Source organism: Mongoliibacter sp., from assembly GCF_007692705.1.
Lineage (GTDB): Bacteria > Bacteroidota > Bacteroidia > Cytophagales > Cyclobacteriaceae > Mongoliibacter.
Map to the genome: position 1 here is coordinate 1 of NZ_REBN01000176.1, position 57,100 is coordinate 57,100.

Genomic DNA, 57,100 nt, shown 5'->3' on the forward strand with positions numbered 1-57,100 from the left:
AGAGGGAAAAACTTGAGGATAGAATTATACAATAAATCAATAAGGCTTTTTTCACACTTGTGTTTATGATTATTTGGTCATCTGATTTCTTGTCAGTATCCGCAATAGCTAATGCCTGTTCTTATACAATATCTACAAATATCAATTAGTATCGAATGAATAAGCGTAATTAGTATTTACATCAATACGGGTCTTGTCACAGATAAACATATACGGTTTTATACCTTAAAGCAGATTAACTCCTGAATCTCGGCTCTATCCATATCAGGCTTAAGGTAAACAATAGCAATAAAAACCAAAGCCAATCCGGAACAAACTCCTTTGCTTTCGCCTGGCTTCTCAATTCCTCAGAAAGACTTCTTCTTTCTTTTAAAAACTCAAACATCAAACTGTTCTTATATACTGATGTAAAGTCTCCAGAAGACTCTACATATATTTTAATTCCTTCTTCAGTCTCTTGCCAGCCTTCTTGATCTGAAATAAACTGGAATTTGAATAAACCATCATTTATTGGATCTCTTACCCAATTTTTTTCAAGTTCTATTTCCTCTAATGAATCTGTGTAGTAATATAAAGCAGTTGACTGCCCCTGGAAAATAGGATAAGTTATAAAATGGAAGCTTTGGTCCATTGGGGACAACTGTTCCAAAATTGGCTCCCATATTTTTGCATAAGCTAGGCTATCTCCTGCAAACTGTAATTCATAACTGCTTTCCATCAACCCAACCCCAACGGAATAACCATCCATAATTTCAAATGCGGAAGAGAATAGGCTATCCTGATTATTTCTAAGTAAAAACTCGTATGGGAAAACGTTGACTCCTTGTTCTACTTCCAAAGAAATATCCCCTACTTTATTCAGCTCAAAACCAGTATTTAACTTTCTGTTAAGATTGAAAATATCCTGCTCAGGATTAGAAAGGTTAAATAAAAACAATCCTGAATAAACAGTCCCAATATCAGCTGCATTCAAATTAACCAATTGACTGGGATCTATAAACAGTATGGGCTTCCTTCCATTTTCAACTTCTGATACAATCCTGGAATCTTTACTCACTTGAATACTTTGATTCGACCGGTCTCCTCTTTTTATAAGATAATCTCTGAGAACCCTTGACTCTGGATTTGGAAAGCCTACCTTAATTTCAACATCTAAAGCCTCCGCCTCTTCCACATAAAATCTCATTTCCCCTACTTTTTCATTATCAATGAAAATCCCCAATTCATTTTCACCCAAAATCAAAGCTGGAAAATGTAAATCTACCATTCCCTCTTGATTCAATTCTTGGCTAGCCAGTACTTCTTCGGAAAGCTTAACTTGAAGTTTTCCAGCAGCGCCAAATAATTTACCTTTTAAATGTTGTCGCTGCCCGTATCTTAAAATGCCTTTCCAGTTTACGGCTTCAAAATACCTTTCAGCATTGGTATTGGGAGTCCAATCTAAATCCACCATGGGAATGGCAAGCAAATCCTCTTTAGTGTAGTCTTGGCCATATAATTTTACCCGATTCGCAGCGCCGATTTTCTCTCCTGCATATAAGATTTTATCTACTCCCAATTCTTTGGCTATGTTACCAAAATCCTCTTTTTTGCTATTGCTTGGAATTAAAAGTGCAGTTTGCTCCGGTAGCTCTTTCTCCCAAAATGGCTGAACGATATACATCAGCAAAACAATAGTGAAAAAGGAATACAGTAAAGATTTGAAAGTTTTCCGCTTGGTATTTTGGAAGAAAAAATAAGTGACTTGGGCAAAGCAAATGAGGAGTAAAGCCGAAACGACTAAATAAAAAATATATCCTTCCAAAATTGGTTCAAACTGCATCATTTGTAATTTTCCCAAAAAGACTTGGCTAGCCTTGTGTTACTGAAATCATTGGTTCGACTCCTTCTTTCCATTTGCAAAACGGCTTGCAACTGCTTTCTCAAAGACGCCATTTCTATGAGACTGAGACTACCTTGTCTCAACTTTTGAATCAACAATAAAGTATCCCAATCTTCCAAACCACTTTCACCAATCCGGAAAGCCCAAAGTTGGCCAAACCTATCCAAAACAGCTTTATCATCTTCTGATAAATCCTGCCCGGTGGTCATTCCTAATACCTTACTTGCCAAGATTGGCAATTCAGACTGAGAAATGCTCATCTTTTTAGTATAAAGTGCATCCAAATCCTTGTCTTCACCTGTTAGGCGCTTCTCAGCTTCTTTTATTGGAGTTGGTTCAAAACCGGATTTCTTGACATAAGTCCTGGATTTCTGCTGAACTGTTTTGAGGTATTCCAATGCTTTCTCCTGAAAGGGTAAGGCCAGGTTTGGCTCAAACAGCCTCAGGTGTAATTCAGATTGCCACATTTGTTCAAGAGCCATTTTCAGCAGGTTACGGGTGGATTGCTCGTACAGGGTATTCATTTCCTCTGAATCATGATTGTGCAAGTATTCTTCTAATAGACTGGCCAATTCATCATCTTCATCATGATCATGGTCATGGTGATCATGTGCATTTCCAGAAATTTCTTCCAACTGCTGCTTAAGCATTTCTTGGTTCTCATCATGATTTTCTCGGTATTGCTGCAATGCGGCATACCTGAATTTACTCAATGCAGGAGCACCTTCGTTTTCCCCCTCATGATCATGGTTATGGATAAAACTTTCCAGAATGTTTCGTCCCTCAGGTGAGCTCAAACTACCTCCTGGAGCACTTGATTCAAACTCTTCTCCCAAGTACTGTCCATACCGCATCCTTAGCAATTTCTGTTCATGACCCAGCTCGTTTGATTGGCTCTGAAACTCTCGTTCACTGATCTTTCCTTTTTCTTTCAGCAGTTTTTCAGTATCAATGATAATCTGACGCTGACTTCTAAAATAATCCGGCAACACATGAATGGCCATTGACTCCAGTTGGCTATCAGATAAACCTGTCGAATCAACATATTGAATAAAGTAAGTATCCGATTTACTTATATTGGGTTCAGGCCTCTTATTATCTATAGCCAGCCAATAATAATACAATTCATCACCTGGTTGAAAATCCATGGACTCCAAGTCCATTTGATATCCAACCATTTTCTCTTTAAAATCGGAATCAGTCAACTTAATCCTATTTTCTCTGAATTTCACATTCTCACCCCTACCCCTGGCCAAAGTAGCGACTAAATGAACCTGTTTGACCATGAAATCATCAGCTACTCTGGCAGTAAGATTTCTTTTCATTGGATCTTTTGTAAAATGATACAGGTACAACTCTTTTTCATCAGGTACAATGATAGGAGATTTGTCTCTTACAGCTTCCAACTTGTGGAATGTTGACTCAAAGACCATTGAATCCCCCGAAAAACCCTGAATTGTATACAAGCCTGATCCTTCAAGGCGATCTTCAAGAGTAAATGCATCTTCTTTTTGCTGAAATGGGACCTCAATACCCTGGGCATCTGATAAAAGTACCCTGTCCAATGAATTTGATGAAAAATTCAATTCCCACCTTATGATAGAACCTTCCAGTCCTTTGATATCCAAATCTGCCTGAGTCTTGGAACCCAAACCTGTGTAGCTGGGTGGAGAAATACTTAACTTAATTTTTGAAAGTACTATTGGCAGTTCTGATTTCTTCTCTAAGGCTTCTTTAGTTTTTATCTCGACATCACTTGAAGGTGAATTAGTTTGTGGTCCAATCAGATTTCCCATAGCAAAAATCCCTGTACTCAATACAAAAAAAACTGCTGCAGGAAAGATGTTTTTCCCAATCAAAACAGGAACTCTAGATTCTTTATACCGAACCTCAAGCCTTTTTAACTGTAAGATTTCGGCTAAGTTTTTTTCCTTTTTATCCAAAATAGCCAAGCTGAACTCCAAGTCAGGATATTTGAGATGGAGGAGCTGTTTTGCAGCTTGTCTATCACGTCGAAAACCTCCAAAATACCAACCTGAAATTAAAAAAAACAGTACTGCCACACCCGTACTCAATGAAAATCTTATTCCGATTGTTGAAAAAATCAGGAAAAATCCAAGACCAATCAAAGATGCCTTGAGCAAAGCATTCAGCTGTTGCTGCAAAATTGTTTTCGATATAAGTCTTTCAAGTTTTTTCACCTTTTCATCATTGCATTTCAATTGCCATCTATAACCCCAAGTCAAAGGCTGGGATAGTTAACCTTTAATATAAGCTCCTGATTTGAGCTGCTTTTTTCATTATATATTCGCCATGCCTATGATCTGCATTCTAAATTTATAAATTGGATTTATTGGCAACTATTCTCTCTGCTATCAATACTAACAGGAACATAACCCATATAATTTCCTGAGCATTGGCTTTCTGTGTTTGAGGAGAGAGATGATTTCCTTTTCCTACCACAAATTTCTGCTGAACTTCTTCTTTATCCATCCGGACTTCTTGTCCACTCAGATGGTGAAAATCCAAAACTGCACCAAGGATTTCCGATGGGAGTTGTTGCCTTGCTTTTAAGTCTTTTTCTCTAAAAGATCTTAGAAAATAAACATTGGGATATTGGGCATTAGTCCAGTCATAAGAAAGGTCAAATACCACCATATTTTCTTTTAGATCCTTCAAATTATCTGAAAACAGCATATCAATCTCCTCACTTTCCTTTATTTCAAAGCTTAACTCAAACACCTCTTCGATTGCTTTTAGGGCAGACAGGATTTGTTTTTCCCATTCCGAATACTGTACCTTAACCCCTACTCTCAGGTTTCCTTTTTCCAATTCATCAAAAGTAAGGTTACCGTTTTGGGAAAGTGTCAACTCATTGTCCTTATCGATAAATAAAAACTTACCTCTATGGGTCTCAAAAGCTTTTTTCGAAAAGTTTGGCTTTGCCATCTCAGCTATAAAAACCTGTGGGACGCTGTCAACCAAGTATTCTGAACGATCGAAACTACTTTTAAATCCAGTCAAATAAAGACTTATCCTCGAGCCTAGATTATCTTGCAGTGCCCTATAAAGGTTCATCTTTCCTTTCACCGATTCTAATTCAAATGATTCCAAATCAAGCAGATCCAGACCCTCATTCAGCAAAATTACCTTATCTCCATTCTCAATGGCTTGGTTCAATTCAAACCTGAATTCCTGCAACAACTCCTGATCCGGTTCTACCAAATGTACTTTTTGGACAGTACTATCTTCACTGAGGAAATCAAAAAATAACTGAACCATCAATATGACCAACAACGATATCAAAATCATTCTTAATATCATCAAAATCCATTGTTCTAACCTTATATGCCTTATCGGTTTGTTGTCATTCTCTTCCAAAAAACGAAATGCTGCCCAATATACTTTATCACCTTTCCTGCCATTCCAAAGGTGAATCAACAAAGGCACGGAAATAGCCAAAAGACCCCAAAACATATATGGCGCGAGAAAACCCATCAGCTTAAAAACTTTTGTTTGAGTACTTTTTCTAACACCTCTGCAATCGGTTCTTCTAAACTGACCCGGTGGAGATTGACTCCCGGAAATTGTAAAGCCAAGTCCAGCCCTTTCAAATAGTCAGTCATTTTCAGGTTGTACTCCTTAACTAAATCAGAAGCATTTGCATGAATAGAATTTCCTGATTCCAGATCCACAAATCTTCTATTTCCCTCCAAATTCATTTCTATTTCATTAGCTCCCAGTATTTGAAACAAGAGGATATTTTTCCTGGGATGGACCATAGACTTGACAATGCTAGTCCATTCATTCTCTTCCTGCAAAAAATCAGACACCATGATCACCAATTCTTTTTCCTTTGACTTTAATTCAGGAAATGTATTTACCTCAATAGGCCAATTCCCCTTAGCCTCTGCGGACTCCAAATGATATAGTATTGCATGGAAACTTTTAGCATTGACAGAAGTCATTTGTTCCACTTTCCCATTTTTCAAAAAATACAGAGAGAGCCTGTCCTCCTGCATATAGGCTAAATAGGCAATGGAAGCCAATAAGATTTTAGCATATTTAAGCCTTTTAATGCCATCTTCCTCATAATTCATAGATCCGGAAAGATCCAAAATCAACTTGACATTGAGGTAACTGTCCACAGGAGACTCTTTGATCAGGTATTTTTCAGATCGCGCAAAAAGCTTCCAATCCAGACGTTTTAAATCATCTCCCGGTTCATAATGCCTATACTGCTCAAATTCAGCTCCCGAACCAACTCTTTTGCCAAAATGGTTTCCCTGTATCAGTTTTTCACTGATTATTTTGGCTGCCAAGCGAAGATTCTGCAGCTTGATGATTTCAAGATGTTCCTCTTTATGCTCCAATTTGCGTGGATTTGAGAATTTCAGCGATAACCTTATCCGCATTTACCCCTTCAGCTTCTGCTCTGAAATGCATGGCCAATCTATGCCTCATAACAGGAAATACCAGTTGACTGATATCTTCAGGAGTAACAGAAAATCTTCCGTGGATAATCGCCCGTGCTTTAGCACATAAAATAAGTGCCTGACCGGCTCTGGGTCCCGCTCCCCATTCTACATAGGTTTTGACCCCTTCAATAGCAGATTCAGCAGGACGGCTTTGTCGGATCAACTGATTGATACTAATTAGGAGATTTTTGTCAATGTGTACTTGCCTGGTGAGTTCCTGTAATTTTTGGATATCATTGGCATCAAAGACCACTGCGACACTTTCTTGATACAAGCCGGTCGTTCTTTCCAGCACTTCCAATTCTTCCTGCTCTGATGGGTAACCCAATTTGATATACAATAAAAACCTGTCCATTTGTGCTTCGGGAAGTGGGTAGGTTCCAGATTGTTCTATCGGGTTTTGGGTGGCAATAATCAAAAAGGGATTCGGTAAGGAGTAATTCTTTCCTGCATATGTGACCTTTTTCTCCTGCATGGCTTCTAAAAGAGCCGCTTGGGTTTTGGGTGGAGTTCTATTGATTTCATCTGCCAAAACCAAATTGGAAAAAATTGGCCCCTTATTAAATTGAAAAAAGCGCTTGCCTGTACTGTGGTCTTCTTCCAGTACCTCCGTTCCTAAAATATCTCCCGGCATCAGATCGGGAGTAAACTGAATCCTCTTGAACTGAAGATCCATTGCTTCGGATAATGTCTTGACCAAAAGGGTCTTTGCTAAGCCTGGAACGCCTTCCAACAAGCAATGACCACCTGCAAGCAAGGTAATCAAGACTTCCTCCACAGCCTCCTGTTGTCCCACTATCACTTTGGCAATTTCCTTTTTCAAAGAAGGCAGCCTATCCAACAAGGCCTCGTAAGCTTCTGTATTTATATTTTCCAAAACTATTTAAGTTAATGCATAAATAATGATATTGACTCCAAACTTGGTATTATCCTCTCTTAGAAAACGCTTATTTCTAAAATCATAATCCCATTCACATCCATAATCTTTATTGCTGTAAAGCACACCGATCCTTCCATTGATAATTATTGCCTTTAGGTAATCATGGACAAGGTCGTCTCCCCAGCCATTGAGCTCGAAGGAAGTGGTCGGCGGGCCATCTTCAAATTTGAAGAAACAGTTATAGATTTCATGGTCATTGGGAATCTTTTGAAGGGCATTTTCTCCAAATATTTTGGACATCTCTTCTTCAAATGATGTGGCAAATAAGCCATCAATGTCATGGTTACAATCATCAGCAAAAAGAAAACCCCCATTTTGAATATAGGTTTTCAGGTTTTTTCTTTCATTTTCCGAAAATGAGACCAGCCTATGCCCACTGATATAGCAGAATGGAGACTTAAAGATTTCTTTACTGCCCACCTCCACAATCTTCTCCTTTTCATCTATAGGTATGGTCGTGTACTCTACCAATGAATTGAGGATATTGGATGGCATACGTTGATCGGTATCCCAATTTCCTGAATTGTACTTGAGTCTTGTGAAGAAAAAAGGCTGCATATAAGCATAAACAATCCCCGAAACCCTAAGATTCCGGGGATTTGATTTTCAAGAGATTAAGTTTAAACGGCGTCAGAAAGACTTGTAAATGTAAAGTCCCTTATCTTCATGGGTGGAATAAGATTTCCTCCTGCACGTTGAGGTTTACCCATCGCTTCAATATTATTGAGCATGATAACAGGGCTTTCATTAAACCTGAAATTTTTCACTGGGAATTTGATCTGCCCATCTTCAATGTAGAAAGTACCATCCCGGGTCAAACCTGTATATAACAGTGTTTGCGGATCTACCGCTCGGATATACCAAAACCGGGTAACCAAGACACCTCTTTGGGTATTTCGGATCATATCGGCTAGAGACTCATTCCCTCCTTCAAATATAATTCCTGTAGGTCTACCTACAGGTTCTACACCTTGCTTATCAGCCCAGTATCTGGAATAAAACATGTTTTTCACAGCTCCGTTTTCTACCCAAGTGATTTTTTCACTTGGCAACCCTTCATTATTCCATGGTCTTCCCGGAAGTTCAGGATGCATGGGATCAGAGAATATATTCACTCTTTCATCAAATAACTTTTCACCCAACCTGGTACCTCCTCCTCTTTTACTCAAAAAACTTCTACCTTCATCGGCACTTCTTGCATCCATATTGAAGGCAAGCAATCTCAACAAGTCATTGGCTGCTGTCGGCTCAAGAATTACCGTATATTTACCCGGCTCAATGGCCTGTGCATTAGTGGAAGCTTGTGCTTTTTGAGCTGATATTTCAGTGACATTTTTGGCATTGAGCAGGCCAGCGTCATTGAAGTCCCGAATAGCATATCCAGAGCCTGTTCCATCACTGGTCCTTACTGTAACAGAAAAATCGACTGAAGAATTTTTGTTGTATCCAAACATACCCCTGCTGTTACCCATTGCGGTAAAACCAGCAAAATCCTCCAAATATCCCGCTGCTGTCAAGTTTCCGGTATTGGAAACTTCAATACTGTCCATTGCCGCTTTAGCCCTGTAGGTCGGATCAATATCAGCTGTTTTTTGTGAGAAATTCTTGGTTTCCGGATAATCCTGAGGGCCAAGCATGGGCATATACTCTGGGTTTTCAGGAGCAAGTTCTGCTATTTCCTCAGCTTTCTTTACAATCCTCTTCAGTGCTTCATCATCCAGTTCATTTCCAGTAGCTACACCTGATTTTTTCCCATATACCGATGTTACTGAAACGGTAATGGCATTAGATTCCCCACTGGTGTTGACTGTATTTCTTGCATACCTAATATTCCCTGTCCTGCCCCCACTTACACTGACTTGGGTTTCATCAGCGCTTGCGTATGAAAGGACTTTATCTATAATCTGTTTTGCTTCTTCTTTTGATAAAATTGCCATATTCTTTGATTTTAGGTGCTTAAATCTGCCTTCCGGTATTGATTACATTGACTCCATTAAACCTCGTAGTCGAGCTGCCATGAGATACAGCTGAGACTTGCGAAGGTTGTCCCTTACCATCAAAAAAGGTCCCGAACAACTTGTAATCATCCTTGTCACAAATCTGAGCACAAGAATTCCAAAACTCCTGGGTGTTGGACTGATAAGCCACGTCTTCCAACATGCCTACTATTTCCCCATCTTGAATTTCATAAAACAGCTGGCCACCAAACTGGAAATTATACCGCTGCTGATCAATAGAATAAGATCCTCTACCTACTATGTAAATACCTTTATCCACTCCTTTGATCATCTCATTTACACTGAGCTTCTCTTTTCCAGGTCTTAAGGAAACATTCGGCATTCTCTGGAATTGTACTGAATCCCAGCTGTCCGCATAGCAACATCCATGGGACTCCGGCTCATCTATGATAGACGCCTGATCTCTAATGGCCTGATAATTCACCAAAACACCATCTTTGATCAAATCCCACTCCTTACATTTTACACCTTCATCATCATATTGTGTCAAGCCAAGAGAATTAGGCTGAGTTTTGTCTGCTACTATATTCACCAGGTCACTGCCATATTTGAAGTCACCTGCACGCCATTTATCTAAAGTTGCAAAACTTGTCCCGGCATAATTCGCTTCATAACCTAAAACCCTATCCAATTCCAGCGGATGTCCTACTGACTCATGGATGGTCAAGCCTAAGTGGTCGGGATCCAAAACAAGATCATACTTCCCGGGAGTGACAGATTTCGCTGAAAGTTTTTCTTTGGCATGTTTGGCTGCAGCTACTGCATCTTCTACCATATCGTAGGAATTCCTGTAGCTAATCAATCCTGCCGGACCATCAATTTTTTCTGAAGCAATCCCATCAAGGTATTCATAACCCATGCCCATAGGCGCACTCAATGCCTGTCTACTTCTAAATTTCCCCTCAGATTGATTGACAGCGGTTACATTAAATGTAGGCCAGATCCTGTGAATATTCTGATCGATATAGGACCCATCAGATGAAGCAAAGTACTTTTGTTCATTCACCATAAATAGGTTGGAGTTGACAAAAGTTGCTCCATTGTCCATAGCAGCAGCATTGACACTCAATAAAAGATCTATTTTGTCGGCGACTGGAATTTCAAATGGATTCTTGGTAATAGGGGTCTCCCAACTTACCTCTCCTGCACCTTGTACCGGAGCTAAGATGACAGGTTCTTTTTGCATAATGGAGTTTGCTTTGGCAATCGCAACTGCGGTTTCAGCACACTTTTTAATTCCATCAGGGCTAACATCATTAGTAGCTGAAAAGCCCCATGTACCTTCTGCAATCACTCTAATCCCCACTCCAAAACTTTCTGTGTTGGCGATATTCTGAACATTCTTTTCTCGTGTAAATAAGAATTGATTGAGGTATCTTCCTATCCTTACATCTGTGTAAGTGGCTCCATTAGATTTGGCTGTATTCAAAGCAATGTCTGCCAAAACCTTTTTCTCAGCATTTTCGAGACCTCCATGGAGTAGTTGTTCTGCTGACACAGGATTGCCTGAGAGCAGAAATCCCGAGGTCATCATTGCGCCCATTCCAAGGCCTGACAAATGTATAAAGTCTCTTCTTTTCAAATTTCCTCCTTTTTTGTTTAGGTTGACAGTTTATAATTCAAGGTAAAATATTCTTAAAACACAAGTTATCCAAACCCCTTTACAAGGCTGGTAATATTCATTGCTGTACTGATGATAGTATTCTTACCAAAATTCTTATTCGCTAAAAATTTCTGTTTCCTTATTTTTTAAATGAATGATCATTTCGGTTCCTTTGCCCAATTCACTTTTAACTCTCAAAAAGCCTCCATTATAAACCAAAAGCTGCTTTACCAACAAAAGACCTAAACCTGTACCTTTTTCTTCCATAGTGCCTTTTTTTGATTTGATCATGGTAAAGTCATTTTCAATTTTGGCCCTTTGCTCAGGTTCTAAGCCCTCACCAGAATCCTTTACATGGATCATCAGATGGTCTTTATTATTTTTAAAATAAATGGATATAAGACCAAATTCGGGGCTGAATTTGATCGCATTGCCAATAATATTTTGAAGAATTATCCTTAGGCTGCTCTTGTCCATAAAAACCATGTGCTTCAGATTATCATTTTCATCAAGGCTAACTTCAATATTTTTAAATTTCATCTGATATTCAAACTGATGTAATACTTCTAAAACTTCAGGTTTGACTTCAAATATTTCTGGCTTAGGATCAAAACCTTCTAATTGGGTTCTGGCCCATTGAAGTAGGTTCTCCAACAGGATGTCTGTCTTTTCTAATTGACCTTCCAATAATTCCAATACCTGAAATTTCTCTTCTTTTGCAAAAACACCTTTTTTATCCAATTGAATAAAACTCTTTAAATTCCCTATCGGTGAGCGAAGGTCATGTGAAATGATTGAGAATAACTTGTTTTTTGCCTCATTGATTTGGTTTAGACTTTCATTTTGGCTGGCAATGGTATCTCTGCTTTCTTTTAATTCATTATTTAGCTTTTCAAGTCTGGTATTGAAGCTTTCTCTCATCTTAAGGTTTCTCCTGTAAATGAGACTTATTCCGACAAGAAATAAAACGAAAACCAACAATAACCAATTTAGCCAACTGCTAAGCTTTGACTTTTGACTTATCAGTTCCTTTTCCTGCTCGAGTTGTTCATTTTTAGATTGGGCTACTTGCAACTGCAAAAAGTTGATTTCTTGTTCCTTTTCTATATTATACAAACTGTCCCTGATAATTTTATTTCTCCTTGCAACTTTCAAGGCATTGGTAAAATCTCCTGATGCCTCCAAAGAATTTGACCAAATTCCAAGAGCACGTTCTAGATCCCAGAGTGCTTTCATAGAGGTTGCAAACTCAGCTGATTTCTCAGAGTATGATGTTGCAAGTGAAAAATTCTCCCTTTCAAACTCGAGTTCAGCAAGGCCTGCATAAAGGAAGGTCTTTTCCCATATACTTAATGAAGCTTCCCGGCCCTTCAATTCATTATAATGAATATCAGCTTTTTCATAATCTCCTAAATCAAAATAAACCTTTCCTAATCGGTTTATAACCATATCTAAAAGTGTCGGGTTTTCTACTTTTTGAAGAATCTCACGAGCAATATTGAGGTTAAGAATCGCTTCATCAAATTGATTTACCTGCGAATATCCCAAACCAATATTAAAGCGAAGATTGGCCTGCATACCAAGATCATTTTTATCCTGAAATACCTGTAAGGCTTGCTTCCATAGATCTAAAGCTTCAAAATATTTTTGCTGACCTAAAAAAATCAATCCTCTTCCATTTAATACTCGCGCCAAGGCCGATTGGTCATTGTATTTTTCAGCTATTACATAAGAATCATCAAAACTGGCCTGTGCCATTACATAATCCCCTGCTATATAAAAAATAGATCCCTTTTGATATAAAACATCCGCAAGTTTTGAGGTTTCTCGGTCTCCTGAAAACATTTCCTCCAAATGCTCAATATAGTGCAAAGCAGAATCAGTATGGTCATATTTCAGTCTGCTGACCACATTCATCAAAGAATCATATTTGGCATTGTCTTGAAATGCAGCCACATGGATTGACAGGGGAAACAAAAAAAATAAAAATGGGATAATAGGCCGATAAGTCATTGAAGTTGGATCAAGTTTTCATTGACAAGGTTAAAATTATTTTAAATTAAGACATCACCATTCTCCTCTACGGTTCTTTTTCTTTTCAGATCGTATTTTTTTTGATTTGAGTCGCTTTTCAATAGCTGCCTTACCCGGTCGGGTGGCCTTTCTTACTTTTTTCTGTCTAAATGCTCTATTAAGCAAATCATAGAATTTTTGAATAGCTATTTCTTTATTCTGGTATTGGGACCGCTTTTCTTCAACCTGAATAATGATATCTCCTTCGTTGGTAATTTTATTGGACAGTTTGTTTAGGATTATCTCCTTCTCTTCTTCGGACAAAATCCGGGAATTGCTTACTGAAAACCTGAGGGTAATTTTTGAATTTACCTTGTTGACATTTTGGCCTCCAGGACCTGAACTCCTGCTAGCCTGAAAATCCAATTCCGAGTCCAATAGTCTTTTTCTTATTTTTTCTTTTATTCTCATTGAAGGTTATATTGCTTTTTCCTTAGATAGTCTAAGCTATGTAAATACCTGTCAATTCCCAATTCAATTAGCCCATCAAAATCGTGAATCTTGCTTTAATTTAGAGGAAATCAATTTAAACCATGCAGATAAGAACTATAGATAAAAAGGAACTTCATTTGGTGAGAGCCTTGGCACTGGATGTTTGGCCAAAAACGTTTGCTGATGTCCTAACTCCTACCCAAATAGATTTTATGATGGACTGGATGTACAGTATGGAATCACTCACCGAACAAGTGAGTGAAAAAGGACATGTATTTTTGTTAGCTGAGGAAAATGGCATTCCTGTTGGCTTTTGTTCATACCAGCTTGATGCCAAAGGGAATAAGACCAAAATCCATAAAATCTACCTGCTACAAGAAACGCAAGGGAAAGGGTATGGAAAGCAGCTGATCGAAGAAGTCAAGTCAATAGCCAGACAAAACAAACAAAGCCATGTATACCTCAATGTAAATAGACACAACCACAAAGCCATACAGTTTTATCTGAAAATCGGTTTATACGAGGACTTTAGAGAGGTAATTGACATTGGTAATGGTTTTGTGATGGATGATCTGGTGATGGAAATAGCTATTTGAGTCCTTCCGGATGCCAATTTCTGATTGGCTCCTCACCCATCAAGTGCTCAATAAAATAATCCCATCTTTTTTTAGTAAAATAATCTCCCGTTGCCCTTCCAAAACTGTGATTTCTACTTGGCCATATAAAAAAATCAAAATCCTTCCCGGCATCAATCAGCGCTTCGGCAAATTTGTAAGAGGCTGAAGGGTTGACATTTTCATCCATAGCCCCATGTGCAATCAGCAATCTTCCCTGAAGTTTGTCTGCATTGGTTATATTGGATTGTTCATGATAATAATCCTCCACAGGATATCCCATAAACATTTCCGGCCACCAGGCTTTTTCCATCCTATGGTCGTGGTCACCTGCTGAACTTACTCCAACCTTGTAAAATTCCGGATGCAGTAACATTGCTCTTGCCGCATCATACCCTCCCGCAGAATGTCCATAAATACCAATTTTATCGATATCAATAAAATTGACTTTTTCTGCAAGTTGCTTGATCGCCAAGACATGATCAGTAGTCCCATCTCCCAAGTTTCTATAGGAATGATTTTGAAAAGCCTTTCCCCTGCCAGCAGTACCCAATCCATCTACCATTACAACAATAAAACCCAATTCGGCCATTTGCTGAGGGTGGTTTAAAATTGCAGACTTGAAGGTCTTGGGCGTACTTGCAGTATGTGGACCCGTGTATGTGTAATCGATCACAGGGTATTTGCGATTAACATCAAAATCCGAAGGGACAAAATACAAACCATGAATTTCTGTCTTTCCGTCTTTGGCAGTAGCAGAAAAGGCATCAGGAAATTTATAATTCCTTTTATTCAGGTTAGAAATGTCCGCTTTTGAAATTTCATGTAGAATCTTGCCATCTTTTGCTGACCTCAGTACAGAATGGCCAGGTAAATCAGGTCTCGAATAGTTGTCTACAAAGGTGCTGTAATCCGGTGACAGGGAGACTTCATGGTAGGCATTTTCCGGCGTCAATAAAGTCAAACCTGTCCCATCCAACTTGATTTTATAAAGGTGATTGAAATAGGGATTCCTGTTTGCTTCTTTTCCGGAAGCCTCAAAAAACAGCAATTGCTGTTCTTCTTGAACGCCGGCAATCTTGTTAACTACAAAATCACCATTGGTCAATTGCATGATCAATCTTCCATTGTCATCATAGTAGTAAAGGTGGTTCCAACCTGATTTTTCGGATGAAATGATAAAATTTCCATTCTGAAACTGATGGAAAAGCAAGTCCCTATTGACAAAAGTATCTTCAGCATCGCTGAATAAGTCTCGAAAACTCCCATCCAAACCAACTTCTAAAATATGTACCTTTTTAAATCCCCTTTCGAAATACAAACCCCGAAGGGCTTTACTACCCTTTTGCCACCTAAGATTGGTAGACATAAAATGTGGCCTTTTCAGTGATGTTAGAAGCAATTCCTTTTGATTTTCAACATCAAAAAGTACTGGAATGACCTGAACAGTAGTGGTATCTCCCGGAGAAGCCCTGTAATAACTATAGAGATCTGGCCTGAACTTATCTTCCTGACTGAAGTCAAGCAGATACATTTTTTCGGCAACCCTCAGGTCTATCACATTGGTCAATATTTTTTTGGAGTCAGGGGACCAAGACACATTGAAATGCTCAGGTCTGACACCATCTTCACCTTTGATCAAATCACTCCAACCGTATGAGGAAGCGTATTCCAACCCTTTTTTTCCTGCATGACTCAGCTGTATAGTTTCACCTGTGTTCAGGTTTTCCACAAATAGGTTATATTCTTTCGAAAAAGCTCGCCATTGACCATCAGGTGAAATTCCTGTTACGGGTTTTTTATGGTCCTTGGGACTGAAATCTAATTTCCCTTCATTGATACGATACGTCCAATCCCTGTTCCTCCATTCAAATTCGATCACATTCTTTTCCTTCACCTGAAGCTTTTCAAAGGGTAGATTTGATGGAGAAACCTCTTCTCCAGATTGAGTACTCAGCAATGCAGCCAGCTTTTGATGATCAAAAAATTCAAGTGTTTTCCGACCTTTCGTATCGGTAAGGAAAAAACGCTTCCCATTTTCAGTTTGACTTATATGCCAGAAATCAGAACTACCTTTGATCCAATTTGGCTTTACCTCTAAATGGTAAATTTCCTTTTCCAAATTATTGATAAGGTAATATGAAGCTTTTTCATACCGCTCCTCAGGAAATTGCGCAAAGCTTAAAACAGTGGATATTACTGTAAAAATCAATGTAAATAAAACTTTCATTGTCTCTGATGATTGGTTAAAGTCAACTTAAATATTAAAAAAAATTTAAATACTTCTTATCTTACTTTGACAAACGGAATTTTAACTTTCAATTTTTTTTCCAATGGAATCTCAAAAGCCCAAAGAACCCATTATCGGCATTTACAATTGGTGCGATAGGTGGTGTGAAAGGTGTGACTTTACTGATCGGTGCACGCTTTATGCCAAAGACCAAGAAAAGAGAGAAGAATATGAGGATCCTGATTCACCTGAGGCTTTTATGGAGATGATAAAAGAATCCTTGGCAGAAAGTATGGAAGCCTTGGGGAACTTGGCCGAAGAAATCGGTTTTGAACCCGAAGAAGAAGAGGAAAAGATAGAGGCAAACTTTGCTTCATGGAAAGAACAGGACGAGCTTATTTCTAAATCAGAATTGGTAAAATTAACTGGGGATTATACCAAAAAAGCCCATCAATTGATCAGCAGTTCTCTACATTCCGAGCTCACTGAAGGGCTCATTCAACAGACAGAAATGGGGATTTTGGATGAAGATACTTCCTCTGCCAAATTGAGTGAAATAGAGGAAGCCTGTGATGTGATACAATGGTATATGTTTATGGTCCACGTCAAATCCAAAAGTGCCATGCAAAGTTTTCATTCAGACAGTTGGGATGATTATCCAGAGGAAGAAAAACATTACAATGGCACTGCTAAAGTTGCCAATTTAACAATTGAAAAAAGCATCGGTGCCTGGGAAAAATTGTTTGCCATTTCTGGAAATGAAATGGAGGAAATCCTGGATATTTTGGCTTTGCTGCAAAAAGCTAAAAAAGAACTTGAATCCAAATTCCCAAATTTTCAGTCATTTATCAGACCGGGTTTTGATGAGTAAAAAAATAAATATTGGTAACTACAATTCTGCTTGTGCTGAGATCAAGCCATTCGTGGAGACACGAACGGCGGCAAGGGAATTGTCAAAAGGCTCTAAGACACATAGGATGCACAAAGGTAAAGTTTAGAAATGCTTCAGGTATTTGGGCTTCGCCTCGGTTAGTGTCGCCACTAACCGAAATTTAAGAGGAACCCGCAAGAGATATAAATTTACCTCCCGCAGAACTTCTAAATTATCTGTGTTTTAACGTCTCGATAATTATCGGGATCGTGGTTAAATATATTTTTACCAAAGATGAAAAAAATCTACAAGGATAAGCCATTCGTGGAGACACGAATAGATGGGCAGGATTATTAAAGCTTGTCCGAATAAATAGCCATCATTTTTGCAGGTGGTTTTTTGCTGCTAAGTCAGAAAGATGCAAGACTCATAAAGTCCTTGGTGTTTCCTTCGTGGCTTAGAGCCTTTGTGGCAATTAATAAAGCTCTTCGTAGTAGTTTTTACCTAAACCTAAACTTCAGGTACTTGATTTTTTCTCCCTTCTCACTAAAAATCTTTTCGTATCTGGTCTTAATCCCATGATGCTCGTCTTTCAGTTCAGAAGCATAAAAATCATGCGTATGGAAATTCAGTTCTATATCTTCCCTACTTTGCAATAATTCTAAAGTATAATCAAAAAGCCCTGTATTGTCCGTTTTGAAGTGAACCATACCATCTTTTTGAATCATGGGCTTGTACAATTCCAAAAACCTAGGAGAGGTAAGTCTTCTTTTTTCATCTCCATCTCTGGGAAAAGGATCGGGAAATGTGATCCATAACTCAGAGATTTCACCTTCTGCAAAAAACTTTTCCAGCATCTGTATTTGGGTCCTAAGGAAAGCTACATTCTCCAAACCTTCTTCAATGGCAATAGTGCTTCCTTTCCAGATCCTTGAGCCCTTGATATCAACTCCTATGAAATTCCTGTCTGGAAATTGCCCTGCCAAACCTACTGTAAACTCTCCTCTACCACAGGCCAATTCAACTGTGATGGGATTATCATTTTTAAATTGAAGGGTCTGCCAATTGCCTTTGACATTTTCAAAAATCTCTTTTCCTTCTTGGACAACATTTCTGTTTTCCTCGTTTTCCTTGAATCTTTGCAGCTTTTTTCTGCCCATGTTATAATTCCTTGATTTCAGCGACCACAAAGGTACTCCCTCCGATGAAAATCATATCCTTTGGCCCTGCTTTTTTCATCGCTTTTTCTATGGCTTTATTCACGTCCTTTTCAACCTCTCCCTCCAAACCCGCTGCAACAGCCATTTCTGAAAGTAAGTCAACACCCAAAGCACGGGGTATATTGGCTTGACAGAAAAAATAATAAGCATGTTGCGGCAAAAGCGCTAAGACCTTGCTTAGGTCTTTATCATTCACCATACCAAGAATAAAGAACAGTTTGTCATGTGGTGTATTCCTGATCTGTTCCACCAACATTTTCATCCCATCTTCATTATGCCCTGTATCACAAACCATTAATGGTGACCGAGAAAGGACCTGCCATCGGCCTTTAAGTCCAGTGAGATTTACAATTTGCATGAGCCCACTTTTAATATGGGTATCATTGATATTGTAACCCAAGCTTCTCAATACATCTATGCTTTTCAAAATACCAGGGAGGTTTTTTATTTGATATACTCCCAAAAGATCTAAATATAAAGAATAGGAAAATGCTCCTTTTCTAATGGTATAGCTCCTTAATGAATTATCGGAAATCGTAGAGCTATTCACTTCAAATTCTTGATCAGCAAAAAATATAGCAGCGTTTTTACTATGGGCAATTTCTAGGAAAACATCTTCTATCTCCTCTTGTTTTTGACTAATCACTACAGGAGTATTCTGTTTTATAATTCCTGCTTTCTCTCCAGCTATTTCCTTTAAAGTATTCCCAAGGTATTGCATGTGATCCATGCTGATATTCGTAATCACACTGACTTTGGGCTGAATGATATTAGTACTGTCAAGTCTTCCACCCATACCGACCTCCACAACAGCAATATCCACACGGGTCTTGGCGAAGTACCAGAATGCCATTCCTACTGTCATTTCAAAAAAACTGGGGTGTAGCTCTTCAATAAACTCCTGATTTTGGGCTACGAAATGAACAACTTCGGCTTCTGGAATTTCTTGCCCATTAACTTTGATGCGCTCGGTGAAGGATTTCAGGTGCGGTGAGGTATATAAACCAACCTTGTACCCTGCTTTCATTAATACTGCACATATGGCATGGGAAGTACTCCCCTTACCATTTGTTCCTGCAACATGTACAGACTGGAATTTGTCTTGAGGATTTCCCAAATGGGAACAAAGCTTTATGGTATTGCTGAGGTCTTTTTTAAAAGCGGATGCACCGACTCTTTGAAACATCGGCAGGGCATTGAACAGGTAGTCCAACGTTTCCTTGTACGTCATTCTAGTCAACCTTTATGATAAAAGTGATTTTACCTTGAGAATAGTCTGCTGTAGCAGCACCTCCCTGTCTTTTGAAATTGATCTGATTCACAACGGTACGGTAATAAGCCAAAACCTCATTGGATACGTTATACTCCAAAGGAACTGCCTGCACAATTTTACCGCTATCATCTACTGTAATTCTAAAAACTATCCTTCCGCTTCTTGTAGAAACATTGTCATTGATGTTGGGTTTATTCGCAAAATCCCAACCCGCTAATTCCAAGTTATAACCTGATGCAGGTCCTGGGTTCCCTTCACCTGAGCCAGAACCCATAATTGCACGGCCATCTACTGTACCTTGGGGCTTACCTTCATCCCCTTTTTGATTGGAGGAGCCTTGGGCTGAACCTTGAGCAGGCTGATTTCCAGTACCGGATGTACCTCCTCCACCAAAAATTGCTCTCTGATCTATTTTTGGTTTCTCTTCTGCCTTAGTTGTAGTTTTTTCCGCCTCGGAAGTAGCCGGCTTTGTAACCGGTGTACTTTCTTTTTTCACAGGACTTGGCTCTTTGGGAGCAGGCTTGGGCTGTTCACTGCCTTTGACTGGACTAGGCGTTTTGGAAAGTGCTTCCACGGAAGGTTTAGCCGGTGTTGTCTGAGGCTTGGCTGCTTCCGTTTTTGGTTGTGTAATGGGAACTGTTGCTTCGGTAGGCTTTGGAGCTTGTTCACCTGGGGCTGGCGCTTGTGTATTCTGAGTTTGGGTTTCTGAAGGAGGAGCAGTAGTTTGAACGTCACCACTTCCAAAATCAGAAAAACCAAGATTTAACTCCATACCATATTTTGGTAAGGGTGGAATTTGTTCTTTCCACACTACAATGAAGAAAATAGCCAAAAACACCAAGACATTGACTATCAATGTGATGACGGCAGCTTTCTTTTTGTTTTCTGCTTCTTGGCTATCTGTTTCCCAAATTTGCATTACTTGTATGGTTTGGTCGCAATAGTAACATTAGCTTCCAGTCCTGCGGCAATTCCGCCAATTTCGACAAGATGTTCAACAGGTACTTCTTTATCAATATGAAGGACTACTTGACCTTTTTTATCTTTGAGTAAATTGGAAAGTTCTGTCTTTACCTGTTCTCTTGAAACAACCTTATCGTTAACTGAAAACTTAAGGTCCTTAGTAACTGTAACGGTAATTTCCTGCATAACGATATCGGAAGACTCACTTGAAGGTAAGTTTACAGGTAATCCCGAAGGGGTGATGAATGAGGAAGTCAGCATGAAAAAGATGAGCAACAAGAAAATAATGTCAGTCATAGAAGACATACTGAATGCAGAATCTACTTTATGTTTGGATTGCAGTCCCATATTATTTGTCTTGCAATAAATCGATGAATTCTATAGAGGAATACTCCATACTATGCACAAGTTTTGATACCTGAGTTACCAGGTAATTGTAACCTAAGTAAGCAATAATACCTACCACCAATCCTGTGGCAGTTGTGATCATGGCTTCATAGATACCGGTAGAAAGTAACTTAGGGCTTACCATACCTTCTTCCTGCGCTACTCCTATAAATGCCCGAATCATCCCTGCAACTGTCCCTAGAAACCCGATCATTGGTGCAGCACCAGCTACGGTTGCAAGTAGGCCAAGATTTTTCTCAAGCTTGTAGATTTCTATCTTTCCTACATTCTCAATGGACACTTCTATATTTTTCAAAGGACTTCCTATTCTTTCGAGCCCTTTCGCTATCATATTGACTACAGGGGTACTTTCCTGCTGGCAAAGCATTTTTGCTTGCTCTATTTTTCCCGTCTGAACCAAAATTTTGACCTGATCCATAAGGTGTTTTGGTGATTTAGATGCTTTTCTAAGGGTGATTATTTTTTCAACAAAAATAAAAATGGCCAAGACAAACAAAATGTATAAAGGAATCATCATATATCCCCCTTTGATCATAAGGTCCAAAAGACCTATACTTTCGGGAGCTTTTTCCATAACGGAAAGGGAATCGGCCATCATCTGGCCATCAGTGCTGATTTGCGTAATTGTCATATTAGTATTTCAAAATCCAAGTTGATTCATCGAATTCAGTTTTGGCTTCTTCCAATGCTTGAGAGGCCGAACTGAAGGTAGTATAACTCCCTATAGAAAGCCTATAATTTTTGGTTTCGCCATGTGGCATTAACAAATAAAGATTTTTTCCTTTTTGAAGCAGCTTATCTGCCTCTTCCCTTGCCAATCTTTCATTTGGCATACTTCCCACTATGATGAAATAAACAGCTCTATCTCCTGGAGAGGATACTATCTCTAAATTGCCGGGGGAAATACTGCTACTCGAAGCAGGTGTAGATCTTGGGATGCTTTCTTCTTCCACTGCTTCATCAGGTTCTTCTGTCATAGTTTCCTCATCGATCACTTCTGTGGGTTCTTCCACGGCTTCCGGGGTCGAAGGTTCTACTACCGTTGGAAATGAGTTTTCTTGAGCGAATCTTTCCTGAGAATCTGTTTTTTCAGTTGCTGGCATGTAGTACAAGAAATATGCCATCACTCCCAAAATCACAAGAATCAACAACACCAGAGATAATAAAACAGGAGATTGTTTCCTTGGCCTTTTCGGGCTACCCGTACTTGGATTTATCAAGCCTTTTCCGACCGATGCTTTTACCACCTCCACATTATCTTTAACTGGCTTAGGATCAGTTATTTTATCCAGTTTCTCTTCCTTTTTAGGAGTAGCTGAAGATAAGGGAGTTACCTCTACAAAAGGGAAACCATAATCTTTATCATCAACAGGTATATTTTTATCGGGTTCTTTGGATGACATAGTTCTGGGATTTAAATTAACCTACGAAGCTAAAAGAATTGGAGCAATTGGCAAACCATATTGCGCTTGCATTCTTCGGTTTCCTGATTAAATACTCAAATTATAATTTCACCATTATGCTTAAATCTTACCTTGGGTATAAATCCTCTTTACTTTTTGCTTTCAGCCTAGAGGATACCTATTGATCAATACCCAAACTTATAAGTCAATCCTGCAATTCCCTGAATTCCCCTTACAGGATAGTTCAGAAATCGCTGATTGGTTCGATTCAATAAATTGTTCCCGATGGCAAAAACCGAAAATTGATCATTGATCTGATAGTCTGCTTTCAATTGCAGGTCTATGATTACCGGTAGAGTTTCGCTCCTAAATGAGGAAGATTCTAATTCGTTTTGTGGTATGTTCGAGTCAAAAACACCTCCTACTATTCCTCCCATGACATTGGCATTGAATTGCAACAACCACTTATCATCCAGCATAAAATTATTATTTAGACTTAATTCCCATTCGGGTCTTTGAAAGGCAGCTTCGAGAGTAGAAGTGTTGTAGAAATAGTAATTCGCTTTTCCTATTAATCTGTACCATCCTTCATAATTCCAACTGACTTTGGCATTATAATTCAAGACTCTAGTATCATCATCATAGAAAATATTGAATCTGGTACTATCCAATTCAGAGTTGGCAAAGAAGTGCATGTTTCTAAATCTTCCATAGCCAACCCCAGCTTCGTAGGTAAGCTCATTGTTCAAAACTCCCTTTACCCCACCTTTGATTTCGAAATTCTGAATGGTATTCAGTAGATTCATACTTGGTCCTAAAAATGGATTTTCCATGACAAAATCCATATAGGTTTGCCTTATGACATCACCTTCAAATCCTGCATAAATACCAAATTCATCCTGTATCATATACTCACCAACTAATTGTGGAAATACCACGAAATCAGATTCTTTATTTTGAGTAACATCATTTTCGAATACAATATTGGCTCCAGCCCTAACCTTTAAAGCTTCATTTTGATAGCCTACATATGGATTTACTTTTAAATAGTTACGGTTGATATTAGAGTAAAACACATCCTTGGGCTGTGTAAGTGACATGTCCAAATCAATTCCGGACTTGATTGTATTGTCAAACCAATAGCCCGATTTGATCCTAAGTGCCAATTCTGTTTCTGCTGCTTCGAAATTATCATTGAAGGCACGCATACCCAAGTTAACATCGTAATTAAAACCTTCCACCTTATCCAAATCCTGAATCCCAGCAGTAATCTTAAAAGTATTCAGGATGTTTTGGTTAGGTACAAAATTTTCCAAAACAGGGTTTTCAGTATCATATCCATAGAAATTGAACTTGTGCCTGTAATAATCTACTCCACCATATACTTGGAAAAAATCCCTGAAAAGGCTTCCATTTAACCCAACATCAGTAAAATTTTCTCCTGAATTCCTTCCATCAACAGGGCCTGTATAAAAACCTTCATGCTTTATTTTAACGCCATAATTATAATCACCCTCCTCCCAATTGTTGTACCTGCCTTCTATCAAAGGAGAACTGTAATTACCAAATCCAAATCGGGCAAAACCAGGGTATAAATCTTCTCTTTTTCTTGGCCATTGCTTTTGGGCAGCCTCAGGCTCTATAACTTCTGGAGCCAATGAAAGGAAGTAAGGATTGACAAAGTAATTGAAACTCCCATCACTTTTAGGAACAGGCAATACAGGAGTTCTTTCAAACTTTCTGGGCTGTTGTGGTAAGGTGAGTACCCTGTCTTTTCTGATTACAAATTCCTGATCTGTCACTTCACCTGCTTGTTGGGAAAACACGGGTATTGATGCAGACATTAAGATCAATCCTGCCAATATTCTGATATTCATATGCTTTTTGACAATATTCATTATGGAATGATTAATTGATCTTATTCAGTTTCTCTTTAGCCAATTTGACTATCTCTTCATTATTAGAGTTAGCTATTATGGATTCCAAAGTAGCTTTGGCTTGGAAATCCTCATCTAATTGGATATAGTTTTCTGCCAGTAACACAAAAGTTTTTCCGTACCAATATCCATATCCGGAATATGGTCCAGACTGATCAAATATGGTTTCATTGGACTTTTCAAATTGTCCTGCCTTGTTTTGAATTTCTGCCAATAAGAACAATGCCTCAGCCCCATGGACAGTTTTGTATTCATCAATCAAGTCCTTAAAAACCTTTTCAGCCTGATCGGTATTACCTGTTTTCAGTCTGGATTTTCCTTTGATCAACATGGCAGCCGGCACAGCATCTACAGTTACATTACCCAATGCAATCACCCTATCTGAATAATGTGCAGCAGAGTCGAAGGTTTCTGTTTCAAAATGCGCGATCATCAAACCTCTTTTGGCTTCATATTCTTCAATCTGATTTCTGGCATTTTTGGAGGCTTCCCTAAGAAATGGCAAGGCCTTTCCATAGTTTTTATTCTCCATTTCTATGGCTGCTATCCTTTGTATTGCCCGCAGACGCTGATTGGAGTCCCTCTCTCTTTCAATATTGTAGAAGTTTTCCAAAGCAAGGTCTTTTCTTCCTGCTTTATAATGCGATTCTGCAATGAAATAAACCGCTTCAATCCTATTGGATGCTTGAGGGTAGTTTCTCATGTAATTTTCAAAAGCCTGTATAGCTTGTTGCCAGCTATTATCAAAATAAAGTGCTTTTGCAGCTTCAAACTCAAGATTCTGCAAGCTTTTATTATCTGGATTGGCTCCCCTGAATCTTGAAAGGTATTGTGAAAACTCAGCAGATCTACCTTCTATGGCCAATGCTTCCTGAAGTCCTACCAAAGCGGCTTCAGAATTGGATGAATTGGGGTGGTTCTCTAAAATTTTCTTGTAATCATCAATGGTGGCACTATAATTTTGAAGTGAAAAACTTGCTACAGCCCTACCTTCCAGAGCAAATGGAATAAATGGACTATTAGGCCTGCTAGAAATCAACCTGCTAAAGCCATCTCGCGCGTCAGCGTACCTCATTTCCTCCATGTTGATTTGAGCTTTTTGGTAAATCGCATCTTCCAAGTGCAGGCTGTTTGGGTAATTGTTGATGAGCATGGTCATTTGCTGAATTGCTTCATCATTCCTGTTTTGAAAATTATAAACAACTCCACTTCTGAAATATGCATAGTCTACGAAGTCATTACTTTCTCTAATGGCTCTTTGGAAAATATTCTGGGATTCAGAAAACTTCTTCTGCACATAGTAAACATCTCCCAGGCGTATCAGGGCCTCATCATAATTTTCAGGCTCTGTACTCCCCTGTTTGCGGTCTACATAGCTTCTGAACTGGGTCTCCGCCTTGGCGTATTGTTCTGTGTTGAAAAAAGCATAGCCTAAACCGTAATAAGACTTAATGAGATAAGGGTCATTCGGATTGGGTCTTTGAGCCTGCAAGGCCTCATAGGCTCTTATAGCTGTCGGAAGGTCACCATTGGCAGAAAGGGCTTCCCCTTTCCAGAAATACGCCTGAACAACTAGCTCTTTATTGACAGGCGTGGAAATGGATTTATCAAAATAATTGGTTGCCAGTTCGTGCCTGTTATCCCTGTAATAGACAATACCTTGGTAAAGTGTTATTTTTTGATAAGCTTCCCGTATACGTGGAGATTTATTTGGCATTCCCTCAATATGCTCAATAGCCCTAAGGTAATTGTTGGTATTGATCAAGGCATCAGTGAGTAGATTTTCTGCTTCCTTGGCATGTTTACCATTGGGGAAATTATCTAGGTAATTATCCAAAGCACCAACGGCATCCTGAAAACTTCCCCGCTCTAGATTTACTTTGGCAAAATTGATCAATGCATCTTCACGGATTTCAGGATTGACATCACTCTTGTAAGCAGCTGAAAAACTATTGGAAGCAAATTGAGGGTTATTCAGTTTGACGTAGGCGTGACCTAAATAATATGATGAAACTTGTCCAATCTCATCATTTTGACCTGCCGAAACTTTAAAATAATCAGTAGCCCTTTGGTAATTTTCTATCTCAAACTGAGAAATACCAGCCTTATAAACTTGCGAACGGTTCAAATCCCCTTTTCTTGCATTGACAAAGGCATCGTAATTTTCGGCAGCTTTCCCGAAATTCCTTTTTTCAAAGTAAGCTTCAGCTAAGTATAGGTGGATTTCCTCTTTCCGGTCTAAATTCTTTCTATTTTGAAGTACATTTTCTGCATAGCCAATCAAATCATCATATTGGGCCTGGCGATAATAGATTCCCGACAACATGTAGGGTACCCGCGTAGAATAAAACTGGGATTTATCAGCTGCAGAAAAATCTCGGGATGCTTGTTCATAATTACCTTGGTTCATAGCTATAAAACCAGCGTAATAAAATGCATCTGCTGAATACTCACCACTTTTTCCTTTGACTTGATTGAATTGAGTAAGAGCCCTTGGGTAATCCCCGAGTTGAAAATAGGAATAACCTGTTTTAAAAATGACCTCTGAGCGTTGTGCATCAGAAATATTATCGGTTCTTACTTTTTCAAATGCCGGTATGGCCTCACGGAAATTCCTGTTTTCAAAAAAGAAATTACCCAAGACATGTGCTGCCTCATTAGTTTTAGGATGGTTTCGGTAATCTCTAATAAAAGCATATACCAAATCAGAACTTCCGGGATTATCAATTTTAATGGAGGAAATTGCATAATAAAAATCACTTAAAATTCTTATCTCTTCCTCATCGGTAGAAGCTTTAAGGTCTTCAAACTCATATTTAGAAGCGCTGAAAAGGTGTTTTTGAAAAAGTTCGAAATGATCATCCAGCTGTTTGAATTCACTGGTTTGGTATAAGCTTGATTGTGAATAGGCCAATTGACCCATGCCCAATATCAAGAGCAAAACAAGGCTTTTTTTCATAGTGTGGCACAATTATCAGTGCATGATTTTAAATATCATTTCCCGTAAAATCTCGGTTTGTTCCATTCCACCGGAATTGACTCCTTTAGAACGCAAATCACCCTCACGGACGTATGTGAGGCAATCAATAACCTTGCCTAAGTGATAATTTCGGGCCGCTACCCGATATTCTTTTAAGAAGTAAGGGTGTACCCCGACTTTTTTGGATAACTCGGCATCCCCCATATTGGAATTGTAATGTATAAGGGCAATTTTATTGAAATACGTGTAAATGAGGGCAATGATTGGAATCAATGGATGACTTTTCGGATTTTGAGAAAAATAGTGCACAATTTTATTGGCCTTGATCACATCTTTAAAGCCTATCGCTTTTGTCAGCTCAAATGTATTGTATTCTTTATTTATACCAATATAGCGTTGAATATGGTCTTTGGTGATTTTGGTAGGCTCATTGAAATTGATGAACATTTTGCCCAATTCGTTTGCAATTACTTCCAGGTTATTGCCAATACTATCGGCCAAAAAAGTTGCCGTTTGACTGTCAATTTGATGTTCTTTTTCACCAACATATGCTTCTATCCATTTCCCTAAATCCCAGTCTTTGATCTTATCGCTGTTGACCAATATTGCTTTTTTGTCAAGCTCTTTGGTCAAAGGCTTTCGCCCATCCAATTTTTTGTATTTATGTGCAAAAACAAGTATTGTGCTGGGCAGTGGATTTTGAACATATTGAATCAGAAGCGTATCTACATCTTCTTTTCCAAGACCTGATATATTCTGAGCTTCTTTCACTATGACCACCTGACGGTCTGCCATCATCGGAAACCGGCGGGCATTACTAAGAACATCATTCATCTGGGCATCTTTCCCATACATGACCACTTGGTTGAAACCTTTTTCATGCTCAGGAATAGCATTTGCTTCTATAAAATCACTGATTTGGTCAATAAAAAAGGGCTCCTCTCCCTGCAAAAAATAAACAGGTGCATATTTACCTGCTTTTAAATCTTTAAATATAACTTCTGCTTTGCTGGCCATATTCCGTTTTTCAACCCAAATATATAAAGAATTGCATTTTTCAAAAGCTGATACTACAAGCTTTGAGATTTAATTTTAAACTTTATCTGTACTATTTTTGTATTTTATTTATAACCAACAAAGTGAACCGTGAATAATTTCGATAAATCAGTAGCTTTTTTTAAAGAAGGAAAATTTGATGAGGCTTTAGATGCCATAAACCTGAGCATACAGGAAGACAATACCAACCCGGAATTTTACTTTTTCAGGGCCAGGGTACAAACACGACGTGGAAAGTTTGAGAATTCCCTCAGCGATTTTGACCACTTAATATCTTTAGAGCCTTTTAACCCAACCTATATCAGTGACAGAGCCGTAGTGTTGCACTTACTCAAAAGAGATGATGAAGCCATGAGTGAGTTTGACAGAGCGATAAACTTAGAACCGCAAAATCCCTACCGATACTCAAGCAGGGCCTATTTCAAAGATAGAATCGGTGACTTGAAAGGCGCGATCGAAGATTATGACAAAGCCATAGAGCTAGATCCAGAGGATGCTGTTGCCTATAATAATAAAGGCTTGATTGAAGAAAAAATGGGTTACCAGAATAGATCCAAAAACAGTTTTAAAAAAGCAGATGACCTGGTAGGATACAAACCAATCAATTCTGAAAACAATGATTTACCAAAAATCGGTGAAAAGAAAGGCCAAGATCCAGAACCAAGAGTAACTATGGAGCCAATGGACCCAAATGAAGTGCCCCGTAAAATTACTTTGAGTGGCTATCTGGACACTATATTGAAAGTGTTCACAGATAAAACCACTCAAAAGGAATTCTTTGGCTTTATTTCAAACGGCTTTAAAAAGAAAGACAGCTGATGAGCTATATCAGGCTCTTTTTAAAACTAAGAGAGGTTTATTAATAAAATAAGACATTTTCTTAGACAGGTTATTGGTAAATATTTGTTCAAACCATACTTTCTTTTTACTTAAAGTAACTAGAATATCGCCTTTAGCTGTAATCAAATAATTCTCCAAGCCAAGTCCCGGTTCGTCTCTATATGACTTGAGTACATAATTTACCCTGTCATATTTGACAAATGGACTTAATTCTTCTACCATGGTTTTATGTAGAGACTTGTCTATGGATGTATTTTTGGAAGACACGTGAACAACATCTATCTCGGAGTCAAAAAAACCAGCCAGCTCTACAATTTTCTGAATAGCTATCTTGTCTTCCTCCATATAATCTGTCGCATATACAAACTTCCTTGGTGGTTTGAAGTAAACTTTTCTTGGAATCACAAAAACATCTATGCTAGATTTAGATACAATTTTACTAGCCTTGGTGCCTATGTAGTTATTTTTAAATTCATTGACACCCTCAGTACCCAAGACAATCAGATCAGCATTGTTTTCATTGGCAAAGTCAAGGACTGTGCTGACAATTTTACCTTCTTGTATGTGTGATTGACATGAGACAAGTCCTTTAGACAAACTCTCTACTTCCACTGTTTGAACGAGACTATCAAGTTTTTTCTTGATAAAGGCATACTGATCACCACCATGCCTGTCCACAGCTGCTAACTTCTGATAATCATCCTTGTCGGGGACGTGGATAAGTATCAGGTCTGCCCTATATTTTTCGCCCAACCTTGCTGCATATTCTACAGCATTAAGTGAGCATTCTGAAAAATCTACTGGGCAGACGATTTTAAAATTTTTTTTCATCGTCTCTAGTATCCTCTTTTTCTGTTAATTTGATTAATGAATGGTTGACTTTTTTGTACTCGGTGGTAGTTTTCAATGATTTGCGGGGCTGCTGCCCCAGGGTTTGTCACACTCGCAATATGCGGGGTGATGGTGATTTCATTTCTGTTCCAAAAAGGGTGTTCTACCGGTAAAGGCTCTTTTTGGAAAACATCAAGCATAGCTCCTGAAATATATCCCTCGTCTAAGGCTGTCAATAGGTCCTCCTCTATCAAATGCTTTCCTCGGGCTACATTAATCAGGTATGTACCTTTCTGACATTTTCTGAAAAACTCAAGATTCAATATCCCTTCTGTTTCAGGTGTCAGCGGTAACATACAGACCAATATATTAATTTTAGATAAAAATTTATGTATTTGGTCACCAAAATAATATTCATAATCAAGGTTCTCTTTTGGTGAATTACCAATACCAATTACTTCAAACCTCAAATTGAGCAGTTTATCAGCAATATCACCACCCAACTCCCCTACTCCTAAAACACCCACGGTAACAGGAATTTCAGGATTTGACATGTCCCATATCCTCCTAAGCTGATCTGCCTGATACCGTTTGATCTGACGGTGATGGTTAAGAACTGCCATTACCACGTAATTGGTCATAGAAATGGTCAATTTGTCGTCAATGATACGTGTAATGGGAATGTCACTAGGTATGCTTTCATCCGTAAGAATGTGATCAACTCCAGCCCCCATGGAACATATCAATTTTAGATTAGGGAAATCACTCAATATGCCACTTGGATGGTTCCAAAGAGTTACTACCTCCACCTTCTCCGGAGAAGAAATATCAGGATATACCTGTATATCTATAGAGGGATCAAGTTTTTTAAAATTTTCCACCCAGACAGAGGCATCTCTCCCAGGTGATATGATTGCTAAGCTCATGGGCTAAATTTTGAAAATAAAATTAGCATACTCCTAATCTTTAGGAACAACAATTGCTATTTTGCAACATGCGGAATATACAAGTAGTTTAAATGGGTACTTAAACGTTTTAAATAACAAAGTTAACATTCGAACTAAGTTTAGCAAGTAATTAACTATCAGTATAATCAAATTAGATTAATAAAAACCTGTTTTATGAAAACAAAAATCAATTTCCTATTCATGTTTTTGCTCGCCTGCTGTATTTCAAGAGCCGAAGCACAACAAATCCAAATGCCTCAGGCTAGTCCCTCAGCTCAGATCAGCCAAAAAGTCGGCTTAACTGATGTAACTGTGGATTACAGCAGACCAAGTATGCGAGGACGAAAAATCTTCGGTGAACTTGTACCTTTTGGAGAAGTGTGGAGAACAGGAGCCAATGCTGCAACAACCATAACTTTTTCCACTGATGTGATAATAGAAGGAAATGATTTGAAAGCGGGTACTTATGCCCTTTATGCAATTCCGAATAAAAATGAGTGGACCATTATCATTTCATCAAACACCAAACTCTGGGGAGCTGTTGGATATACATCTGAAGATGATGTGATGAGATTCAAAGTAAAACCCGGTAAGACTGGCCAAAGGTATGAAACAATGGAAATCAACTTTGTTGATATAACTGATACCGGTTCATCACTGGCAATCAAATGGGAAAATACTAGAGTAAAATTCAGAATTGAAACTGAAGTGGATGGTATTGTAATGTCTCAGATAAAGGAATTGGTTTTGGATCAGGAACCCAAAAATCCAGGACTCTACTATCAGGCCGCTAACTATTACTTCACAAACAACAAAGACATGGATCAGGCTTATGAATGGATCAATAAATCTGTTGAGGATGATGCAAAATACTGGACAATGCATCTTAAAGCTAAAATCGAGTTGGAATTAGGTAAGAAAAAAGAGGCTATTTCTTCTGCTCAAAAATCTATGGAAATGGCAAGAGAAGCTAAAAATCCCGATTATGTAGGACTAAACGAAAGATTGATCAAATCTATCAGGTAATGGGTTACAAATATTTGAATATAGAAAAGTGGTCAAGAAAAGACCACTTTCTTTTTTTCTCCAAGTTTGAAGAGCCATTTTTCGGAATATGTTCTCGGGTAGATTGCACCAAGGCAATACAAACCTGTAAAAATAATGGGTATTCGTTTTTTCAATTTTACTTACACGCCTGTCTACAAGCAGTAAATTCTATAATAGACTTCAGGTATAGAATTCAAGAAGGAAAAGTCTTGGTGTATGATGAAATTGGTGCTTCAAGTACAGTGAATAGACCCAATGGAACATTTGGTTTTTCCTATATCCCTTTTGAACGGGATTTTATCCAATTCTCATCTCAAACCACAACTATACTGGAAGAAGTGAGAAATTCAAAAGAGCTGCTTCCTTCCGGTTCTGCAGATAATGTCATTCATTTTTCGGTATTGCCTTGGCTGGATTTCACTTCAGTCTCCCATGCAAGACCTTTTTCTGCTGAAGATTCCTGTCCTAAGATCACTATAGGCAAAGTAATAGAGCACAATGGAAAATCAAGCTTTGCAGTTTCAATTCATGCACATCATGCTTTAATGGATGGTTACCATATAGGACTTTTTGTAGAAGCTTTTCAAAATCAATTGGACTCCTGATCTCCTAATCTCCTACTCAATCGATTGCAAAAAAATAATCCGACAATTAGAAAGTATTTTATTCAATAGATCGGATATTTTTTTAATAATATTCTAATTTTGAACAGCCAATAACAAAAACTTTATAACAATAATGCCCAATATTAAGAAATTCATCATTGATTTTGACAGCACATTTACCCAAGTTGAAGCCCTGGATGTATTAGGGGAAATTAGTTTGGATAAAGACCCCAAAAAAGCTGAAAAGCTTCAAGCCATCAAAGACATTACCGACATGGGTATGGAAGGTAGCCTTAACTTTCGGGAGAGCTTGGAAAAAAGACTGGAAATACTCGAAGCTACAGAAACTCAAATCTCCACTTTAGTGGAAGCATTGAAAACCAAAGTATCCAAGTCCTTTCAGCGCAATAAGGAATTTTTTGAGGAAAACGCTGAAGATATTATTATCATTTCAAATGGATTCAAGGATTTTATCACACCGATAGTCGGGGAGTATGGCATCAAAGCTGAGAATGTCTACGCAAATGAGTTTATTTATGATGAATCAGGAAAGATTATTGATTTCAATAGGGAAAACATCCTTTCTAAAAACGGAGGTAAGCCTGAAACTATTAAAAATCTTAACTTAGAAGGAGATATTTATGTAATTGGAGATGGCTACACAGATTATGAAATTAAAGCGTCCGGATTGGCTAATAAGTTCTATGCATTTACCGAAAATGTAGATAGGCCAAAAGTCACTTCCAAAGCAGACCATGTCGCTCCTAGTTTAGATGAAATCCTTTATGTGAATAAAATGAACAAAAAATTCTCCTATCCAAAAAGCCGTATCAATGTATTGCTTCTGGAAAACGTTCACCCAATCGGTGTTGAACTAATGAAGCAGGAAGGTTATAATGTTGAAATAATTGCATCTGCCCTTTCCGAAGAAGAGCTGGCCGAAAAGATAAAAAAAGTATCCATACTCGGTATCCGCTCCAAAACCAATGTCACCAAAAAAGTATTGGAAAATGCCAATAGACTTATTTCTATCGGTGCATTCTGCATAGGGACCAATCAGATTGATTTGGAAACCTGTACCGAAAAAGGAATTGCGGTCTTCAATGCCCCCTTCAGCAATACCCGTTCTGTAGTAGAAATGGCCATCGCAGAAATCATTTTCCTGATGAGAAATTTCCATGACAAAAGTTTGGGCATGCATAAGGGAATTTGGGATAAATCTGCAAGCGGTAGTTTCGAAATCAGAGGAAAGAAACTAGGGATTGTAGGCTACGGAAATATCGGTGCCCAACTCTCTGTATTGGCTGAAAGCATGGGTTTAGATGTGTATTATTACGACGTTATCGAAAAACTGGCACTTGGAAACGCGACCAAGGTTGAATCTTTGGAAGAACTTATCAGTACAGTAGATGTACTTACGCTACATGTGGACGGAAGGAAAGAGAACAAAAACCTTTTGGATGAGAGTAAAATCAAATTGATGAAAAAAGGCAGTTACCTACTGAATTTAAGTAGAGGACATGTAGTGGATATAAAGGCCTTGAAAGATGCGCTTGAAAGCGGCCATATCGCTGGTGCAGCGGTGGATGTTTTCCCTGAAGAACCAAAGAATAACGATGAACCTTTTGTTTCCGAACTCATCGGATGCAAAAATGTAGTCCTAACCCCACATATTGGAGGATCTACTTCAGAAGCACAGGTGAATATAGCCAGGTTTGTACCCGGTAAGATCATGGAATACATCAATACAGGAAATACATATAATTCTGTCAATTTCCCCAATATACAGTTACCATTCCTTCAGAATGCGCACAGATTGATACATATACATCAAAACGAACCTGGAATCCTTGCCAAGATCAACCGTATTTTGGCAGATTTTGAAATCAATATTGTTGGACAATACCTGAAGACCAATGAAAAAATAGGGTATGTGATTTCTGATATTGACAAAGCCTATTCACCTGAGGTTATAGATGCCATGAAACAGATTCCGGGAACGATTAGATTTAGGGTATTATATTAAAACGAGTGTTTGATAAAACTCCTGAGAATTTAATGGTTTGCATAAAAAAATAAAGGTGTAAACTCGGTTGAAACTAAAACTTAAAGACAGTTTTGGTATCTGTTGTTTTCGATTCTTGGTAAAAATTAATTTATAAATTAAGAATTAGATTGCTGGAAAGATAAGTGTGAAAATTGACCTGTAATTTATAAGATATATTACGCAAACCTTTATCAGGGAACTTTCCAAAAGAAGAGCACATGCTCTTTACCGTCTTTGAGAATAACCTTTCTTTCTTCGTCAGGAACCCAATCACCCATATCAAAGCGATGGGAAATAACTCTTGTTCCCTTGGGTAATTGCAATATTTTCGGTCTTAGTTTGAGGTTGATATCCGGAAATAGGTATAGCACTAAAACAGTAGCATCTGTAAAATCCAATTCAAATAAATCTCCCTGGATAATTGTCACCAAATCATCTACTCCCTTTTCTATTGCATTTTCATTTGCCACATCGACTAAATCCGCATCTATTTCCACCCCAACAGCTCTAATTCCAAATCTTAACGCTGCCTGAATAGGAATCCTTCCATCACCCGACCCCAGATCATACAGGACATCCCCTGCCTCAATGTCAGCCAATTCCATCATCGCATCCACTACCTCCATTGGAGTAGTTACAAAAGGAACCAAATCTGCAAATCCAGGCGGATCATCTTGAGCATGAACTGCCGTAAAGATCGTAAAGCAAAAGCTTAAACAAATGATTATTTTGTTTCTATATGACATTTACAATATTCAATTTCTGGTTTTAACTTCTTTTTTAATTCGAATTTATATTTTCTTACTGTTAAACCTTCAATATTAAAGTAATTAATAAATTCATGGTTTAGCCTGGATAGAAAAAGCACTAGGGTTACTTTCAAAATTGGTGTAAAAACTAACCTGTTAATATGCTGCAATAAATGGATAAGTTAGTCTATTCCTAATAAAAAATTTCATTGTAAAAACACTTTTATTATTTCATAATCAACATTTTACGTCTCCGATGTATAAAAACACTTGAAGGATAACCCATATACTGCAAAAGGTCTGGATCCCGAAATATGTTGTTGTAAAATTCTTTTCAATCTGCTGTAGACAAAAAGAAAAAATGAATGCTAAGTAAAAAAAGGCTTTTATATCTGAGGAGGATGTTGTTAATTTTCACTTAATTCATTTTAATCATCATTATAAACCCGTCATGAAATTCAAACTTAATCGTTTCCAATTCCTGCTATTATTTGCTATTGGAGCAATGTTTTTAGTCTCTTGCCAAAACAATGAAGTGTCCGAAAAAGTCTTAGACAATCCTTTTAGCGGACCGAGCCCATGGCCGGAGATCAGAAAGGAAAGATTGGAAAAGCTTCTCCCTCAGGCCATGAAAGCATCTGGTGTAGATGCTTGGATAGTGATTTGCAGAGAAAACAATAATGATCCAATTGCCCAACATATTGGAGGTGAAAATGCAGGAGGAACAGCCTTATTTCTTTTCTATTTGGAAGGAGAAAAAGCAATCTCAAAGGTTTTTTCTCCTGTAGGAGAAGCTACTGCTTTGACAGAATTACAAATCCATGATGAAGTAATTCCTGTAGAAAGAGGTGCTTCAGCAATAGAACAGGGTGCTGAATATATCAAAGGGCAGCAGTTCGAGAAAATAGCCATCAATAGTTCTTATGGTGAGCTTTTAGCTGATGGGTTGAGCTACACACAGAGGAAAAGTCTTGAAGAGGCTCTAGGAAATCATGCCAGTAAGCTGGTTTCCGCAGAAGAATTGATTTATGAATTCTTAGCGATAAAATTACCATCTGAGGTTGAAATCATGACTAAGGCTGCTGAGCTTACAGCACAATGGCAAGTCGAAGCCTATCAGCAAGTGGTTCCTGGAAAAACCACTGATGCAGATGTAGCCAAGTTTTTAAAGAAAAAAATGGAAGAGTATGGTGTCAAGGATGGTTGGTCTCCAGACCAAAACCCAAGTGTGAACTCAGGACCTGACAGAGGCCACTCTCATCCGACGGATAAGGTAATCATGCCTGGAGATGTTATACAGACGGATTTTGGCATCAGGGTGTATGATATGTGGGTTTCTGATATACAAAGATTCGCCTATGTTCTCAGAGAAGGAGAAACAACTGCACCTGATTCTGTTCAATTTTACTTTGAATCTTCTATTGGTGGCAATAGGATTGCGCTTGAAGCGATGAAGCCTGGTGTATTGGGTTACCAGGTAGATAAGGCCCAGAGAGACTGGATGGATGAAAGAGGCTCTGAATACGTGATGTGGAGCACAGGCCATCCTGTAGGTTATGTTGCCCATGATATCGGTCCTAATCTTGGTGCAGGCAACCTTCCTGACCCAAGTGTAAGACCTGCTGCTATGAAGCCACTCAAAGAAGGAATGCTTTTCGCTTTTGACGGATTCCATGCCTGGAAACTACCCGATGGAGGAACCAAAACCATGTCTGTAGAAGAAACTGCTGTGGTAACAAGCGATGGAGCAAGATACCTTATCAAGCCCCAAGAAGAATTGATCTTGATTAAATAATGATTCTTTAATAATTTGATATTAGATATTCATGGATATCCTGTCCCGGTTTATTGGGGTTGGTTTTAGATCATATGATAATTCTATCAAACAGGTCCTTCTGGTAAGATTAAGGAAAATCATTAAGTAAAAACACAGCCACTGAAGATCAGTGGCTGTGTTTTTTATTTCTTTTTCTTTAATTTAATTTCTTCTTAGATGCATGCATCTTATTGGTCCTTAGAAGCAATCTGAGACGTTTTTTTGAGTATGACTGGCTCTTTCAATTTAGCTGTTACCATGCCAAAGAAATATTTCAGTTCAGGATAATTAGTTGTTACATTTTCATAATCACCTTCATAATTATTTTTATAAACAAGCCGAAAATAATTTTCACCGGTAATTGACATAATCCACATTTTGAAACTTTTATCTTTATCCTTGCACACTATTTGTTTCAAAAGCGTTTTACATCTAATTTCGCTTTAAACAACCCTTAAATGGTAAGATTCATCACCACACTATTTTTCATCATTTCCCTGGCATTATTTTACAGTGTGTATATTTCCCCTGAATTTTTTCCCTATGTAGGATTGATTACGCTGACTATCCCTCTACTACTGGTAATCAACGGAATATTACTTTTCAGCTTACTTTTAGCAAGAAGGTGGCTTGCCCTACTTCCCTTGATCGCCCTCGCGTTAGGATGGAAATTTGTTGGAGTTACCTTTCAAATCCCAAATACTCAAACCACTACAGAACAGGAAAAACTCTCTATCCTGAGCTATAATGTTGCGCTATTCTCTTATGTGAGAGATAAAAGCACTCAACCAAACACTCAAAACATCATAAAGTGGATACAGGAATATGAAGCAGACATCAAATGCTTTCAGGAATTCTACCAGGATTACTCCACTCCCTCCAGAAATGCAATAAAACTGCTTGGTACAGAAAGCGGTTACGAGCATACATATCAGATCATTGAAGGAAGTCCCAAAAACAAATCCTACGGCATGGCCATTTTCAGTAAGCATCCCATAGTCAATGAAGGTAGGGTATTCGATACAAAAAGAAATAATGGAGTTATTTTTGCCGATATTAAAGTAGGCAAAGACACCGTCAGAATTTATAATGCTCATCTGGAATCCATGAGCATACAATCCGAAACACTTAATAACCTAGACGGAATCAAGGAAAATTACCGGGAAACATTAGGTAAGCTTAAAAGAGGTCAGGTGACAAGGGCCTCTCAGCTTGGTATTTTGGAAGAGCATATGAAAAACAGTCCTTACGTGAATATTTTGGTGGGAGACTTCAACGATGTTCCTTATAGTTATACCTATTTTACCTTAAGGAAAATTATGGAAAATGCTTTTGAGAAAGCAGGGAAAGGTTTTGGGTTTACCTATAACCGGGTTTTGTTTTTCCTCAGGATTGACAATATATTTTACGAAAAACCGCTCAAGGTCCTAAATTTCAAAACACATAAGGAAGTAGATTATTCCGATCATTATCCTATTTCGGCAACTTTTGATTGGGATTCTCCACTCAGGAATAAGCCTCCTGCCGAAGACTAATCCTGTTTTTTATCCCATATCTTTTTTAGGGGAATCAACATCAAAGGCAATAGCAGCAAATCAGCCAACAATGCAAAAACCAATGCCAGACTGATGAGCAATCCCGAATAGAAAGTAACACCAAATTGACTTAAAGTCAATATAGAGAAGCCAGAACCCAAGATCAGAGTAGTCAGAATGATAGCCTTTCCTGTCTCTAAATAGGTTCTTTTTAGTGCATATAGCCAAGACTTTCCTTTGGATAATTCTATCCTCATTTTAGACATAAAATGAATGCTGTCATCTACTGCAATACCAAATGCTACAGTAAAAATTATTGCTGTAGTAAGTTTTAACTCTATTCCGAGCAACCACATCACTCCGCACATCCATAGTAAGGGAATTATATTTGGTACCAAAACTACCATAGAAATTCTCCAAGATCTGAATAGAAAACCTGCAACGACAGCCACTATCAAAAAAGCAAGTCCCAATCCTCTTGCCGTTTGTTTGGTAACACTTTCATGACTGATATCTATAAGGTTTGAGGTACCGGTTAACCGGACTTTTAGCAAATCTTGATTGATCTTTTCTTCCAAAAAATTCTCTAACTCCTTTCTCAGTTCTTTGCTTTTTAGGCTTCCCATATCCGAAGTCCTAGTAGAAAGTCTTCCTTCTTGATAAGATTTTGACAGCAATGTAACTGGACTTTCTTCTATTGCTTTAGGTATAAACTCTTTGACCTTAGACATTTGGGCTGGAGAAGGGAGCCTGTAGGCATTTTCATTTCCTGCATTCTGGGCTTTGTTGATACCTTTAACAAGACTTAAAGGTGAAAGGACCACTGCGCTTTGGTAATTATCCAACACAAACGCTTCTAGTTTTTCTATTTCCAACAAAACTTCTCTATCCAGCAAATCTTCTCCCTTCTCCCCTACTGAAAGTGACAATTCCAGGGGTTTGGAACCTCCAAAGAAATCATCAAAGAATTCGAATTCCTTTACCAAAGCATGGTGCCGAGGGAGGTTATCCAGGATATATCCATTGACTTTGAGTTCGCTAAGGCCAATTGCGGAAGCTATTGAAATCAACACAAAAGCTATTACTATCGGTGTTCTTAGAGAAGTGACTTTCAGGAAAGCGTTCCGCATTCCGATCCGCCATCGTTCAGTCAACCTTTCACTATTTGCAATCTTGAGAGGGGCAAAAAGGTAAAGTAGTCCCGGGGCGATGCTTATTACTGCCAAAAACATGATCATCACCCCAATACCAGTATGCAATCCAAAAAATTTCAAACTAGGTACTGTCGTCAGGTACAGACTTAAAAAGCCTAAAGAAGTCGTCAATGCAGTAAGGAATACTGCTAAAATAAGTTCTGAAAAGGACGCATTGATGGCCTCCTCCTTCCCTTTCCCTTCTCGTAACATGTTTAGATAATGGTTGAAAAAATGAACCAAAGCAGCCAAACCTATCACAGACAAAATAGTAGGCTTCATGACGGACATGACATCAAGGGGATTCCCCAAATATAGAGATAAGGACAGCGTCCAAAATATCCCAACTCCCAAAATCAACAAGGGAGTCAATACTCCCCAAAAACTCCTGAATATAGCATATAACAAGATGACGATGAGCACAAACGAAATGCTAAGAAAAAATGCAAACTCCTCCTGCAACAATTCTACAAACTCGCCCTGAGCTTTTATCTTACCGGCAGTTTTGATTTCTTTGATAGTGCTGTCCTCAAGAATAGCCGAAATCTCTGCATACAATTCATCTCCACCCTCTTTGCTGATCTGTTGTTTGTTATTGACCACAATCAGCAGGTATTTACCATCTTGATCAATCAGATTATCAGACCACTGGGCTGAATTCAAAATTTTTTCCCTCTGTTTCTCTAAATCCCCATCAATATCCAGCACCTCCCTACTCCTTACACCAAAGGCTCCAATCACCGGCTCCTTCAAATCCAAAAGAGAAACGGTGCTTTCAACCAATTCCAATTCTTTGAGCTTAGAATTGATTTTCTCGGCTTCTTTCAAGAAACTGGATTCAAATATCTCCTGACCTCCTAAAGCTACGAGCAAGTAATCATTGTCATTTCCAAACTGCTCTCTGAAGTCCAAAAAATAGGACAACTCCTCATCATCCTGAGGGAAAAAGCTTTCAAAGTCGTAATCAAATACCACTTGAGGTGGAAAAACTAAAATAACTGAAGTGACCAAAATGGCTATAGCCAAGGCCCAAAAAGAGTTTCTTTTTTTGAACATATCTTGTGAAAGATACAGTCCTAAATTCAAATTGTTTTGATTTAGGTATCAAAAATCATTTTCCCGAATGCCTTCCTACACTTTAATAAATAAATACGCCAAATTTTTCAATCGCCAAATAATTAAAAATTCCCATACCATTTTATATCTATCAGCTTTCCTATTCTTGGATATCTTCATAAATTGCCAGGAATAAAATCCCTGAGAAAAATGAAGCAATACCACGATTTGATGCAGCATATTTTGGATAATGGTGTCAAGAAGGAAGACCGTACAGGTACAGGTACCTTAAGTATCTTTGGTCATCAGATACGCTTTGACTTGCAGGAAGGATTTCCATTGGTCACCACCAAAAAACTGCACCTAAGGTCAATCATTATTGAATTGCTTTGGTTTTTGAAGGGTGACAGCAATATCAAATACCTCAATGAAAATAAAGTACGTATTTGGGATGAGTGGGCTGATGAAAATGGGGACCTAGGTCCTGTCTACGGTTACCAATGGAGACATTGGCCGGACGGCAAAGGCGGTGAAATCGATCAGATCAAAAACCTGATTGAGCAAATCAAAAACAAGCCTGATAGTAGAAGACATATTGTGAGCGCTTGGAATGTAGCTGACGTTGACAATATGGCCTTACCTCCCTGCCATACAATATTTCAGTTTTATGTAGCAGATGGTAAGCTTTCCTGCCAATTGTACCAAAGGAGTGCGGATGTGTTTTTGGGGGTACCCTTCAATATTGCCTCCTACGCACTCTTTACCATGATGGTCGCTCAAGTTTGTGGACTTCAGCCTGGTGATTTTGTGCATACATTCGGAGATGCTCACCTATATAGTAATCATCTTGAGCAGGCCAAGTTACAGTTGAGCAGAGATATTAGACCACTGCCTACCATGAAAATCAATCCTGAGGTGAAAGACATCTTTTCTTTTAACTATGAGGATTTTGAATTGCTTAATTACGATCCTCACCCTCATATAAAGGCGGAAGTAGCTGTATAACTTATTTGAAAAGCATAAAAAGTTCAGGAGGCAGCCCCGATGTTTTAAAGGTGTTGCCTTCAATATTTTCAATCATGCAGATTCCTGTCACATTGGAAGTAAATACCCTTTCTGCTTGCATCAAATCTGTTTTTAGGAATATTCCTTCCCCCACCTTTTTACCTAGATCTTTCAACTTTTCTAAAATGACCCTTCTGCTCACCCCAGCTATACAGGAAGACTCCAAAGAAGGTGTATAAAACACCCCTTCTATTTCCCAAAAAATGTTACTCGAACCTGCCTCGGAGACATATCCTTTGTCATTCAATAAAATGATTTCATCTAAGGACTTCTCAATCCTCTCCAAATTGGCCATCACATAATGAAGTCCATTTATGGTCTTACAATGGCTCCAGATTGTAGAAGGGACGCGGAAAGTACTTGAAAATGCTGCTTTAGACTTGAGCGGATTAGCCATGGAAAAAGCACTTATTTGGAGGGTCTCTTGAATTCCGTTCTCTACGGGAGTGTATTTACCCTGTCCGCTTCTATAAACGTTCCAACGGATCCTTTTCGAAACCCCTTGAAAACCATTATTGATGAGTAATCTTTCGATTTCAGCAATATCAGAAAGCTGAGAAGTATTCAATTGAAGCGTGGCACATCCCATGACCAACCTTTCTTGGTGGTAATCTGAAAATCTTATCATATTGTTTTCAAAGACCATCGTTTCAAATAAACCATCACCAAAAAGAAAGCCGCGGTTATGAAATTCCTTGGGAGTTTCCTCCCAAAAGCCTTTGGTATTCTTAAAAAATGAGTGTGTACTATTTTCGTTCATCTAATCGTTCGTTTTCGGACATACTCCATATTTGGATATTTGTATCTGGGTTAAAAATAATTAAATCTTTAAGAATTTATCTTCATTTCCTGTCTATTCGTCGATTTTAATGGTTGGCTTTAAATTTAGTTCTTACTTTAGCACAGTAATTGAAAATTAATAAATATGGGTACAAAAAGCAGTGTTTTTGATATGATAGGACCGGTTATGATAGGACCTTCATCATCCCATACGGCAGGTGTAGTAAGAATAGCAAGATCCAGTATCAAAATTCTCGGTGGTATTCCGGATGAAGCAATTATTACATTTTACAATTCATTTGCCCGGACTTACGAAGGTCATGGTAGTGATTTGGCTATCCTTGGTGGCCTATTGGACTACAAAACTGACGACGCTAACATTAAAAAATCTCTTGAGTTGGCCAAGGAGAAGGGACTAAAATACACCTTCAAATCAATCGGAAATGCTTCTGTGTATCATCCTAATACAATTAAGCTGAATTTGATTAAAGACGATAAAAAGATCGAGGTCATAGGTGAAAGCTTAGGAGGTGGCATCATTAATATTGCTGAGGTAGATGGTTTTCATGCTAATTTTTCTGCACAGTCTCACACCTTAATCATCAAGGCTCAGGATATCTCTGGTGCGATTGCATTTATTTCTGCCGTTATCACCCAGGAAAAAGCCAATATCGCAACCATGTCCGTTTCAAGAAAAGGAAAAAATGACATTGCTTGCCACGTTATCGAGATGGACTCAGGAATTGCACCGATAACCATTCAATATTTAAAGAGTCTTTCTTGGGTCAAAGAACTCATTTACCTTCCAGATATAGATTTATAATATGAAAAAAATTTACGCCTTTGGGCTAGTATTAGTTTACCTATCACTCTTTGAGACAGTGGCACAGGTAACCGACTACCGTTCCATGGACTTAGAAGGAGTCATCGAAACAGCTCTCGAAAACAACCTACAGCTACAGAGAAGCCAAGTCAACCTAGCAACGCAGGAAGCCAATCTGATTGGTAATATAGGCCAGAGAATCCCAAGTTTTTCAACAGGTGGAAGCTCTGGATACAGGTGGGGACGATCAATCAACCCGGTAACAAACCTTTTCGAAAACAATAGGATAGGAAATATCAATTTATTTGCAAACGCCAATATGACTTTGTTTGCAGGACAACAAATTGATAATACCATCAAGCAAAATAGAATAGAGATTGAGGCTGCCCAATACAATGTATTGGCTACTGAAAATAACATTACTTTAAATGTTATCAATCTTTTTATCAATGTAGTTTTTGCAAAAGAACAATTGAAAATAGCTGAAAATCAATTATCTACAACAAAAGAACAAGTTAATAATACCATTCGACTGGTAGATGCAGGCGCACTTCCTTTGGCAAATAAGCTTGATATTGAAGCCCAAAATGCTACCAATGAACTCGAAGTGGTAAATGCAATCAATAACCTTAGGATAGCCAAATTGAATTTGGCTCAAGCCATGCAGATACCCTTCAGTGAAGACATGGATATTTTAGCTCCAGAACTTGAACCGGAAAACTTCAGTATGACTGACAGAAATGTAGATGAGATATTTGAGGTTGCCTTGGAACTTATGCCGGAAATAAGAGCGGCAGAGCTAGGTATTGAAAGTGCTGACTTTGGAGTCAGAATTGCCAAAGGTGGTTATCTGCCTACATTGGGTATAGGGGCTAGTGCTTTTTCAAACTATATAGATCAGTTTTTCCTAGGTGAGAGACTAGAATTTGGCACCCAAATCAGGAATAACTTCTCCAATTCTGCCAACATACAACTGAATATCCCTATTTTATCAAATTTTCGGAACAGGTCAAATGTGCAAAGAGCAAGACTGCAAAAAAGACTTTCTGAAATACAGGAAGTGGAAACCCGCAACCAATTACGGCAAGATATTGAATCCGCTTACACTAACGCCAATGCTTCAAGACAATCTTATAGAGCTTCTCAGCAGAGAGTATCATCGCTAGAGGAAGCCTTTAGAATTTCTCAGCAGCGTTTTGATGCTGGAGCTATCAACTTTGCTGATTATCAATTAGCCCAAAACAACTTCTTCAATGCACAAGCTGATTTGATCACCTCAAAATACACATACATTTTCAGGGTAAAAGTACTTGATTTTTACCTAGGCAACCCACTAACATTATAATACTCAGAAATGGCAAAGAAAAAATCAAATAAGCTGATTTACATCTTATTGGGAGTACTCGGCATTATCATCGTTTTCGCTATCATAGGAAAATCCGCAGGTTGGATTGGTGGTGAAAAAGAAGTTGCTGTTGAAGTGAAAAAAGCTTCAAAACTGTCCATTACCGAAAAAGTAAGTGCTTCAGGAGTCATTGAACCTGAAACAGAAGTAAAGCTCAGCCCTGATGTGGCTGGTGAAATCATCGAGCTAAACGTAATGGAAGGAGACTCTGTCAAAGTAGGTGACCTTTTGGTAAAAATCCGTCCTGACAATTTTATATCTGCATTGGATCGGGCACGCGCAAACTTAAATCAGAATCAGGCTAACCTCGCCCAGTCTAAAGCTAATCTTAAAAGATCAGAAGCGCAGTTTGTAAGGGCTGAACTAGAGTTTAAAAGAAATGAAAAACTTCATAAGGATAAAGTTATATCTGATGCAGACTGGGAACAGATCCAATCTACTTTTCTTACTGCCCAAAATGACCTTGATGCAGCTGAACAATCAGTCTTGGCTGCTGAATACATCATCAAGTCAGCTCAAGCTACTGTCAATGAAGCTGCAGAAAACCTAAGGCTAACCAATGTGTATTCTCCTTTCAATGGCGTAGTATCCAAGCTCTTGGTAGAAAAAGGTGAAAGGGTTGTAGGAACTCAGCAGATGGCTGGAACAGAAATGTTGAGATTGGCAGACCTCACCCGTATGGAAGTAAGGGTAAACGTGAATGAAAATGACATCATCCGGTTAAGCTTGGGAGATACAACATTGATTGAAGTTGATTCTTACAGTGCTTCCAATAAAAAGTTTAAAGGTATCGTAACCAGCATTGCCAATTCTGCAAATGAAAAAGCAAGTTCTGATGCAGTTACGGAATTTGAAGTTAAAATCAGGATCCTCAATGAATCCTATGCCGAACTGATCACTGAGCGTAATAGGTATCCCTTTAGACCGGGAATGACTGCGAGCGTGGATATCATTACCCAAAAGAAAGATAACATTCTGGCCGTTCCTTTGGCATCTGTGACCACAAGGGAAGACGAAACCACAACCAATCCTGATGGAGGCACAAGAACCAAAGAATTGGTTTTTGTAAATGATAATGGCAGAGCAAAAATGATTGAAATCAAAACTGGAATTTCTGATTTTGACAATATAGAAGTTTTGGAAGGTATCTCTGAAGGTCAGGAAATCATATACGGTCCCTATTTCGTGGTCAGCAAGCAATTGAAAGATGGCGATTTGATCAAGGTGATGAAGGAAGAAGACAAAAAGAAATAAGCCACTTTTTCGTAAAAATTTCAAGTCTCTTAAGTCCCTGTAAAGAATAATTCTTTACAGGGATTTTTTTGATAGTGGTTGTTGGGATTTTCACTCCGGATCTTGACTACCTTTGATCGCTATTATATCCTCATCAGTTTCAAAATACAAATGATAGTGATTGCTGCATCCTGGATTAAAACTGGCTTTACAATGTGGGCAGGTATTGTCTGATGCCATATAATCTTCAATACTCAGTTCTTCACCACAGACACCGCATAAAATTGCTTTTTGGTCAAACTCCTCCTTTGCCCAAACTTGATGCTCGTGATCAGCTTCTTCCTCATGGCAGCTAAAACAGGGGTAGTATTTATCGCAGCACTTGAATTTAATCGCAATAACGTCAAGCTGAGAATGCCAATGCACACAGCGGGTTTGCTTGTCTACTGGCTTTCCAAATACCCTTACTTCTCCGACCTTTACGAAATTGAACGGACTGGCTTCTTTCTCCTGAGCAAAGGCACTGCTAGATACAAACAAAAACAGAAGGAAGACAATAATATATTTTGCTTTCATACTTTTCAATAACTGTGTAAAGATAGGCTTTCAGTCATGGAAATAAAAAGTGAATACCTGATCTCAAAAAAGTTTGGTGATTTCATGGGATCTAACCTTAAAAACAGAAGGAATTACTAATTTTAAAAACCCAAGGCTTTTCACCTCGTTAGGGAATAGATTTGAAACACATAATTTGAAAAAAATAACTACCATAAAGGCAAAAATAACTACACTTCCCTTAATTGGTCTTGTACTCTTGCTGCTGCTTACTTCTTGCAAGATCAGAAATTTTGTTGAAGCTGAATTTGGTTTAACCAAAACCACAGTAATCAATAAGAATAAAGCAACTTTGCCTTCATCATCCTGTCAGGTTACTGATGCATCAGAAGCTTTCTCTTCAAATGAAAGACATCAGTTTATCCACTTTGATTTTTTTGCAAAAGATAATTTTTCAACAAAAAGTTTTAATAGGTCAGGTTTAGGGGGAAACTCAATTTTACCAGAAAGACGCCAATCACTTTTCTCCGTACCGCTTTATATTTTGTTTCAAAATTTCAAAATTCACCTTTAGTTTTTCTTAAAAATCATAGCTGGAGAAATTTATGAAAAAATCAATTACGCGGTTGGAACACCAATTTTTGATTTTGTTCCATTAAGGGTGTATTCTGTTTTTTTCAATACATTCTCAGCTAGCAATTTACTTCCAAGATTAATTGTAACCCCACCCGATGGTACTATTGGATAGTCTGACTGCGTTCAAAACGAAATTCCATCTAATAAGCAGGGTTTCATTAATTCAAATCATTCAAAAATCCTAAAGAGGAAAAACACCGATAACAGATGGTGTTTAGTAGTCGGCATGCCCTTGATAAGGAAGCATGCTGAGAATCCTCGAATTAAACAAAAATTAAAGATGAAAAATATAAGTTTGAAAAATGATGCGGGACTACTAGCCCTTTCAATCCGGTTAGTAATTGGCTGGACTTACTTTTCAGCCTTTTGGCGAAGGACTGTTTTAGCAAATAAATTGGATCCCGAAACAGCAGGATATATTGGCGAAAAATTCAACAACTTTCTACCAAATGCCTTAGGCATAAAGCCAGTTATTCAATTTCTTTTGGAAAATCCTGATATTTTGTGGTTTAGCATGGTTGGTTTTACCATCATTGAAGGTATTGTAGGTCTATTCATTATGTTTGGACTCTTTACCCGAATTATGAGTATTGGAGTGTTTGGTCTGGCTTTGGGAATCCTTTTAGGAGCTGGATGGATAGGCACTACTTGCTTGGATGAATGGCAAATTGGAGTTTTGGGGATTGCTACAGGTTTCATGCTTTTCTTGACCGGCAGCGGAAAGTACTCTTTGGACCACTACATTTTAAAAAACGAAATCCCCATTTCCAAAAAGAAATGGTTCCCTTGGATTGGTTCAGGTCCACTTCCGATCAAAGAATCTCTTTTCCCAAAGTTTGTACTTCTTGGTTCACTACTCATCTTAGGAACTACTCTTATGACTAACCAAATATTTCATGGAGGGCTCTGGGGCGTTCTTCATAATAAATCAATTCAACCAAAAATTGAAATAAGCAAAGGTGACATTAAAAACGGAGTCCTATCTTTTGAAATTTTCAGAACGGAAGGTGTCGATGTATATGGTTCTTGGGCAATTGGTATAGAGTTGAATGATGAAGAAGGAAACTCTATCATAACCTATGGACCGGAAGATTTAGCTTCTCTAAATTCTGCAAGTATTTACAATTACTACATCGCTGAAGTTAAACCTGGCCAACACAGCTTAGTCATTCCCTTGGGAGCCAAAGCAACGATCAAATTAAATGAAGATAGACTTAAGGAGCTACCAAAAGGAAATTACAAAGTTAAAATTATCGATATCAGTGGTGTATTTTGGGAACACGAAATAGCATATTTACCCAAAACACATCAATAAAAAATTAAAAACAGCGAAACTTTTACGCGAGTTTGGGTTTATTTTGATCGAATAGGTGGATTCCTAAGCAAAAAAATATGCTATTGATTTATAAAAAAAAATTCAAATTTGTTAAAAGTATTCAAGCCACATCAAAGAAAAAAAGCACGTCAATTATAACGTGCTTTTTTTAGATTTTACCTCAATTTATCCCAATTGATCAAAGTATTCCATACCATTGGAGAATCCGAATGATTCAAATACCTATGCAGGGGATCAAAAGTGAAAGCCACAACTGAACCTTTGCCCAAAGGAAGGTTGAACACAGAACCGTGACCGATTATTTCCTGCTCGTTTCTGACCATTCCGGCGATCACATAGTCAGGATTTTTCTCTTTTTTATCTTCCTTCTCTACTTTTTCTCTTTCCGGCATACCCATGATATGTCCTTCATACTCCACCTCATCTTTCAAAGGCTCAAATCCATATTGCGCCACCATCAAATCCCTGTTGTACTTATTCGTCTGCAACAAAGGTCCATTTCCTCTGAATAATGGAAAGCTTTCTCCATAACCATACAAAACGGGAGAATCTGATTTTCTTGCTTTGGCCCGGATGATAGAACCTGGATGAAACAATCCTGAGGCATTTACGGGAGATAATTCTGAGGCGATACCCAGTTCTGCCAAAATCGCAGAGGTATTGTCAAAACTGATCAAGACCCCTCCTTCTTCTGCAAATTTTCTCAGGTTGTCAATTCCCGAAAATCCCGGTCCACCTGTCATGTCATTGGTAGACGCAGGGAATCCATGAGATGGAAATTCCGCTGTCTTGGTGAAAGGCATAGGACCGAATTTCCTGTCTACTCCATTTACAAAGTTTGTAGCATTCCCTCTGACCCTAGGAAGGATTATCACATCATACTTAGATTTCAGACCACCTGCCTTGAGGTCATCTTTATCTATTGATGTGTAGGGAATTCCTCTTTCTTCAAAAGTATATCTTGTCCACCCCTCATCTTGGGTATTGTACCAAGTATGATACACAGCAACTCTTGGTAGGTTGACAGTTTTCATTTGATCCGCGCTGATGTTAGCTGCACTGCCCTTGATGTCAAGCCCAAATTCCTCTGCTATTTTAGAAGCCTGATTGGTATTGATTTTCCTGAAAACAAGGGTCCCTGCACTTAGCGTTTCGCTATCTACAACTGTCTCCTTTTGGAGAATTGATATTTCTGCATTTCTATTCTCCTTTTTCAACCAATACAGGGCTGGTAAAACGGTGTTCTGGGCATGATAAGGTAAAATAAAGGTACTTCCACTACCTGAAACTTTTCCTTTATAAACCGCATCTTCTGTCAGCATTTTGAGGGAGGCAGTATCAAAATCCACTTCCTCCTTGGCCTCTACATCTACTCCATATAAATAAGGTAAGGTCCATGCAATGGCATCATAAGGAGGATATTTCGCATCCTTCGGATAAGACTGTGGTGTCAAAAGGGAAACTAAGAGGTTCCTGTAAGGTTGCTCAGAAAGCACCACATAATGACTGTCATTCTCATGCACCTCTATACCCTGAACTTTCAACTGATTGGCCAAGTAAGCCACCATAGCAGGATCTTTTTGGTCTTTAGCGATGGTGAAAGCCTTCGGGCCTTCTTTCCTTCCTTTTTCTACACTGTTAAAACCTTTTTTATAGAAATTCCTCAATAACAACTGCCCATTAGTAGCGGCATAATATAAAGAGGCCAAAACACCTACTTGGGTATAATTGATATTATTTCTGAAAGACCAATTGACCAAAGGTGTGGCAGGATCAGGTCGGTACCATTCCTTAGAAGATGCCAAATCCCCTGCAAATTTTGCGGTAGAATAATCTCTCAAATAGGTGTCCGCCCCGGCATTGCCGTAGGTTTCATAGAAGCGTCCATTGGAATTGTGGTTGTTTGCTACCCAGATACCATATCCAGGCCACCAGCCGTCATAAAAAGCCCAGGTAAAGGCGCCTGGCATTCCCTGTGCGGATACTTCTGCTACATCATGATTTCCCATTACCTGCCATTCAGATTGGGTGATGGGATCTACAAAATCATTGTAAGGACCTGTTCCTGTGGAAATATACAGCAAAGGCACTGACTCATGCAGGTCAAGCATCACTGTAGGGTGAAACTCAAAAAACCCTTTGAATATGGATTTGGTGATTTGCTGGGAGACTTGGAGTCCATCCCTGTTATTGTCGTGGAACACATACTTCGCCCAATAAGGCGTAGAACGTGGGAATCCATCATCAAATAATTCTCTTCCTTTGGTATACCTGAAATACCAGTCCACCTGCTTATCCCAACCATCTGGCTCGGATATTGGATTGATGACAGTGATGACATTTTCTCGGATAGCTTTGATGTCGTTCGCTTCTGAAGTGACTAGCCTGTAGGCCATCTCCATCAACATTTCCGGAGCTCCCATCTCAGTGGCATGCATTCCAGCTGACACATAGTAGACAGGCTTGCTGTCCATGATAATCTGCTCAGCTTGTTCCTGGCTCGTTTTTCGAGCATCAGCCAATTTGGCCAATTGCTCTTTGTAGTGATCAAGTCTATCAATAGACTCCTGATTGCCAATAACAATCAGGTAAAATGGCCTATCCTCTTCTGTCCTACCCATTTCCTGCATGTGTACCAAAGGGGAAGAATCTGCAAGTTTTTGGTAATAGCCATAAATCTCGGTAGTACGGTGGACTATACCTTCCGTGCCTATAATATGGCCAAAATGCTTGAGTGGTGAAGGAACTGTGGGATGATCAACAATGTCCAATAAGGACTGGGGTAAAAAACGATCATCGGTGGTAAATTCTTTGATTTTGTCAATGTAAGCTTCATCTACTTGTTGTGCTTTTAGTCCAAAACTGAAAAGCACCAACAGGGAGAAGAGCATCTTAAAGGTTAGCTTCATGATAATGGTTTTTATTGTATGGATTGAAACTACAAAAAAAGATTGTATGGCATTACAGAAATTTACTTGGATGGTCGATCCAATACATCCATTAAACTTTCAAGGTCTTCTGAAGTATTGTAAAGGTGCAGAGATAGCCTGATTGCTTCTCCCCGTACTGAAACATATATTTTTCTATCTTCCAATTTTTTCAGTAAAGTTGTTTTGTCAAGATCTTTTGGCAAATGAATTCCAAAGAGATGGGGAGACCTAAAATTATCCTCTTCTATCCCGTACCCATTAGACTCGAAAAAAGGCCTCAAAGGTATGGCTAGGTTTTTTACATACGCCTGAATAGTTCCTTCCCCCCAATCCAGAATTTGTTGAATAGCGGTGTGAAGCATAGGGAGCAGGACAAAATTGCTGAACTCTCCCATATTGTACCGGCCTGCACCGGCTGAGTAATCATGAGCATAATTGGTTAATCCTGAAAAATCTGTAGAATTTGATCTGTTCATCCAGCTTTCTTCCAAAGGTCTCCCCTCATTGAATTTCTCTGCATAGTAGACCAAACCTATGCTATAAGGCCCCAAAAGCCACTTATACCCTGCACAGATCAGGGCATCTGCCTTGATAGCATGCACATCTATAGGTATTGCCCCTACTGACTGGGTACCATCCAGAATAAAGTAAGCGCCATGTTCTTTACATTTTTCCCCGATTTCTTCCAGCAGAAATCGTGTTCCGTCCGTCCAATGCACCGTGGACATCAGCACTACAGCAGTATTCTGATTGATACTTTCAAGAATTTGTTCATTCCAAGAGCCTCCTACTGCCCCTCTTCCTGAAGGTCTTTCGATGACTTGCAGTGTTTTTCTATTTTCTTCGCACCAACGGGCTATGCTGAAGTAACCACTGGGAAACTCTTCCCCAACCACAATCGCCGTATTCCCATTATTCAAGGGAAGGTTGTTGACAGCTGCCATCATGCCGTAGGATGCTGAAGGGATAATGGCCACCTGCTTGGCATTGGCATTGACCAATTGTCCGAAAGCTTTCCTCAAAGCTTCTGCCTCTTCAAAAAAATGATCTGGTTTGATTTGGATGGGGTTATTCTTTTTTTGAATTGCAGCTATTCCTGCTTGCTCCACTGTTTTGAGCTGCGGTCCCATATAGGCACAGTTCAGGTAGTGAATGTCTTCGGGTAAGGAGAAAAGGGATTTTTGGTTGTTCAGCATGTCATGAATGATAGAAGATTGGGGGATTTAAAAGATACTGATGGATACTGGTTGATATTATTGGATAATAATACTATTGGATACTCGTAGATATTCGTTGATACTATTGGATATTGATACTAAGTTGACTTTGTCATATGTGGATCGAAGAAAAAACCTGACAGGTTTTTAACCAATACTTTCAACTTGGCAAGCTAGGTCTAATAGTATCCAATATCAATCTAATCATTCAGTTAGATGTATATTCAAGTTTCTGAAGATTTAAAGATTTGAATTTACTTTTTAAATCTCTTTTCAGCAAAGTCTAAAAACCGCTCCCAATCATAAGCACTGAGGTCATGTGCTCCTTCCCTAAGATGGTATCCTAGGTGTTCCAGTTGCACAGTATTCACCTCGGAATTGAAGGTTTCAGGCAATTCCTGTAGCGTCTGATAAATTTCTCCATACACCCGGGAAGCAAAAAGAAGGGACAGATACTCCCCCTTTGGGTCAGCCCATTGGTCATCCTTGGAAGAGGCCACATATAGCCCTCTAGGTGCAATCAAGGAAAGAAGCATGTGTTGGTCTAAGGGCAAAGATTCCTCCCTTCCATTGTACTTTTTAAAGTTATCGGTAAACCAAAATGGAAAAGTGGTATTGATTCTTTCCACCGTTTCTCCAAATTTTCTTTTCGAAAGTGCAGCTCCACCACAGCCGGATTCGTTGGCAACGGTAATTGCCCAACGGGTATCATTGGCACCACACCAAAGTGCAGCTTTGCCTCCCCTTGAATGTCCCACCAACATGGCTCTTTTGTCATCGATTTCAGGATTTTGCTCAAAATAATCCATTGCCCGCATGGCTCCCCAAGCCCATGCACCCAAACCTCTCATGCCATTGGTCATTTGGAGCTGCTCAGGATAAAGCCTGCCCAAAATGCCTTGGCTGAACCTTTCCTTATCGTCTGGAGAGACATCTTCCACATCAAATACAGCCGCCACCATTCCTTTGCCTATGATTTCATCTATAGGAAAAAACCTGTCAGCAGTATCTTTCAACAATTCCGAGACATTCCTATGGCTGATCACCAAAACCACAGGAAGTACTCCTGTAAAGCCCTTTGGAAAAAATAAGTGAAGCTTCACTGTATTTTGCTTCCCCGACCTTTCCACTTGGATTTCCACTGTTTTCATGTTGGAAAAATCACTGTATGGATGTTCCGAAACTACTTGTTCCTCAAAACTAATTTTATCAAAATCCTGAGGTAATTCTCCATAGACCTCATCTGCGAAAAGCTGGAGTATTTCTGTTCTCCTGACCTTTTCCCAGTCATTTGCATCTTTGATAAGCTTTCCATCCTGGCTGATAAATACATCCGGAATGCTCAAAGCCGGTACTTTACTTTCGTCATAATTAGGTTCCTGTTGGGCCATGGTCATAGTCGCGGTTAGGCTAATTAGGGTAATGCATGCAAAAACAGTTTTTTGGAGCATAACTTTTCAATTATTTCAGGGAAGTATCTTTCTTTAAAATCTCCTGAAGCTGCGAATCCTTGAACCCTTGAGCACCCACTTTTTCAAACTGACGGAGATACTCCTCCAGCAAACGCTGACTGATCTCTGAGGAGTCTCCATACTTTTCCCTCATAGCATCAAGTTCTCCATGGAGTTTTTCCCTAATTCCGGCATATTCTGGATCATCGTAGACATTCTTCAATTCATAAGGATCATTCATCCTGTCATACAATTCCCATTCATCCACATCAAAGTAAAAATGGATCAACTTGTACTCCTTGGTAACAATGGCATAATGCCGCTTGACCATGTGAATAGATGGGTATTCGTAATAATGGTAATAAACAGCTTCTCTGTCCCATTTTTCAGTATCCCCTGTCAGCAGCGGAATAAGACTTTCTCCCTGCATGTCTGCAGGAGTTTCAATACCTGCAGCTTCCAGAAATGTCTGGGCAAAATCCAGGTTTTGAACCATTTCATCCGATCTGCTCCCAGCCTTGATTTTTTCCGGCCAAGCCACCAAAAGCGGAGTCTTGAAGGATTCATTGTACACAAATCTTTTGTCAAACCAACCATGTTCGCCCAAATAGAAACCTTGGTCTGAGGTGTAAACGATAATTGTATTTTCCATAAGACCATTGGCTTCCAAGTAATCCAAAACCCTACCCACATTTTCATCCACCGAAGCAATGGTCCCCAGATAGTCCTGCATATAGCGTTGGTATCTCCATTTCATTTTTTCTTCCTCAGACATATTTGGATATGCAGCCTTGAATTCTTCATTTAAAGGCATATACACCCTATCCCAATTTTCGCGCTGTGCACTATTCATCCTGCCAACTTCTCTTTTGAAAGCGCCCTTATCCCAGCCAGAAGCATCCGGTATTCCCAATTCATCCATTACTTCCGGATATACTTTGGAATCTCCGGCCCAATTCATATGATGTAACAGGTTCATTTCTGCCTCCTTGGCAGCAGTTCCCCTGCCGGAATAATCATCAAAAAGCGTAACCGGCTCAGGATATTCATTTTGGGCAAATTCGGTTAAATGCCTCTCAGCAGGGAGCCATTCTCTGTGTGGCGCCTTATGCAGGTACATCAGCATAAAAGGCTTATCATCAACCTTTTCATTTTCAAGCCAATCCAAGGTCATATCTGTAATAATATCCGTCACATAACCTTCTACTTTAATATTGCCTTCATTTTTGGTGATGAAATCCGGGTTATAATAATTCCCCTGACCGGGAAGGATTTTAAATTGATCAAAACCCTTTGGGTTGTTGCCAAAATGCAACTTCCCAAACATGGCTGTCTGGTATCCCGCATCTTGAAAAAGTTGTGGAAAGGTGACATTGGTGGTATCGAAGGGGAAATGGTTATCCGTTTTACCGTTGAGATGGGAATGCTTGCCCGTGAGTATGGTCGCCCGTGAGGGAGCGCAGATGGAATTGGTCACAGAAGCATTGGTGAAAAGCATGCCCATTTCCGCAATCCGATCAATGTTCGGTGTATGAATCAGGCGTGTATCATAAGCCGAAATCGCCTGATAGGCGTGATCATCTGACATGATAAAGACGATATTGGGCCTCTTTTTTTGTTCATCCTCTTTCTTTTGTTCACAAGAAAAAATAACGAAGACAATTAAGCTGCAAATAAAAAGATGGAAGCTTGGTTTGTGCATGGAATAGATATTTAGTGTATAATTTATAGGGAAACCTTTTTAAATATTAAGCCTTTGATTGACGGACTGTTATCATCTTTTTCTGCTATGCCTAATTTAAGATTCAATTCCCCTTTTTCAAATTTAATTTTGCCCAATGGTAATTCCGGCCATATATATTCCTCGACCTCACCACGGGGAACCCTATCCTGATTCGGCACAAGTTCTGCAGTATTGACCTCATCAAACGGAATTTCCAATAGCTCATTGTTTAGGGAAAGCAGGAGGGTAAAAGGAGAATCATTACTCATTTGAAGAAAGACCTCATAAGTCATGCCCTCCACCACCTCTAAGTCCCATTGCACATAATCCTCCTGAGATTGAAATCCAACAAACCAATCATTGGCCCAACCCATTTCACCTTGAAAAGCTACACTGCCAAATCTCTTCCCATCCGGAGCGGGCAATTCCACGATTGGCACAGCTTGATGCCCCACCTGAATCAAGGGTGGTTCTATTCCCCGTTCTGTCATTTTTTTCAACCAAATAAGGTATTGCCCTTCCATTTCAGCAGCCTTAGTCAATTCATTTTCCATGATATTGTGTTTTTGGGACGGGTCTTCAATGAGGTTGAAAAGCTCTTTTTGCTTGTTTTTCATGGTCAGCAAATATTCCTGATCGCGTACTGCCCCCGGAATAGTATCGAATTTGAAATTCACGTGGTGGGTGAAAAAATACCGGTCTTCCCAATCATAATTCCCATCTATGAGAGGCTTCAAACTTTTCCCGTGGATCTCCAAATTTTCCGGTACAGATATGTTTAAAAAATCGGCTAAGGTCGGTAAAATGTCAATATGTGCAGCCCATAGTTTTACCAATTGAGGGCCATATTTCGGGATTTTCATAAAAAAAGGCACTCTCACACCTCCCTCATCAAGATC

The 57,100-nt window shown here is 38.9% G+C and carries 46 protein-coding genes; 14 read left to right on the top strand and 32 right to left on the bottom strand.

Annotated elements, in window-relative coordinates; translation table 11 throughout:
* Window positions 1-235: 235 nt before the first annotated feature.
* The 10 genes from EA341_RS12145 to arfB form a co-directional block, all read right to left on the bottom strand.
* Window positions 236-1,825 carry a hypothetical protein gene (locus EA341_RS12145; RefSeq protein ID WP_293014749.1) on the bottom strand — a complete coding sequence of 530 codons (1,590 nt, stop codon included), beginning with the start codon at window positions 1,823-1,825 and terminating at the stop codon, window positions 236-238.
* Window positions 1,822-4,047, bottom strand: a complete 2,226-nt coding sequence (locus tag EA341_RS12150) for a hypothetical protein (protein WP_293014752.1) — start codon at window positions 4,045-4,047, stop codon at window positions 1,822-1,824. Before EA341_RS12150 ends, EA341_RS12145 begins: the two co-directional genes overlap by 4 nt.
* 172 nt (window positions 4,048-4,219) lie before the next feature.
* Window positions 4,220-5,380 carry a BatA domain-containing protein gene (locus tag EA341_RS12155; protein ID WP_293014755.1) on the bottom strand — a complete coding sequence of 387 codons (1,161 nt, stop codon included), beginning with the start codon at window positions 5,378-5,380 and terminating at the stop codon, window positions 4,220-4,222.
* Window positions 5,380-6,255 carry a DUF58 domain-containing protein gene (locus EA341_RS12160; RefSeq protein WP_293014758.1) on the bottom strand — a complete coding sequence of 292 codons (876 nt, stop codon included), beginning with the start codon at window positions 6,253-6,255 and terminating at the stop codon, window positions 5,380-5,382. Before EA341_RS12160 ends, EA341_RS12155 begins: the two co-directional genes overlap by 1 nt.
* The gene (locus EA341_RS12165) at window positions 6,245-7,237 is read right to left on the bottom strand and encodes a MoxR family ATPase (protein WP_293014761.1); all 993 of its coding nucleotides are present in this window, start codon (window positions 7,235-7,237) and stop codon (window positions 6,245-6,247) included. Before EA341_RS12165 ends, EA341_RS12160 begins: the two co-directional genes overlap by 11 nt.
* 6 nt (window positions 7,238-7,243) lie before the next feature.
* The gene (locus tag EA341_RS12170) at window positions 7,244-7,858 is read right to left on the bottom strand and encodes a DUF4159 domain-containing protein (protein ID WP_293014764.1); all 615 of its coding nucleotides are present in this window, start codon (window positions 7,856-7,858) and stop codon (window positions 7,244-7,246) included.
* Window positions 7,859-7,920: 62 nt separating this feature from the next.
* A complete protein-coding gene (locus EA341_RS12175; RefSeq protein WP_293014767.1) occupies window positions 7,921-9,237 on the bottom strand; it encodes a TldD/PmbA family protein in 1,317 nt (438 codons plus the stop codon).
* Window positions 9,238-9,256: 19 nt separating this feature from the next.
* Window positions 9,257-10,900: a TldD/PmbA family protein gene (locus EA341_RS12180; protein ID WP_293014770.1), complete on the bottom strand. Its 1,644-nt coding sequence runs from the start codon at window positions 10,898-10,900 to the stop codon at window positions 9,257-9,259.
* A 135-nt stretch (window positions 10,901-11,035) separates the two neighbouring features.
* Window positions 11,036-12,877 carry an ATP-binding protein gene (locus EA341_RS12185; RefSeq protein WP_293014773.1) on the bottom strand — a complete coding sequence of 614 codons (1,842 nt, stop codon included), beginning with the start codon at window positions 12,875-12,877 and terminating at the stop codon, window positions 11,036-11,038.
* A 111-nt stretch (window positions 12,878-12,988) separates the two neighbouring features.
* Window positions 12,989-13,405 carry an alternative ribosome rescue aminoacyl-tRNA hydrolase ArfB gene (gene arfB / locus EA341_RS12190; RefSeq protein WP_293014775.1) on the bottom strand — a complete coding sequence of 139 codons (417 nt, stop codon included), beginning with the start codon at window positions 13,403-13,405 and terminating at the stop codon, window positions 12,989-12,991.
* A gap of 122 nt (window positions 13,406-13,527) precedes the next feature.
* On the opposite strand from arfB, the gene EA341_RS12195 reads away from it, so the two are divergent.
* Window positions 13,528-14,022, top strand: a complete 495-nt coding sequence (locus tag EA341_RS12195; RefSeq protein ID WP_293014777.1) for a GNAT family N-acetyltransferase — start codon at window positions 13,528-13,530, stop codon at window positions 14,020-14,022.
* Here EA341_RS12195 and EA341_RS12200 read toward each other — a convergent pair.
* Window positions 14,015-16,270, bottom strand: coding sequence for a DPP IV N-terminal domain-containing protein (locus EA341_RS12200; RefSeq protein WP_293014779.1), 2,256 nt, complete (start codon window positions 16,268-16,270; stop codon window positions 14,015-14,017). The genes EA341_RS12195 and EA341_RS12200 overlap by 8 nt on opposite strands.
* Window positions 16,271-16,373: 103 nt before the next feature.
* On the opposite strand from EA341_RS12200, the gene EA341_RS12205 reads away from it, so the two are divergent.
* Both EA341_RS12205 and EA341_RS12210 read left to right on the top strand, forming a co-directional pair.
* Window positions 16,374-17,141 carry a hypothetical protein gene (locus EA341_RS12205; protein ID WP_293014782.1) on the top strand — a complete coding sequence of 256 codons (768 nt, stop codon included), beginning with the start codon at window positions 16,374-16,376 and terminating at the stop codon, window positions 17,139-17,141.
* Window positions 17,134-17,268, top strand: coding sequence for a hypothetical protein (locus EA341_RS12210; RefSeq protein WP_293014785.1), 135 nt, complete (start codon window positions 17,134-17,136; stop codon window positions 17,266-17,268). The genes EA341_RS12205 and EA341_RS12210 overlap by 8 nt, the downstream gene beginning before the upstream one ends.
* Window positions 17,269-17,641: 373 nt before the next feature.
* On the opposite strand, the gene trmB is transcribed toward EA341_RS12210, so the two are convergent.
* The 9 genes from trmB to holA all read right to left on the bottom strand — a co-directional run bounded on the left by trmB (window position 17,642) and on the right by holA (window position 28,342).
* Window positions 17,642-18,301, bottom strand: a complete 660-nt coding sequence (gene trmB, locus EA341_RS12215) for a tRNA (guanosine(46)-N7)-methyltransferase TrmB (protein WP_293014788.1) — start codon at window positions 18,299-18,301, stop codon at window positions 17,642-17,644.
* A gap of 1 nt (window position 18,302) precedes the next feature.
* Complete coding sequence (locus EA341_RS12220; protein ID WP_293014790.1) at window positions 18,303-19,592, bottom strand: folylpolyglutamate synthase/dihydrofolate synthase family protein; 1,290 nt, start codon at window positions 19,590-19,592, stop codon at window positions 18,303-18,305.
* A 1-nt stretch (window position 19,593) separates the two neighbouring features.
* Entirely contained in the window at window positions 19,594-20,553 is a 960-nt protein-coding gene (locus tag EA341_RS12225; RefSeq protein ID WP_293014793.1) for an energy transducer TonB, read from the bottom strand.
* Window positions 20,553-20,945: a biopolymer transporter ExbD gene (locus tag EA341_RS12230; protein WP_293014796.1), complete on the bottom strand. Its 393-nt coding sequence runs from the start codon at window positions 20,943-20,945 to the stop codon at window positions 20,553-20,555. Before EA341_RS12230 ends, EA341_RS12225 begins: the two co-directional genes overlap by 1 nt.
* A gap of 1 nt (window position 20,946) precedes the next feature.
* Window positions 20,947-21,636: a MotA/TolQ/ExbB proton channel family protein gene (locus EA341_RS12235; RefSeq protein WP_293014799.1), complete on the bottom strand. Its 690-nt coding sequence runs from the start codon at window positions 21,634-21,636 to the stop codon at window positions 20,947-20,949.
* Window position 21,637: 1 nt separating this feature from the next.
* Window positions 21,638-22,408: an SPOR domain-containing protein gene (locus EA341_RS12240; RefSeq protein WP_293014803.1), complete on the bottom strand. Its 771-nt coding sequence runs from the start codon at window positions 22,406-22,408 to the stop codon at window positions 21,638-21,640.
* 185 nt (window positions 22,409-22,593) lie between these two features.
* The gene (locus EA341_RS12245) at window positions 22,594-24,306 is read right to left on the bottom strand and encodes a TonB-dependent receptor (RefSeq protein WP_293014805.1); all 1,713 of its coding nucleotides are present in this window, start codon (window positions 24,304-24,306) and stop codon (window positions 22,594-22,596) included.
* Between the two features lie 10 nt (window positions 24,307-24,316).
* Window positions 24,317-27,304, bottom strand: coding sequence for a tetratricopeptide repeat protein (locus EA341_RS12250; protein WP_293014807.1), 2,988 nt, complete (start codon window positions 27,302-27,304; stop codon window positions 24,317-24,319).
* Window positions 27,305-27,319: 15 nt separating this feature from the next.
* Window positions 27,320-28,342, bottom strand: coding sequence for a DNA polymerase III subunit delta (holA, locus tag EA341_RS12255; protein ID WP_293014809.1), 1,023 nt, complete (start codon window positions 28,340-28,342; stop codon window positions 27,320-27,322).
* 129 nt (window positions 28,343-28,471) lie between these two features.
* Here holA and EA341_RS12260 point away from each other — a divergent pair, with 129 nt between their 5' ends.
* Entirely contained in the window at window positions 28,472-29,200 is a 729-nt protein-coding gene (locus EA341_RS12260; RefSeq protein ID WP_293014811.1) for a tetratricopeptide repeat protein, read from the top strand.
* Window positions 29,201-29,209: 9 nt separating this feature from the next.
* On the opposite strand, the gene EA341_RS12265 is transcribed toward EA341_RS12260, so the two are convergent.
* Together EA341_RS12265 and EA341_RS12270 are read right to left on the bottom strand one after the other, a co-directional pair.
* Window positions 29,210-30,052 (bottom strand): universal stress protein, encoded by an 843-nt coding sequence (locus EA341_RS12265; protein WP_293014813.1) that lies wholly within the window; start codon window positions 30,050-30,052, stop codon window positions 29,210-29,212.
* A gap of 5 nt (window positions 30,053-30,057) precedes the next feature.
* Window positions 30,058-30,978, bottom strand: coding sequence for a glyoxylate/hydroxypyruvate reductase A (locus EA341_RS12270; RefSeq protein ID WP_293014816.1), 921 nt, complete (start codon window positions 30,976-30,978; stop codon window positions 30,058-30,060).
* A gap of 195 nt (window positions 30,979-31,173) precedes the next feature.
* On the opposite strand from EA341_RS12270, the gene EA341_RS12275 reads away from it, so the two are divergent.
* The 3 genes from EA341_RS12275 to serA all read left to right on the top strand — a co-directional run bounded on the left by EA341_RS12275 (window position 31,174) and on the right by serA (window position 34,677).
* On the top strand, window positions 31,174-32,025 hold the full coding sequence (locus EA341_RS12275) for a DUF2911 domain-containing protein (RefSeq protein ID WP_293014818.1): 852 nt from the start codon (window positions 31,174-31,176) through the stop codon (window positions 32,023-32,025).
* Complete coding sequence (locus EA341_RS12280; RefSeq protein WP_293014820.1) at window positions 32,025-32,651, top strand: chloramphenicol acetyltransferase; 627 nt, start codon at window positions 32,025-32,027, stop codon at window positions 32,649-32,651. The genes EA341_RS12275 and EA341_RS12280 overlap by 1 nt, the downstream gene beginning before the upstream one ends.
* A gap of 133 nt (window positions 32,652-32,784) precedes the next feature.
* Window positions 32,785-34,677 (top strand): phosphoglycerate dehydrogenase, encoded by a 1,893-nt coding sequence (serA, locus tag EA341_RS12285; protein WP_293014825.1) that lies wholly within the window; start codon window positions 32,785-32,787, stop codon window positions 34,675-34,677.
* A gap of 212 nt (window positions 34,678-34,889) precedes the next feature.
* On the opposite strand, the gene EA341_RS12290 is transcribed toward serA, so the two are convergent.
* On the bottom strand, window positions 34,890-35,444 hold the full coding sequence (locus EA341_RS12290; protein WP_293014827.1) for a cyclopropane-fatty-acyl-phospholipid synthase family protein: 555 nt from the start codon (window positions 35,442-35,444) through the stop codon (window positions 34,890-34,892).
* A 454-nt stretch (window positions 35,445-35,898) separates the two neighbouring features.
* On the opposite strand from EA341_RS12290, the gene EA341_RS12295 reads away from it, so the two are divergent.
* Window positions 35,899-37,242 carry a M24 family metallopeptidase gene (locus EA341_RS12295; protein ID WP_293014829.1) on the top strand — a complete coding sequence of 448 codons (1,344 nt, stop codon included), beginning with the start codon at window positions 35,899-35,901 and terminating at the stop codon, window positions 37,240-37,242.
* A 209-nt stretch (window positions 37,243-37,451) separates the two neighbouring features.
* On the opposite strand, the gene EA341_RS12300 is transcribed toward EA341_RS12295, so the two are convergent.
* Complete coding sequence (locus EA341_RS12300; RefSeq protein ID WP_293014832.1) at window positions 37,452-37,631, bottom strand: hypothetical protein; 180 nt, start codon at window positions 37,629-37,631, stop codon at window positions 37,452-37,454.
* Window positions 37,632-37,721: 90 nt separating this feature from the next.
* On the opposite strand from EA341_RS12300, the gene EA341_RS12305 reads away from it, so the two are divergent.
* Entirely contained in the window at window positions 37,722-38,798 is a 1,077-nt protein-coding gene (locus EA341_RS12305) for an endonuclease/exonuclease/phosphatase family protein (protein WP_293014835.1), read from the top strand.
* Here the strand turns inward: EA341_RS12305 and EA341_RS12310 are convergent.
* Window positions 38,795-41,047: an efflux RND transporter permease subunit gene (locus tag EA341_RS12310; RefSeq protein WP_293014838.1), complete on the bottom strand. Its 2,253-nt coding sequence runs from the start codon at window positions 41,045-41,047 to the stop codon at window positions 38,795-38,797. The genes EA341_RS12305 and EA341_RS12310 overlap by 4 nt on opposite strands.
* Before the next feature lie 210 nt (window positions 41,048-41,257).
* Between EA341_RS12310 and EA341_RS12315 the strand changes: the two genes are divergently transcribed.
* The gene (locus EA341_RS12315) at window positions 41,258-42,052 is read left to right on the top strand and encodes a thymidylate synthase (RefSeq protein ID WP_293014841.1); all 795 of its coding nucleotides are present in this window, start codon (window positions 41,258-41,260) and stop codon (window positions 42,050-42,052) included.
* Between the two features lies 1 nt (window position 42,053).
* Here EA341_RS12315 and EA341_RS12320 read toward each other — a convergent pair whose 3' ends face one another.
* Window positions 42,054-42,872, bottom strand: a complete 819-nt coding sequence (locus EA341_RS12320; protein ID WP_293014843.1) for an aminotransferase class IV — start codon at window positions 42,870-42,872, stop codon at window positions 42,054-42,056.
* A gap of 165 nt (window positions 42,873-43,037) precedes the next feature.
* Between EA341_RS12320 and sdaAB the strand changes: the two genes are divergently transcribed.
* From sdaAB to EA341_RS12335, 3 genes are read left to right on the top strand one after another with little or no spacing between them, the layout of a single operon-like run.
* Window positions 43,038-43,715 (top strand): L-serine ammonia-lyase, iron-sulfur-dependent subunit beta, encoded by a 678-nt coding sequence (gene sdaAB, locus EA341_RS12325; RefSeq protein ID WP_293014846.1) that lies wholly within the window; start codon window positions 43,038-43,040, stop codon window positions 43,713-43,715.
* Window position 43,716: 1 nt separating this feature from the next.
* A complete protein-coding gene (locus tag EA341_RS12330; protein ID WP_293014854.1) occupies window positions 43,717-45,060 on the top strand; it encodes a TolC family protein in 1,344 nt (447 codons plus the stop codon).
* Between the two features lie 9 nt (window positions 45,061-45,069).
* Window positions 45,070-46,374, top strand: coding sequence for an efflux RND transporter periplasmic adaptor subunit (locus EA341_RS12335; protein WP_293014856.1), 1,305 nt, complete (start codon window positions 45,070-45,072; stop codon window positions 46,372-46,374).
* A gap of 90 nt (window positions 46,375-46,464) precedes the next feature.
* Here the strand turns inward: EA341_RS12335 and EA341_RS12340 are convergent, their stop codons facing one another.
* On the bottom strand, window positions 46,465-46,929 hold the full coding sequence (locus EA341_RS12340; protein ID WP_293014859.1) for a CHY zinc finger protein: 465 nt from the start codon (window positions 46,927-46,929) through the stop codon (window positions 46,465-46,467).
* An 895-nt stretch (window positions 46,930-47,824) separates the two neighbouring features.
* Between EA341_RS12340 and EA341_RS12345 the strand changes: the two genes are divergently transcribed.
* Entirely contained in the window at window positions 47,825-48,859 is a 1,035-nt protein-coding gene (locus tag EA341_RS12345) for a TQO small subunit DoxD (RefSeq protein ID WP_293014861.1), read from the top strand.
* Between the two features lie 176 nt (window positions 48,860-49,035).
* Here EA341_RS12345 and EA341_RS12350 read toward each other — a convergent pair whose 3' ends face one another.
* The 5 genes from EA341_RS12350 to EA341_RS12370 form a co-directional block, all read right to left on the bottom strand.
* Window positions 49,036-51,789 (bottom strand): M14 family zinc carboxypeptidase, encoded by a 2,754-nt coding sequence (locus EA341_RS12350; protein WP_293014863.1) that lies wholly within the window; start codon window positions 51,787-51,789, stop codon window positions 49,036-49,038.
* Between the two features lie 62 nt (window positions 51,790-51,851).
* Complete coding sequence (locus tag EA341_RS12355; protein ID WP_293014865.1) at window positions 51,852-53,006, bottom strand: aminotransferase class V-fold PLP-dependent enzyme; 1,155 nt, start codon at window positions 53,004-53,006, stop codon at window positions 51,852-51,854.
* Between the two features lie 275 nt (window positions 53,007-53,281).
* Window positions 53,282-54,478, bottom strand: a complete 1,197-nt coding sequence (locus EA341_RS12360; protein WP_293014867.1) for an acetylxylan esterase — start codon at window positions 54,476-54,478, stop codon at window positions 53,282-53,284.
* A gap of 10 nt (window positions 54,479-54,488) precedes the next feature.
* On the bottom strand, window positions 54,489-56,180 hold the full coding sequence (locus EA341_RS12365) for a sulfatase (protein ID WP_293014870.1): 1,692 nt from the start codon (window positions 56,178-56,180) through the stop codon (window positions 54,489-54,491).
* A gap of 23 nt (window positions 56,181-56,203) precedes the next feature.
* Window positions 56,204-57,100, bottom strand: an 897-nt coding sequence (locus tag EA341_RS12370) for a sulfatase/phosphatase domain-containing protein (RefSeq protein WP_367127445.1), incomplete at its 5' end; no start/stop codon positions are given.

Bases quoted from the DNA above. Each gene is read 5' to 3' on its own strand.
- EA341_RS12145 (WP_293014749.1), bottom strand. From the start codon at position 1,825: ATGATGCAGTTTGAACCAATTTTGGAAGGATATATTTTTTATTTAGTC.
- EA341_RS12155 (WP_293014755.1), bottom strand. From the start codon at position 5,380: ATGGGTTTTCTCGCGCCATATATGTTTTGGGGTCTTTTGGCTATTTCC.
- EA341_RS12170 (WP_293014764.1), bottom strand. From the start codon at position 7,858: ATGCAGCCTTTTTTCTTCACAAGACTCAAGTACAATTCAGGAAATTGG.
- EA341_RS12175 (WP_293014767.1), bottom strand. From the start codon at position 9,237: ATGGCAATTTTATCAAAAGAAGAAGCAAAACAGATTATAGATAAAGTC.
- arfB (WP_293014775.1), bottom strand. From the start codon at position 13,405: ATGAGAATAAAAGAAAAAATAAGAAAAAGACTATTGGACTCGGAATTG.
- EA341_RS12195 (WP_293014777.1), top strand. From the start codon at position 13,528: ATGCAGATAAGAACTATAGATAAAAAGGAACTTCATTTGGTGAGAGCC.
- EA341_RS12200 (WP_293014779.1), bottom strand. From the start codon at position 16,270: ATGAAAGTTTTATTTACATTGATTTTTACAGTAATATCCACTGTTTTA.
- EA341_RS12205 (WP_293014782.1), top strand. From the start codon at position 16,374: ATGGAATCTCAAAAGCCCAAAGAACCCATTATCGGCATTTACAATTGG.
- EA341_RS12210 (WP_293014785.1), top strand. From the start codon at position 17,134: ATGAGTAAAAAAATAAATATTGGTAACTACAATTCTGCTTGTGCTGAG.
- trmB (WP_293014788.1), bottom strand. From the start codon at position 18,301: ATGGGCAGAAAAAAGCTGCAAAGATTCAAGGAAAACGAGGAAAACAGA.
- EA341_RS12220 (WP_293014790.1), bottom strand. From the start codon at position 19,592: ATGACGTACAAGGAAACGTTGGACTACCTGTTCAATGCCCTGCCGATG.
- EA341_RS12225 (WP_293014793.1), bottom strand. From the start codon at position 20,553: ATGCAAATTTGGGAAACAGATAGCCAAGAAGCAGAAAACAAAAAGAAA.
- EA341_RS12230 (WP_293014796.1), bottom strand. From the start codon at position 20,945: ATGGGACTGCAATCCAAACATAAAGTAGATTCTGCATTCAGTATGTCT.
- EA341_RS12235 (WP_293014799.1), bottom strand. From the start codon at position 21,636: ATGACAATTACGCAAATCAGCACTGATGGCCAGATGATGGCCGATTCC.
- EA341_RS12240 (WP_293014803.1), bottom strand. From the start codon at position 22,408: ATGTCATCCAAAGAACCCGATAAAAATATACCTGTTGATGATAAAGAT.
- EA341_RS12245 (WP_293014805.1), bottom strand. From the start codon at position 24,306: ATGAATATTGTCAAAAAGCATATGAATATCAGAATATTGGCAGGATTG.
- EA341_RS12250 (WP_293014807.1), bottom strand. From the start codon at position 27,304: ATGAAAAAAAGCCTTGTTTTGCTCTTGATATTGGGCATGGGTCAATTG.
- holA (WP_293014809.1), bottom strand. From the start codon at position 28,342: ATGGCCAGCAAAGCAGAAGTTATATTTAAAGATTTAAAAGCAGGTAAA.
- EA341_RS12265 (WP_293014813.1), bottom strand. From the start codon at position 30,052: ATGAAAAAAAATTTTAAAATCGTCTGCCCAGTAGATTTTTCAGAATGC.
- EA341_RS12270 (WP_293014816.1), bottom strand. From the start codon at position 30,978: ATGAGCTTAGCAATCATATCACCTGGGAGAGATGCCTCTGTCTGGGTG.
- EA341_RS12275 (WP_293014818.1), top strand. From the start codon at position 31,174: ATGAAAACAAAAATCAATTTCCTATTCATGTTTTTGCTCGCCTGCTGT.
- EA341_RS12280 (WP_293014820.1), top strand. From the start codon at position 32,025: ATGGGTTACAAATATTTGAATATAGAAAAGTGGTCAAGAAAAGACCAC.
- serA (WP_293014825.1), top strand. From the start codon at position 32,785: ATGCCCAATATTAAGAAATTCATCATTGATTTTGACAGCACATTTACC.
- EA341_RS12290 (WP_293014827.1), bottom strand. From the start codon at position 35,444: ATGTCATATAGAAACAAAATAATCATTTGTTTAAGCTTTTGCTTTACG.
- EA341_RS12295 (WP_293014829.1), top strand. From the start codon at position 35,899: ATGAAATTCAAACTTAATCGTTTCCAATTCCTGCTATTATTTGCTATT.
- EA341_RS12300 (WP_293014832.1), bottom strand. From the start codon at position 37,631: ATGTCAATTACCGGTGAAAATTATTTTCGGCTTGTTTATAAAAATAAT.
- EA341_RS12305 (WP_293014835.1), top strand. From the start codon at position 37,722: ATGGTAAGATTCATCACCACACTATTTTTCATCATTTCCCTGGCATTA.
- EA341_RS12310 (WP_293014838.1), bottom strand. From the start codon at position 41,047: ATGTTCAAAAAAAGAAACTCTTTTTGGGCCTTGGCTATAGCCATTTTG.
- EA341_RS12315 (WP_293014841.1), top strand. From the start codon at position 41,258: ATGAAGCAATACCACGATTTGATGCAGCATATTTTGGATAATGGTGTC.
- EA341_RS12320 (WP_293014843.1), bottom strand. From the start codon at position 42,872: ATGAACGAAAATAGTACACACTCATTTTTTAAGAATACCAAAGGCTTT.
- sdaAB (WP_293014846.1), top strand. From the start codon at position 43,038: ATGGGTACAAAAAGCAGTGTTTTTGATATGATAGGACCGGTTATGATA.
- EA341_RS12330 (WP_293014854.1), top strand. From the start codon at position 43,717: ATGAAAAAAATTTACGCCTTTGGGCTAGTATTAGTTTACCTATCACTC.
- EA341_RS12335 (WP_293014856.1), top strand. From the start codon at position 45,070: ATGGCAAAGAAAAAATCAAATAAGCTGATTTACATCTTATTGGGAGTA.
- EA341_RS12340 (WP_293014859.1), bottom strand. From the start codon at position 46,929: ATGAAAGCAAAATATATTATTGTCTTCCTTCTGTTTTTGTTTGTATCT.
- EA341_RS12345 (WP_293014861.1), top strand. From the start codon at position 47,825: ATGAAAAATATAAGTTTGAAAAATGATGCGGGACTACTAGCCCTTTCA.
- EA341_RS12350 (WP_293014863.1), bottom strand. From the start codon at position 51,789: ATGAAGCTAACCTTTAAGATGCTCTTCTCCCTGTTGGTGCTTTTCAGT.
- EA341_RS12355 (WP_293014865.1), bottom strand. From the start codon at position 53,006: ATGCTGAACAACCAAAAATCCCTTTTCTCCTTACCCGAAGACATTCAC.
- EA341_RS12360 (WP_293014867.1), bottom strand. From the start codon at position 54,478: ATGCTCCAAAAAACTGTTTTTGCATGCATTACCCTAATTAGCCTAACC.
- EA341_RS12365 (WP_293014870.1), bottom strand. From the start codon at position 56,180: ATGCACAAACCAAGCTTCCATCTTTTTATTTGCAGCTTAATTGTCTTC.